The organism is Streptomyces sp. NPDC006516, assembly GCF_040611875.1.
Classification (GTDB): Bacteria; Actinomycetota; Actinomycetes; order Streptomycetales; family Streptomycetaceae; genus Streptomyces.
On the sequence record NZ_JBEXPD010000012.1, the window covers coordinates 169,164 to 225,844 of the forward strand.

The following is a 56,681-nucleotide window of genomic DNA, read 5'->3' on the forward strand; positions in this document are numbered from 1 at the left end:
TTCCTGTGCGCTCCACAAGCTGACGACCTGCGGTTCGCCCCAGCGCAGTGTGAGCAGCGTGATCAGGGCGTCGTGTTCGGCCAGGCACCGCGCCCGGTGCTCGACACGGTCCGCCTCGTCCCCTTCCTCTTGGCTGTCCTCGCCGTGGAGGATTGCGGTGTGGTAGCCGGGTCCGCTGACTCCCGAGCCCGACGGAAGGCGCTCAAGGGGAAAGTCCCTGGTGCGCATCCCGTCGATGAGGCGGAGGTGATGTGCGGTGGTCATACCGTCAGTAAACCGTCCCCCACTGACACATGGCCCCCCGCAGACCGCCCCCCGCGCTCCTGGAACGCTGCCGGCCGGTGCCTGGGTGTCCGGGCCCCTTGGGGTGCCCTGTCCACGAAGGCCAGTCAGGCGTCGCGTTTCCGAAGAGCCCACCAGCCGGCGAGCAGGGCTGCGAATGTCCACCCGGAGGTGACTGCGAGCCCGGTCCACGGCCCGAGGCTTCCCGGATGCTGCCCATGGAGCATCAACTGCCCCGCGCGGTCGGGTAGATACTCGGCTACGCCCCCTGCTATGTCTCCGATTACGAAAGAGACGATCAGGATGAAGGGGATGAGCAGGCTGAGCACCGCGGCCGCGCTGCGCATCACAGTCGTAAGCCCTGCTGCGAACAGCGCCATCAGCGCGAGATAGACACCGCCGCCGAACGCGGCGCGCAGCACCCCGGGATCACCCGGACCGATCGCGTACTCCCCCATGAACGTCTGCCCCACAACCAGCGTGGCGAAGCTGGTGGCCAACCCGACGACCAGAGCCAGTCCGCCGATCACCGCCATCTTGGCCGTGTACAAAAGCCCTCGGCTGGGAACAGCCGCCAGCGATGTCCGCAACGCGCCGTTCATGAATTCCGTCGACACCGCGGTGGCGCCGAATCCTATCGCCGCGATCTGACCGAAGTTGAGCCCGTAGAACGCGGAGAAGAGGGGATCACTGTCCGCTTCACGCGCCTCTGCCTGTCCTACGGTGGCGAACACGAGAACGGTGACGGCGAGCGTGACAGCGAACACCGCTGCGAGCGAACCCGAGACAGCCCTCAGCGATTTGATCTTTATCCATTCGGACCGCACCACTGCCGTTTTCGTCAGAGTCACAGCGCTCAGACCTCCTTGCGGGTGCTCGATGAGAGAGTCGCCGCGAACTGCACAGCATTCGTGGTCAGATCGAGGTATGCCTCCTCCAAGCTCGGCCGTATGTCACTGAGTTCCAGGAGAGGGATGCCCTCCGCCGCCGCGGTGGCCCCGATCTCTCCCGCCGTGGCCCCTTCGACGATCCAGCGTCCGTCCTCGCTCTGCTCGGGCTCGTAGCCCCTGCGGATCAGGACATCTCGCAACCGTGCGGCTTCGCTGGTGCGCAGACGAACGGCCGGCCGGCTGCGGGAGTCGAGGAAATCCTGCATAGGGAGGTCGGCGAGGAGCCGGCCTCTGCCGAGGACGATCAGGTGATCGGCGAAGGAAGCGGTCTCGTTCATCAGGTGACTGGAGACCAGGACGGTCCGGCCGTCGCGCGCCATGCTGCGCATGAGCTCGCGGATCCAGATGATTCCTTCCGGGTCCAGGCCGTTCGAGGGTTCGTCCAGCATCACCACGTCCGGCTCACCGAGCAAGGCTGCTGCGATGCCGAGCCGTTGCCGCATTCCGAGCGAGAACGTCTTGATCCGGTGTCGACCGACGTCCGCGAGGCCCGCTTCCTCGAGAACCGCCTCGACCCTGCGGCTCGCTACGCCGTTGCTCGTGGCGAGCGCCAGCAAGTGATCGCGAGCGGTGCGCGAGCCGTGTGCCGCACGGGCGTCGAGCAGAGCGCCGACGCGGCGCAGCGGGTCGGGCAGCGATGTGTAGGGCCGGCCTCCGATCGTGGCTGTGCCGGCTGTGGGTCTGTCCAACCCGAGCACGAGCCGCATGGTGCTCGACTTGCCCGCGCCGTTGGGACCCAGAAAGCCCGTGACCCGTCCAGGCCTCACGCTGAAGGTGAGCCCGTCCACGGCACGTGTGCGGCCGTAATCCTTGGTGAGTGCGTGTACGTCGATGCTGGTCATGAACCGAGCATGGCCCTCGCCCCTCATCCGTGACCTCCCTCCTCCGAGGGGATCGTCTCCCTCGGAGGAGGGAGCCGCTCACCGCCGGACGCTGACACGATGGCGGGCATGCGCCACTTTCTCGGACCGATCGCAGCGCCAGTCACCTACAGCCGCTGGCTGCATCTGCTCATCCCGGGTGCCGTTGTCAGCGTGTGGTTGTTCATTTCCATGGACACCCCGTGGGTGCCCTTCGTCCTCGCAGTGCCGGCCGGGCTGTTGCCCGTGTTCCGCCTGGCCGAGGGAGTACAGGCGCAACTCCTCCTCACCCCCGCTGAGCGTGGCCGTCCTGATGCCTCCATCTCCGCCGCGCCCGCCGCCACGTGGGCGGAGCGCTGGCGCACCGTGGCTTGGCTCCAAGTGCGGCTGCTGCTCGCCACAGCAGCCGGGTTCGCGACCGTATGGCTGCCTGCGACGACCTACGACCTGGTCTGCGCCGCGACGGGGGCAGCCACTGACATGGACTGGGTGACCGGCCTGTTTCCCTCCCGATGGCTGTACTGGCCGGTCGCGCCGCTTCCGCTCCTGGTACTGCTCGGGCTGATCGTCCTGTGCGGTGAAGTGGCCACGGCTGCGGCCCGAGGGCTGCTGGGGCCGTCGCCGGCCGAGCGGCTCACCGCGCTGGAGGAGCGCACGGAGCAGCTGCTGGAACGCAACCGGATAGCGCGCGAGCTGCACGATTCGATCGGGCATGCCCTGACGGTCGCGGTGGTGCAGGCAGGGGCCGCCCGGACCGCGGGCGATCCGGATTTCACCGCGCGCGCACTCGCCGCCATCGAGGAGACGGGGCGCAACGCCCTGGATGATCTCGAACGTGTCCTGGGAGTGCTGCGGGAATCGGGCCCCGCCGCCAGCAGACGTCCGACCCTGGTCGAGGCTGATCGGCTGCTGGAATCGGCCCGCGGTTCCGGGGCGAAGATCGACGTTGCGATGACCGGCCCGCTGAAGCTGGTGCCCGGCCCCGTCTCCCGGGAGGGGTACCGGATCCTGCAGGAATCGCTGACCAATGTGCTCCGTCATGCCGGTGCTGTTCCCGTACGGGTGAGGCTTGCCGTCGTGGGCGAACGGCTGGAGCTGGAGGTGACCAACCCTCTCGGCGGATCCCCGCACGGCAGGGGCGGCGGCAGCGGGCTGAGAGGCATACGGGAGCGGGCCGCGCTGCTGGGCGGCGAAGCCGTGACCGGACCGTACGAAGGCGAATGGAGGGTGCACGTGAGCCTGCCGATGGACCACATACGCTGACCGGATGCCGGTTACCGTTCTTCTGGTCGACGACGAGCCCCTCGTGCGTGCTGGACTGCGCGCGGTCCTGGAGGCGCAGCCCGACATCGAGGTGGTGGGTGAGGCCGCCGATGGTGCGGCGGTGATCCCCCTGGTGCGCCAACTGCGCCCCGACGTCGTGGCGATGGATGTGCGCATGCCCCTCATGGACGGCATCGAGGCGACCAGGGCGGTCCTGCGCACCATGACCGACCCACCGAAGATCCTGGTGGTGACGACGTTCGAGAACGACGAATACGTCTACGAGGCCCTGCGCGCCGGTGCGGACGGGTTTCTGCTGAAGCGGGCCCGGCCGACCGAGATCGTGCACGCGGTGCGGCTGGTGGCGGAGGGCGAGTCACTGTTGTTCCCCGCTGCGGTCCGGCAGCTCGCCGCGGACTACGGTACGACCGAGGCGCGGGCAGCGATGGACCGAGCTGCGCTCACGGAGCGTGAAGCGGGGGTGCTGCTACTGATGACGCAAGGGCTGTCCAACGCGGAGATCGCCGCGCAGCTCGTCGTCGGCGTGGAGACAGTGAAGTCCCATGTCAGAGCGGTGCTGGCGAAGTTGGGAGCCCGGGACCGCACGCAGGCGGTCATCGCCGCCTATGAGTCCGGCTTCGTGGCTCCACGCTGAACCGAGGCCCCACACGGCGTCGCGGCTCGCTCCGCTTGCCATTGTGCGGGGACCGGTCGCCGCAGTGGGGACCAGCGAGTACGATCCGGCAGACACGCGCACGACCTGGGAGGACACACCGTGAGTCGGCTGACCGGTGGGGACCCGTCTCTGCTGCGGCGGATCAATTCCGCTGTGGTGCTGCACGCCCTGCGAGGGGCGGACTCACCTACGCTCACGGATCTGACCCGGATCACGGGCCTGTCGCGCCCCACGGTCGAAGGCGTCGTGGAAGGGCTCTTCGCCGCCGGTCTGGTGGTCGAGGCTCTGCCCGACGAGAGCGGCACCCGGCGGCAGGGACGTCCCGCCCGGCGGTTCAGGTTCCGCGCGGAGGCCGGCTATCTCCTGGGCGTCGAGATCGGCCCGCACCGGGTCTCCGCTCTCCTGTCCGGGCTGGACGGCCGGATCATCGGCGCGGGGTCACGTGACGTCTCCGAGACGGCCTGCGCGGACGACCGGCTCGACTCGGTCCGAGCCATGATCGCCGATGTGCTGCGTCGCGCCGGGGTACAGCGGAGCAGCCTGCGGGCGGTCGGGGTGGGCAGTCCGGGCATCGTCGAGGCAGACGGCACCGTACGGCTCGGTACCGCGCTGCCGGACTGGACAGGCCTCGCGCTCGGCGACAGACTGCGGCGGTCCTTCCGATGTCCGGTCCTGGTGGAGAACGACGCCAACGCGGCAGCGGTGGCCGAGCACTGGAAGGGAGCCGCTACCGAGTCCGACGACATCGTCTTCGTCCTGGCAGGTCTGAGTCCGGGCGCCGGATCGCTGATCGGCGGGCGACTGCACCGCGGGTTCGGCGGTGCGGCCGGGGAGATCGGCGCGCTGCACCTGCTCGGCCGCGATGTCACCCCGGAACACCTGCTCTCGACGACGGACACCCCGCTGGACCCTCTGGACGAGCAAGCCGTCGCCGCGGTGTTTGCCAAGGCCAAGCACGGAGACGCCGGGGCACAGGCCGCAGTCGCCAGGTTCATCCAGCGGCTGGTGCACGATGTGGCCGCACTGGCGCTGGCGCTCGACCCGGAGCTCGTCGTGGTCGGAGGATGGGCCGCGGGCCTCGACGGTGTCCTCGATCCGCTCCGCGACGAACTCGCCCGCTACTGCCTGCGTCCCCCTCGGGTGGCTCTGTCACTCCTGGGAGAGGCTGCCGTCGCCACAGGAGCACTACGGCTGGCCTTGGATCACGTCGAGGAACAGCTCTTCGCCGTAGAAGGAACGGTGACCACCCGTCGCTGACGACGGGGGTCATGAGCTACGGGCGGGGGCGGAGCGGCGAGCGTCAGGAAGGCCACAGGCTGCGGGCTGCGGGCTGCGGACTGCTGAAGTGCGTCGGTGTATGCGTCTACGCGAACGCCCGCGGCACAGAGGCGCGTTGCTCCACAGCATGGTCACCTGCGCACGCACAGCTCGGAGGACGTTGCCGCGGCCTCGGCGAAGGCCTCGCCGTCCGACAGCGTGCCGTCCTCCCGTACGTCGAAGACCCGGACGAGACCTGCCCAGGTCGGAGACGAACAGCCGCTTCTCGTCCGCCGAGAAGACCAGTCCGTTGGGAGCGCCGAAACAGTCAGCGACCAAGCGCACATCGCCGGTGGACGGGTCGACGCGGCAGACGTTGTTGGAACCGCTCTCGCTCTCCGCGCGATAACCCTCGTAGTCGCTGGTGATGCCGAAGTCCGGGTCGGAGAACCAGATCGAGCCGTCGGACTTCACAGTGGCGTCGTTCGGGCGGTTCAGGCGTCGGCCCCGCCAGCGGTCGGCCAGAACCGTCACCGTGCCGTCGTGTTCGGTCCGCGTCACCCGCCGGTTGCCTGCTCGCAGGTGATGAGCCGCCCCTCGCGGTCGAGGGTGTTGCCGTTCGTGTGCCCGGCGGTACGGCGGAAGACGCTCACGGCGCCGGCCTCCTCCCAGCGCGGCAGCCGGTCGTCCGGGATGTCGCTCCAGATCAGGTGCCGCCCCGCGGGCACGTGGACGGGGCCCTCGGCCCAGCCGCATCCGGTGTACGGGACTTCGAGGCCGTCGTCGCCGTTCATGCACCGCCCCGCGCGGAAGCGGTCGGGAAGCTCTCGTACAGCCCGGGGTGCTCGCTGGTCATGGACATCCGTCCCTTCGGCAGACACGTTCTGCCGAAGGGATGGATGCGCGCACGGAAGATCAAGAGGAGACCTTCGACACACCGTCCGGGTTCCGGGATGCAGGGGTGGCCGGCACATGTTGGCGAGGGATGAACCTGCCCCCACCCTTCGAACAGGACACGCAGTGACAGACGAGAACGCCCGCCGCGCAGCAGCCGCCCTCTCCCGCCCCTTCACGGTCCGCGGACTGACCTCGCGCAACCGGATCGCCATGGCACCCATGACCCGGGACTTCTCCCCGAACGGTGTCCCCGGACAGGACGTGGCGGACTACTACGCCCGCCGGGCCGCCGGTGGTGTGGGGCTGATCATCACCGAGGGCACCTACGTGGACCACGCCTCCGCCGGCACCAGCGGCCGGGTCCCGCTGTTCCACGGCGAGGAGGCGTCCAAGGGCTGGGCGGGTGTCGTGGACTCCGTTCACCGCGAGGGTGGCGCGATCATCCCGCAGCTGTGGCACGTGGGTGTCACCCGCGCCGAAGGTGCCCCGCCGGTGGCGGAGGCGGAGCCGGTCGGCCCCTCGGGCGTGACCCTGGCGGGCGAGCCCAAGGGGCGCGCCATGACGCAGCGGGACCTCGACGACGTCGTCGCGGCGTTCGCCGACGCGGCGGCGAACGCCGAGCGCCTCGGCTTCGACGGGGCCGAACTGCACGGGGCCCACGGCTACCTGATCGACCAGTTCCTCTGGGAGGGCAGCAACCGCCGCACCGACGCGTACGGCGGCGACATCCTCGCGCGGACCCGCTTCGCGGCGGAGATCGTGACGGCGTGCCGCGCCGCCGTGTCCGACTCCTTCCCCCTCTTCTTCCGTATGTCCCAGTGGAAGATGGACGCGTACGAGGCGAAGCTCGCCCGGACCCCCGAGGAGCTGGAGACCCTCCTCACGCCGCTGGCCGAGGCCGGCGTCGACGTCTTCCACGCGTCCACCCGCCGCTACTGGCAGCCGGAGTTTGACGGCTCCGACCTGAACCTCGCCGGCTGGGTGAAGAAGATCAGCGGCAGGCCGACGGTCACCGTCGGCTCGGTCGGCCTGGATGGCGACTTCTTCAGTGCCTTCCGGGGCAACAGCTCCTCCGTCACCGGCATCGACCAGCTGCTGGACCGGCTGGAACGCGACGAGTTCGACATGGTCGCCGTCGGCCGTGCGCTGATCGCCGACCCCGAGTGGGCCGCGAAGACCCTGCGCGGGCTCACCGAGGACATCACGCCGTTCTCGGCGGAGATGCTGAAGACCCTGCGCTGAGGCCCGGTCCGGCGGCCGGGCCGGAGCGCCCCCTCAGCGCATGAGCCGCAGGAGACGCGGCGGGACGGCCTCCGCCATCGCCTTTGCCCCGGTGTCGTCGGGGTGGGGGCCGTCGCCGCTGTCGTAGCGCGCGAGGAGGGCTGCGGGCCGGAGGGGTCGCGCAGCGCCTTGTCGAAGTCGATCACCCCGCCGTACTCGCCGCTGGTGCGGATCCAGCGGTTGAGGGTCTGACGCGCGGCCTCGTTCTCCGGGCTGCAGAAGCCCAGGGTGTGGCCCTTGAAGGGCAGGGCCGTGCCGACGTAGGCCGCCTTCAGGCCCCGGTCGTGGGCGGGGGTGATGATCTGGCGGTGGGCCTCGATGAGGTCCGCCGCCGTGACCCGTTCGGACTCGGGGGCGACGGTGCCGGGATGGCCGAGGTCGTCACGCCCGGGAGCACGATCAGGTGTTCGGCGCCGGGCTGGGACGCGGCGTCGCGGGCGAAGCGGCGCAGTGCGCTCCGGCCGACGTGCGCCGCGAAGTCCTCGACGTCGGACCCGGCGGGCTGCCGATCGCCGGGTCGCGGGAGGCGAAGAGCGCGACCGTCTTGTCGACGGCGGCATCGGACGGTGCCAGCGGCAGCATCATCGTCCGATGGACCGCGAGCGGCTCCTGCCGGGCCCCGCCCCGTGCTCGCCGTGCCGCTCGGAACCGCAGGAGGCCACGGTGCGGGCCGAGAGGGCCACGGCGATGTCCGACTCCACCGCGCGGCAGCGCAGCCACACCGCGGACTCGGGCTGCGTGCCGTTCTTCCATCCCGTGAGGTTGCGGTCGGCCACCTCACGGTAGCGCGCGACCCCGATGTTGCGGACGTCACCGTCGATCGAGGACTCCACCGCCGGCTCCCCCGACCGCCCCTCGGCGGTGAACACCGTGTGCAGCGCGGCGAGATGGGGGTCGCCCATGTGCATCAGGCGCCCCTGCCCGACGGTCAGCCGCCGGCCTTCCCGTCCTCGTACACCGACTGGCGGCCCAGCGTCCCGCCGCGCGGGTCGAGCGACTGGCGCTGTTCCACGAGGGAGACGTAGTCGGGGGTCAGCCACGGGCCGGGGCAGGCGTCGGCGGGGTGGATGCGGCAGCGCAGCGGCAACAGTTGAGGCCGCTACCGGAAACGGACCTAACGCCCTCTGAGAGCGGCCCCGGGCCGGCCTGAAGCTGTCACGCAAACGGGTCTGCGCCGCTCAGCTGAGAGCGCAAGGACGGTACTGGAGTACCTCGCTGCGCAGGTCCACCTCGAGCGCGCAACCCCGCGCGTGTACCGGCTTCCGACGGCAGGTGCGCGGGCGCGCGTACCGGCTTCAGGAGGCCTTGCGCTCCTGCTCCTCGTCGCTGATCTCCAGTGCTCCGGAGTCACCGAACGTGAGACGGCAGGTGTCGGCCCGGTATGTGGCGACAGAGACAGCAGCCGTTCCGGCGGCGGCGAAGTACCGGGTCGTGACCACGAGTACCGGTGCTCCCGGAAGCCTGTCGAGCTCCTTGGCATCGTCAGCACGCGCAGATCCGAGCTCCACCGAGCGGTCCTGGCCTTCGAGGCCACGGCGGTGCAGCTCACGCATGACGCTACGGGCCCGGGCGGGTCCGGACGGCGCGTCGATCGCGGACAGTTCGGGCACGGACGCTGCGGGAACGTAGAGCAGCTCGGCCGCCACGGCCTGTCCATGGGAGACCCGGATACGGCGTACGACGTGCACAAGTTCGTCGGCGCCCACGTCGAGAACAGCGGCAACCGATGCCGGAGCGGTGGCACTGACGCACTCGACGGGCTGCCACGCCTCGTCCGATTCCCCGCCCGCCCAGCCGTGCTGAGCCGTGGCGACGGCCACTCCGACGCGCGGTGGGGCGACGGTCGTACCGACGCCCCGGCGTCGCTGGAGCCGGCCTTCGAGCTCCAGCTGCTCCAGAGCCTGGCGAAGCGTCGCACGGGCGACCCCGAAGCGCGCGGCGAGTTCGCGTTCGTTGGGCAGAACCTCTCCGACCGCGAAGTCCGAGTCGAGTGCCTCACTGAGCACGGTCTTGAGGTGCCAGTACTTCGGCTCCTGCACCGATTCCAGCTGCGTGGTCCCCACCCTGTCCTCGCAATCGCTCGGCGGCTTTTCCGCGACGTTATTTATTAAAGGTTCCTGCCTTAACGTTCAGACCATAGGACGGCGCAGGACCTTGGTCAAGACCAATCCTCACCTGTGACAGAGCGGCACGACTCACTTCCGCAGAGCGTTCACGGGACGTTCGTGCGCCCGTGAGGCCAGGCAACATGGAACCGTCGCGCCCCACGGTCGGCCGCCGCCTACGAGCACACCGCCCCGGTGTCAGACGCTCCCGGTAGCGTGCGGACAACGCCGATCCGACTCCTCTCCGGGAGCACCACCGTGGACATCCTGCTCATCGCCGGCCTGTGGCTCGACGGATCCGTCTGGGGCGACGTCGTACCCGAACTCACCGCGCTCGGCCACCGCCCCGTGGCGCTCACCCTCCCGGGCCAGGGCGACGGCAACAGCTCCGCGACTCTCGACGACCAGCTTGCGGCAGTACTCGCCGCGGTGGACGCCGCGCCTCAGAAGCCGCTGGTGGCAGGGCACTCCGCAGCGTCGACCCTGGCCTGGCTGGCTGCCGACGCACGACCGGAGAAGGTGGCCAAGGTCGCCTTGATCGGCGGCTTTCCCGCCGCCGACGGGCAGGCGTACGCGGATCACTTCGCGATCGAGGGCGGTGCCGTGCCCTTTCCGGGTTGGGCTCCCTTCGAGGGCGCGGATGCCGCCGACCTGGACCCGACGGCCCGGGACCGCTTCGCGTCCGCCGCCCTCCCCGTCCCCGAGGCCGTCGCACGGGGAGTCGTGCGACTGACGGACGAGCGCCGCTTCGGCGTCCCCGTGGTGGTGGTCTGCCCTGAGTTCGGCCCCGCCCAGGCCGAGGAGTGGGTGGCCGGCGGCGAGAGTCCTGAGCTCGCCCGCGCCACCCACGTCGAGTACGTGGACCTCGAGTCGGGCCACTGGCCGATGGTCACCCGCCCCTGGGAGCTCGCCCACGTCCTGGCGAAAGCCGCCACGCCATAGGGGGCCCGCACGGGCGACCGGATGCCGCTACGAGATGGCGGATGCCCGGGCCGGCATGCGGGCGCACCCCCGCAGGTGGCCGGGCGGGCGGGTGGCCGGGCGGGTCGTCGAAAGCCGGTGAGCGAGTGGTCGGAAGGCAGTCGGGCGCGCGGTCCGGCCCCGTAGTCGGACAGGGCCGAACCACGCGAATCGGTCCGGACGGCGCCACCTCCTCAGTCGACCGCCAGCGCGCCCAGCTTCTCCGGATTACGGAGGATGTAGACGCACTGGATGACCCCGCCGTCGACCTCCGCCTGCACGACCGTGTCCGCCTTGCCGTCCACGCTGAAGACCAGCGCCGGGGCGCCGTTGACCTCCAGCATCCGGACGTCGGGCGCCCCGCCCCAGTCCTGCCCGACGGCGACGAGGAAGCGGCCGACCTTGCGCGCGGTCTCGATGATCCGCCGGGGTGCCTTCGCGTTGCCCCCGCTGTCACCGACCAGCCGCACATCGGGAGCCAGAAGGCTCAGCATCTGCTCCAGGTCTCCCCCTGCCGCTGCGGACAGGAAGCGCTCGGTGAGATCGCGCCGTACGGCAGGATCCACGTCGTACCGCGGCTTGCGCTCCTCCACATGCCGCTTCGCCCGACCGGCCAGCTGGCGCACCGCCGCCTCCGACCGGTCCAGGGTGGCGGCGATCTCCGCATAGGGGAAGCCGAAGGCCTCGCGCAGGACGAAGACCGCACGCTCCAGCGGGGACAGTGACTCCAGCACGACGAGCACGGCGAGAGACACGGACTCGGCGAGCACCGCCCGCTCGGCCGAGTCGGGCACCGTCGTGCCGAACTCGGTGACCACGGGTTCCGGCAGCCAGGGCCCCACGTACGCCTCGCGCCGGGACCGCAGGTGGCGCAGCCGGTCGATGGCCAGGCGCGTGGTGGTCCGCACGAGGAAGGCCCGCGGCTCCCGCACGTCCCCCCGGTCCGCGGACGACCAGCGCAGCCACGCCTCCTGCACGACGTCCTCGGCGTCGGCGACACGGCCGAGCATGCGGTAGGCGACCCCGGTGAGGACGGAACGGTGTTCTTCGAAGACATCGGTCACGGTGTCGGCAGTCACCGCCCCATCCCAGCCGACGCGCCCGGTGGTGTCCAGCGGGAATCGCACTCCCCCCGCACGCCGGGAACGCGCCGAGGACTCACCCCCTTGAACTGCAAGCTACTCGGCGGTAATCATTGTCGACGGACAGTCTCGTTCTCTCCTTGTCCGGCCCGCAGATCGTCCCGAGGAGCAGCATGGCCACCACGGTCTCGTTCGCAGTCGACTCGCCCGCCGGCCGTCGCGTCGTCAGCGTCGCGTACGAACGACGCGGCTCCGGTGAGCCGTTGGTGCTGCTGCACGGCATCGGTCATCACCATCAGGCGTGGGAGCCCGTCCTGCGCATCCTGGCGTCCGAGCGGGACGTCATAGCCGTGGATCTCCCCGGATTCGGCGCCTCGCCGGCACTGCCGGACGGTCTCGGGTACGACCTGCACACCCTGGCCCCGCTGCTCGGCTCGTTCTTCGAGACGCTCGGTCTGGTTCGCCCGCATGTCGCAGGCAACTCACTGGGAGGGCTGATCGCTCTGGAGTTGGGCCGGCGAAACCTCGTTCGTTCGGTGACTGCCCTCTCCCCCGCCGGGTTCTGGACCCAGGGTGAGCGCCGCTACGCCTTCGGGGTGCTGCGTGCGATGCGCGGAGCGGCACTCACGATGCCGATGCCCCTGATCCAGCAGCTCTCGAAGAGCGCTCCCGGGCGTACGGCACTGACGAGCACCATCTACGCCCGGCCCGGCCGCCGTTCACCCGGCGCGGTCGTGTCGGAGACCGTCGCCCTCCGCGAAGCCACCGGTTTCCGCCAGACGCTGGAGGCCGGTCTGTCCGTCGCGTTCACCGACGACGTACCCGAGGTGCCGGTCACGGTCGCCTGGGGTACCAAGGACCGGCTGCTCCTTCGCCGCCAGGGTGTCCGGGCCAAGCACACCATTCCGGGGGCCCGCCTCGTGCGCCTGCCCGGCTGCGGCCACGTTCCGATGAACGACGACCCCGCCGCCGTGGCTCGGGTGATCCTCGACACCAGTCGTCGGCGAGGCGGGGCGCTTCCGCCCGAGGACGCCTGATCCGAGCGCGACCCCCAGGCCCACCAAGAGACTCCCCGCGCCCTGGCCGATGCCGTACGTCCCGGTGCCCACCAGAGGCGCGGTCAGCGCGGCCGACACGGGGATGAGCCCCGAGAAGAGCGCGGCGCGCTCGGCACCGATACGCCGCATCCCGCTGTACCAGCACACGAAACCGATCACCGTGACCACAGCCGCCTGCCAGAGCAGTGCGACCGTCTCCGTGGGCGTGGGGACCCGCAGAAAGCCTCCCCCGTCGAGCAGTACGCCGAGTAGCGCGGACTGCGCGGCCGCGACGGCGCACACGGCCGCGGACAGCGACTTCGGGCCGAGGCGGCGCAGCAGCGGCACGGCCAGGACCGCGAAGCCGACCTCTCCCGCCAGCGCGCCCAGCGAGTAGAGGATGCCTGCCGGGTCGGTCCGGCCCCACCCCTGGACCGTGAACGCTCCGGCGGCGACAAGGCCGGCGGCCCGGAGAACCCCGGCGGACGGCCTGCGCCCTTCCATCGCGGGCACGAGGACTCCCACGACGATGGGCGCACATCCGACGAAGACCCCCGGAACCGCCGGCTCCGCCGTACGTTCGGCAGCCAGGACGGCCAGATTGAAACCGACCATCCCGATGGCGGCGAGAGCTCCCAGCCGGCCCCACTCCCGGCCGGTGAGCGCCCGCGGAGCAACCGTCCCCCCTCTGCCTCCCCGGTCGAGGAACGGCAGGAGCAGCAAGGCCGCGAGGCCGTACCGCAGAGCCTGGCCACCGGCGTACGGGTAGTCGCCGAGCACGCTGTTGGCGGTGAAGGATGCTCCGACCAGGGTGCAGGCGAGTGCGGCGAGCAGGGACCCGCGCAAGGAAGTTGCGTTCATGCGGACGACGCTAGATTTCCCGGTGGACCCGCTTAAGGTCCACTTCCATGATGTCTACGGGGACCAATTCGCAGCCCACCACTCCGGCGACGGAAGACGGCCCACCCGCGTCGGCCGCATGGGAGTTGCTGCTCCCCGCCGTGTCCGCGCCCCCACGCCGACGCGGTCGGGCCTTGCAGTCGGCGTTGCGCGAGGCCGTGCGTTCTGGGCGGCTCCCGGCCGGAACGCGTCTGCCCGCGAGCCGGGAACTGGCCGCCGATCTCGGGGTGTCCCGCGGACTGGTGACCGAGGCGTATGAGCAGCTCACAGCGGAGAGCTATCTGCGTGCCGGCCGGGGCTCGGGCACCTGGGTGAGCGACACCGTGCGCCCCTCCGCGGGGAGGGCGCGGAACCTTTCACCGCGTGCGCCGGGCACACGGGTGGACTTCCGGCCGGGCACTCCGGATCTGTCGCTCTTCCCCCGGAGCGCCTGGGCCTCGGGGCACCGCGCGGCCCTGGACCGGCTGCCGCACGTCGCTCTCGGATACCCGGACCCGCGAGGCCTCCCGGAGCTGCGCACGGCGCTCGCCTCCCTGCTGACCAGGCGCCGGGGGGTGGTGGCCGATCCGGAACGGTTGGTGGTGTGTTCGGGAGTGGCCCAGGCGACGACACTGCTCGGCTTCGTCCTGCGCGGACGCGGTGAGACAGCGGTCGGCGTCGAGGACCCCGGAAGCCCTGAGCATGCCTCCCTGTTCGGCTCCACCGGGCTGACAACGGCCGCGCTTCCGCTCGACGGCGAAGGTCTCGCCATGGGGCCGCTGCTGAGTTCCGGGGTCCGCGCCGTGGTCACCACACCGGCTCATCAGTTCCCCACCGGCCTCGCCTACTCCGCCGAGCGACGCGGCGCGCTGCTCGACTGGGCCCGGGAGACGTCGGGGGTGATCATGGAGGACGACTACGACGGCGACTTCCGCTACGACCGGGCACCGGTGGGGGCGCTTCAGGGTCTGGACCCGGAACACGTGGTGTACACCGGCTCGGTCAGCAAGTCCCTCGCGCCCGGCCTGCGGCTCGGCTGGCTCGTCGCACCGGCGTCGATGACCGACGAGATCGTCGCGCGCAAGCGGACGATGGACCTCGGCAATCCCTCCCTCGACCAGGCGGTGCTCGCCGACTTCGTCGCCGGCGGGGGGTACGACCGTCAACTGCGGCGCTGCCAGCGCGCGTACAGGGAACGCCGGGACGCCTTGACGGGTGCACTCGCCGCGCACTTCCCGGGGACCGAGGTCAGCGGAATCTCCGCCGGCCTGCACATCATCGCCCGGTTGCCCCGGCGGTACGGCCCGCAGGACGTCTTCCTGCGCCTGGCGGCCGCGGCGGGTGTCGCGCTGCGATCGCTGGACTCCTATGCGGCAGCGGCCCCCGGCCGAACCGAAGGCACCGAGGGCACTGGCGGGACCGAAGGGCCCACGGACACCCCGGCCACCCGAGGCACCACAGGAACCACAGGCACCCCAGCCACCGGCAGCGGCGACAAGGACGCAGGGGCCGGCACGGTCCGGCTGGTACTCGGATACGCGCATCTGCCCCCTTCCGCCATCGAACACGGCGTGGGCCTTCTGGCGGACGCGGTCCTGGCGCGGGGACGGCGCGACCGTTGTTCACCTCCGGTTGGGGTGGCCGCTGCCACCGGGGACTAGGTATGGGTGCGCAAGAAGCCTGCACGGAAACGCCGTTCCGGCAGCCCCCGCTCGCCCTTGGAGGCGCATCGATGCCGAACCGTCCCCGCATCCCGGCCCCGGGCCGCCGCACCGTTCTGCGCGGCTCGCTCCTGGCCTCGGCCGCGGCCGTCGTGCCCGCGACGCTCACCACCGCGCCCGCGTTCGCGCTGTCCGGCCGCCCGAGCGCGTCGTGGGGCGTACAGGTCGGTGACGTCACGACCTCGTCCGCCCTGGTGTGGGTACGTTCCGACCGCCCCGCCCGGATGGTGGTCGAGACGTCCGCGACCGGTTCGTTCCGCCGCGCCCGCAGGTGGCACGGCCCTCTGATCGGCGCTCTCACTGACTTCACCGGCACGACCCCGCTGTACGGGCTGCCTGCGGGTGAGCAGGTGCACTACCGCGTCATCCTCGAGGACCCGCACGACCCCCGCCGTACCGGCAAGCCGGTCCACGGCACCTTCCGCACCGCTCCGGCCACCCGCCGGGACGGGGTGCGGTTCCTCTGGTCCGGCGACATCGCGGGCCAGGGATGGGGCATCAACCCGGACATCGGCGGCTACCGGGTCTACGACGAGATGCGCCGCCTGGATCCGGACTTCTTCCTGTGCAGCGGCGACAACATCTACGCGGACGGGGTGCTCGAGCCCAGCGTGACCCTGCCCGACGGGCGGATCTGGCGCAACATCACGACGCCGGAGAAGTCGAAGGTCGCCGAGACCCTGGACGAGTACCGCGGGAACTTCCGGTACAACCTGCTCGACGACAATCTGCGGGCGTTCAACGCGCAGGTCCCCTCCATCATCCAGTGGGACGACCACGAGGTGCGCAACAACTGGTATCCCGGGCAGATCCTGGACGACGCCCGTTACACGGAGAAGAACATCGACCTGCTGGCCGCGCGTTCGATGCGGGCGTTCCGCGAGTACTTCCCGGTCCCGACGCTTCAGGGCTCGCCGGAGGACAGGCGCATGCACCGCGTCGTGCGCCACGGGCCGCTGCTGGACGTGTTCGTCCTGGACATGCGGTCGTTCCGCGACGCCAACTCTCCCAACCGGCAGTCCGACGACACCACGGGCATCCTCGGCGCCGAGCAGCTGCGCTGGCTCAAGCGCGAGCTCTCGCGGTCGCGTGCGGTGTGGAAGGTGATCGCCGCCGACATGCCGCTCGGGCTGGTGGTCCCCGACGGTGCCACGGACTTCGAGGCGATCGCGCAGGGCGATCCCGGCGCGCCGCTCGGACGAGAGCTGCAGATCGCCGAACTGCTGCGCCACATCAAGGACCAGCGGATCACCGGCACCGTCTGGCTGACCGCCGATGTGCACTACACCTCGGCTCAGCACTACGCGCCCGAGCGCGCGGCGTTCAAGGACTTCGCGCCCTTCTGGGAGTTCGTGTCCGGGCCGCTTGCCGCCGGAGGCTTCCCGGCCAACGCGCTGGACGGGACGTTCGGGCCCGAGCGTGTCTTCGTCCGGGCACCGGACCGGACGAACGTGTCCCCGATGGAACAGCCGCAGTTCTTCGGGGAGGTGGACATCGACGGCGGGAGCGGCGAACTGACCGTGCGGCTGCGGGCCCAGGGCGGCACGGTCCTGTTCTCCAAGGTGCTGCAGCCGGGGCGTACCGGACAGTGACCGCCGGCGGCCCCCCCAGCGCCGCCCCGTCCCGCCCCATGCCACACCCCGTGACCGGATCACCGACCGGATCGGCGCACACCCCGTAACCGGGAGGGCGCGCACGTCGAGGCCGGGCGGCTCCGGACCGCGCCGGCGGCCTCGGGCACACGCGAAAAAAGTACAGAAGCCGACCAGATCCACACGTAACCCATCGGTCACAATCCGTTCGTGATCAGGCAACACCGTTCGGTCACAGTAGGGACATGACTGATGTGACATCCGCGAAGAGTGCCCGCCGTCCGCACCACTGGCGGCGGGACCTGATCGAGCTGGCGGCACTGTTCACGGCCGTTGCCGTGGCCGACGCGATCGCCAATCTGATCGGGCACCAGCCCGACGGCCCTTATCTCCTCGGTGCCTCGGCCGTGGCCCTGGTGGCCACGGCCGCGTTCCACACATGGTGGGCACGCAGGCACAGTCACGCCCCGCCGCCGGATACCGGCGCCGGTCCCGATGGCGGGTCCCCGTCCGCTGACGCCGGTACCGACGCCGACGAGGTGACCGAAACGGTGCTGTGGCGGATGCGGACGACCGTGCGGGACGCCCCCGGCACCCTGGCCGCCCTGTGCATCGCCCTTGCCCGCCACCGGATCGACATCCTGACCCTGCAGACCCACCCGCTGGCGGAAGGCACCGTCGACGAATTCCTGCTGCGTGCCCCGGCGGCGCTGCCGGCTCAGCAGCTGACCCGGGAGATCTCCGCCGCGGGCGGCTCCTCGACCTGGATCGAGCGCGCGGACGCCCACGACCTGGTGGACACGCCCACCCGGGTCCTCGGCCTCGCCACCCGCACCGCGCTGGACGCCGCCGAGCTCCCCCTCGCACTGCGTCAGCTCCTCGGCCGGTGCACCATCCACTCGTTGCCGGCCCTCTCCGTCACCGGACGCCCCACCGGGGAGAGCGCGCCCGTGGAAGGCGTCCTGGAGGACACCGTGATGCGGCTGCGCGATCCCTCGGGCGGCGTGATCACCGTGGAGCGGCCGTATCTTCCGTTCACCCCGACCGAGTTCGCCCGCGCCCGTGCCCTGGTCGAGCTCGACGCCCGGCTCGGCCCGCGCGTCCCGCGCAGCGAGGACGTGCTCACGCTCCCCGAGGGCAACGAGATCACTGTCCGCCGCGCGGACCGTGCCGATCTCGATGCCGCCCGCGCCATGCACGACCGCTGCTCCGACCGCACCCTCGGTCTCCGCTACCACGGCCCGGTCCGGGACGCCGACCGCTATCTGGACCACCTGCTGAGCCCGCGCTACGGCCGCACACTCGCCGTGCAGACGGCCTCCGGCCGGCTGGTGGCGCTCGGCCACCTGCTCTGGGACGGGGACGAGACCGAGGTCGCCCTCCTCGTGGAGGACGACTGGCAGCGCCGTGGTATCGGCTCCGAGCTCCTCGGCCGGCTGGTCACTCTGGCCGTCGAGGCCGGTTGCGACAGCGTGTACGCCGTGACGCAGGCCCACAACACCGGCATGGTCGCGGCCATGCGGGCGCTGTCGCTGCCTCTCGACTACCAGATCGAGGAGGGCACCCTCGTCATCACCGCCCGGCTGAACCCGTCGGCCTCGCAGCCGGCGGACGGGTCCGCGGCGCCGGTGTCCCAACCGCAGCCACAGGCCGGACAGGCGCAGCAGCTTCGTCGCTGAGCGCCTGACACAGGTCGGCCCAGAGGTCCTCGACGTCCTCGAGGCCGACCGACATACGCAGCAGACGGTCGCCGACCCCCGCGGCCCGCCGGTCTCCTTCAGCCACGATGCGGTGGCTGATGGAGGCCGGATGCTGGATGAGCGTGTCCACGCTGCCGAGGCTCACGGCGGGAGTGATCAGCCGGACGGCGGAGATGATCCTGTGGGGGTCCCCGAAGACCTCGAAGGACACCATCGCGCCACCCACGTCCGGGTAGTGGACCCGGGCGATGCGGGGATCGGCCGAAAGCCTGCGGGCCAGTTCCGCGGCGGAGGCCGAGGCGGCCCTGATCCGTACCGGCAGCGTGGACAGACCGCGCAGGAGCAGATAACCGGCCATCGGATGCAGGACTCCCCCGGTGGCGAAGCGCACCTGGCGCAGGGTGGCGGCGAACTCCTCGTCGCAGGCGACGACTCCGCCCATGACATCCCCGTGGCCACCGAGGTACTTGGTGGCGCTGTGCAGCACGATCCGGGCGCCGTGTTCGACGGGCCGCTGGAGCACGGGCGTCGCGAAGGTGCTGTCCACCAGCAACGGCACGGATCCGCAGGAGTGCGCGACAGCTCGGATGTCGATCTCGGCCAGCGTCGGATTGGCGGGCGTCTCGACCATCACCAGACCGGTGTCGGGCCGGATCGCCTCGGCTATGCCCGCCGGGTCCGTCCAGGTCACCTCGGTGCCCAGCAGCCCTGCGCCCAGAAGGTGGTCGCTGCACCCGTAGAGCGGGCGCACCGCGACGACATGCCGCAGGCCCAGGCTCGCGCGGGCCAGCAGCACCGCGGTGAGCGCCGCCATTCCGCTGGCGAAGGCGACGGCGCTCGCGGTGCCCTCCAGACGGGCGAGGGCCGTCTCGAAGCGAGCCGTCGTCGGGTTGTCCAGCCGTGCGTAGACCGGCGGACCGTCCGGCTTGGCTCCGGTGGTGGCGAAGGCGTCGATACGCGCGGCCTCGCCCCGCGAGTCGTACGAGGGATAGGTGGTGGACAGATCGATCGGCGCTGCGTGCAGCCCGAGAGAGGCGAGATCGTCGCGTCCCGCGTGCACGGCTTCGGTGGCGAGCGCCCTGGACCGGAAGGGTGCCGGGGGTGTCGGTGAGGTGGCTTCGGTGTCCATGGCAGCCAGCTTGAACATCGACCGGGCTTCCATGCCCCCAAGCCGTGCTACGTTCGCCGAATGCCTGAATCCGTCGCTCTCGATCCGGTCGATCTGCACATTCTGCGATTGCTCCAGAACGATGCCCGGACGACGTACCGGGAGCTGGCCGCCGAGGTCGGGGTGGCCCCCTCGACCTGCCTGGACCGGGTGGCGCGGCTGCGTCGCTCGGGGGTGATCCTCGGGCACCGGCTGCGCCTCGACCCGGCGAAGATCGGGCGCGGTCTGGAGGCGCTGCTGCTGGTGCAGGTCCGCCCGCACCGCAGGGAGCTGATCGGACCGTTCGTCGAGCGGATCCGGGCACTGCCGGAGTCCCGGGCGTTCTTCCACCTCACAGGACCCGACGACTATCTGGTGCATGTGGCCGTGGCCGGACCGTCGGATCTGCAGCGTCTGGTGCTGGACGAGTTCACCTCCCGCCGTGAGGTGGCGCGCGTGGAGACGCGGCTGATCTTCCAGCAGTGGGAATGCGGTCCGCTCCTGCCACCCTCGGCAGAGGCGCGGACACAGGGCGGGGCCCCGGAGCCGCCACCCGGTACCCCGGCTCCGTAACGTCTCGGGCCCTGACGGGAAGTCGATTTCCCCGTGACGAACAGGCCGTCGCCGTACGAGGATGTCCATATGTCAGACACTTCGAGCAGCGCACTGCCGCGCCAGGTCGCCGACGCGTACGTCGACGCATACATCGAACTCGACCCCATCACCGGTACCTACCTCGGTGTCGCGGAAAGCTCCCGCCGGCTGCCCGATTTCTCGCCCTCCGGTCAGGCGGCCTCGGCCGAACTCATCCGCCGCACCCTCGTGGAGCTCGACGCCGCGGAGAAGGTGCCGGGGGCGGAGGCCGAGGAGGAGAAGCGGTGCGCACGGCTGCTGCGGGAACGCCTGACGGCCGAACTCGCCATCCTCGACGCCGATGAGGGCCTGCGGGCCGTTTCCAACATCCACTCCCCGGCCCACAGCGTCCGGGAGGTGTTCACCGCGACACCGACCGCGACGGACGAGGACTGGGCGGCGGTCGTGGACCGCTTGCGGGCCGTGCCCGCCGCGCTGGAGGGATATCGCGCCTCGCTCGCTCTCGGGCTGGAGCGCAAGCTCTACGCGGGCCCGCGCCCGACGGCGACGTTCGTCGGACAGCTGGGCACATGGGCAGAGGGCGAGGGCGGCGGTCCGGGGTTCTTCCAGGACTTCGTGGCCGGGGGCCCGGACTCCCTCCGCACGGAGCTGGACGCAGCCGCCGGAGAGGCGGCCGCGAGCCTCCTCGCGCTGCGGGACTGGATGAGGGACGTCTACGCCCCCGCCGTCGAGGGCGCCCCCGACACCGTGGGCCGCGAGCGCTACGCCCGCTGGTCGCGCCAGTTCAACGGTACGGATCTGGATCTGGACGAGGCGTACGCGTACGGCTGGTCCGAATACCACCGGCTGCTGGCCGAGATGAGGACCGAGGCGGAGAAGATCCTTCCGGGCGCCGGGCCGTGGGAGGCGCTCGCCCACCTCGATGTGCACGGCAAGCACATCGAGGGCGTGGACGAGGTGAGGGTCTGGCTGCAGAGCCTGATGGACGAGGCGATCGAGGCGCTCGACGGCACCCACTTCGAACTCGCCGAGCGTGTGCGGAAGGTGGAGTCCCGCATCGCCCCGGCGGGCGGCGCCGCCGCTCCGTACTACACCGGGCCGTCGGAGGACTTCTCGCGCCCCGGCCGCACCTGGCTGCCCACGATGGGCGAAACCCGCTTCCCGGTGTACGACCTGGTGTCGACGTGGTACCACGAGGGCGTGCCGGGCCACCATCTGCAGATCGCGCAGTGGACACATGTCGCCGAGAGCCTCTCGCGCTACCAGGCATCGATCGGACACGTCAGTGCCAACGCCGAGGGCTGGGCACTGTACGCCGAGCGGCTGATGGACGAGCTGGGCTTCCTGCCCGACGCGGAGCGCCGCCTCGGCTATCTGGACGCGCAGATGATGCGTGCCTGCCGGGTCATCGTCGACATCGGCATGCACCTGGAGCTGGAGATCCCCGCGGACTCGCCCTTCCATCCCGGAGAGCGGTGGACGACGGATCTGGCCGAGGAGTTCTTCGGCAACCACAGCGGCCGGCCCGCCGACTTCGTGGAGAGCGAGCTGACCCGCTACATGTCGATGCCGGGGCAGGCCATCGGCTACAAGCTGGGTGAGCGGGCCTGGCTGCTGGGCCGGGAGAACGCCCGTAAGGCGCACGGTGACGCGTTCGACCTGAAGGCCTGGCACATGGCTGCCCTGTCCCAGGGTTCGCTCGGCCTGGACGACCTGGTGGACGAGCTGTCCCGGCTCTGATCCCGGGGTGCCGGGGACCGGTGGGCGGCCACCGGCCCCCGGCTCGCCCCTCACCCGCCCGCCCGTCTCCGGCACGAAGGACGAGTCCCGCATGACCACGCCCGGTTTCCTGTTCTGCCGCGACCCCCTGCGGCCCGGCGGTGTGGATCCCCAGTTCGCGCCTGAGGCGGCCGTGCTGCGGCGGACCGGTGCGCGTGTGGTGCTGGTCGACCACGACGCGTTGCTCGCCGGGGACGCGGGGGCCGCCGTGGAGCGGGTACCGCGGGGCTCGGGGGCCTACCGGTACCGGGGCTGGATGGTGCCCGCCGCCCGTTACGAGGAACTGGAGCGGGCTCTCGTCGCCCGTGACTGCGTCCTGCTCACCGACGCCGCCGCTTACCGCTCGGCCCATGAACTGCCGGGCTGGTACGAGACGTTCGCCGGCCTCACACCTCGTAGCGTCTGGCGCGCCCTTTCCCCGGGAGATCCGCTGCCGGACCCGTCGGTCTGGGCCGGCCTGGCCTCAGCTCTCGGCTCGGGCCCCGGCATCGTCAAGGACTTCGTGAAGTCCCGTAAGCACGAATGGCACGAGGCGTGCTTCGTCCCTGAGCTGACGGACGCGGAGCGGCTCGCCGCCGTCGTCGGCAGGTTCGTCGAGCTGCAGGGTGAATTCCTGGCGGGCGGGGTGGTGTTGCGTGCCTACGAGCCCTTCGTCGCGGGTGGTGAGGCGCGGGTGTGGTGGGTGGACGGCGACCCGGTGCTGGTGACGGCCCACCCGGACAGCCCCGGCCAGGTGCCGGCGCCCGGTCTCGACGACGTCGGCGAGGCCGTGCGCCGCCTCGGCTGCCGCTGGGTGACCACCGACATGGCGCTGCGCGAGGACGGGGTGTGGCGCGTGGTGGAGGTGGGCGACGGTCAGGTCAGCGGCCTGCCCGCGGGGGACGACGGCCGGGACCTCTTCGGCGCGCTCGTCGGCGGCGGGAGCGTCTGAGCCGCCGCCGCTCCGGCCCCTGCCGGGGCTCGAAGCCCGGTCAGCCGCTGAGCGTGCCGGAGACCCGATGGCGGACCGCGGAGCCGTGACGCTCCTTCACCACTTCGAGCTGGGCGGGAATGCGCCGGCGCAGATCGCCCACGTGGCTGACGATGCCGACGCTGCGGTCGCGTTCGCGCAATGAGTCCAGGACGTCGAGGACCTCGTCCAGCGTCTGGTCGTCGAGGCTCCCGAATCCCTCGTCGATGAACAGGGTGTCCAGGCGTACGCCGCCCGCCTCGTCCGTCACCACGTCGGCGAGACCGAGTGCCAGCGCCAGGGAGGCGAAGAAGGTCTCGCCGCCGGAGAGGGTGGCCGTGTCGCGTTCTCGCCCCGTCCAGGAGTCGACCACGTGCAGGCCGAGGCCCGCCCTGCGCCCTCCGCTGCGCTCGTCGGAGTGGACCAGGGTGTAGCGGCCCGAGGACATCCGCTGGAGGCGGGCCGTCGCGGCGGCGGCGACCTGTTCGAGCCTGGCCGCCAGCACGTATGCCTCCAGCCTCATCTTGCGCTCGTTGTCGGCCGAGGTCCCCGCGGTCAGACCGGCGAGGCGGGCCACCCTCTCGTATTCCTGGCGCAGTGGCCCGAGTGCGCGTACGTCGTCCTCGACGCGGCGGGACAGCCGGTCGAGCTCCGCGCCACGTTCACGCGCTGCCGAGTGCGCGGCGGCGCTGTCCCGCAGCACCTGCACGGACTGTTCGTACGCCGCCTGTGCGGCGTCCGGCGTGGCGGGCGGGCGGGCTGCCGCGTCCCTGGCGTCGGCCTCGGCCAGCCGGTCGGCGATGGTGGCGGCCTCCGTCTGCCAGGCGTCGATCCGGTGCTGGAGCTCCCGCTGTGCCGTTTCGCCGAGGAGCTTCGCCGCTGCGGCCTGCGGAGTGTCGAATCCCGCCCGGAAGGCGGCGTCCGCCAGCCTGCCGTCGGCCTCCTTGAGCCGCCGGGCGGCGCTCTGCTCGTCGCGCAGCGCCTCTGCCGCACCCGCCAGCAGCCCGGCACGCTGTTCCAGCAGACGCGCGTGCGCGGCGACGGACCCGCCGGCGCCGCGTGCCTTCGCGAGTTCGGCTTCCAGTGCCGCCTGCTCGCGGTCGAGCGCTTCGCGCTGCGAGGTGCGGGCAGCCGCCCGCCGCTCCGCCTGCTGCCGGTCCTCGATCCGGCCGAGGTGCTCACGTTCGGCGACGGCGAGTGCTTCCCTGGCCGCGTGTGTGCCGGCGGCGAGGCGGTGCGCGTCGGCGTGCTCCCGGGCCAGCCGGTCGGCGATCTCCTGGAGCGCGGCCACCGAAGCGAGTCCGTGCCCCTCCGGGGCGAGCGCACCGGCGCCGTCCTCCGCCCCGCCGGATCCGGGAACGCCGGCGAGCTCCTGTGGGTCCTCGGCCTCGGCACGGGCCGCCGCCAGGCGCTCCCGCAGCACGCCGAGTTCCGCCTCGGCCTCCGCGCGCGCCTGGCCTGCTCGCTGATGGGCGGCGAGGGCCGCCTCCTCGGTGGCCCGGTCCACATGGCCGTCCTCGGCCCGGGCGGGTTCCGGGTGCTCGGCGGAGCCGCACACCGCGCAGGCGACGCCGTCGACCAGAGCACCGGCCAGTTCCGCCGCGATGCCGCGCAGCCGCTGCTCCCGCAGTCCCAGCCACTTCTCGTGTGCGGCTGCCGCGCGCTCACGCGCCGCGGTCAACCCCGCAGCGGCGGCCTCCTCCTGCGCGGAGAGGGCGTCGCGCCGCCGCGCCGCGTCCAGCCTCCTGCGCGCCGGGCCGAGCCGGCCGGCCAGCTGCTCCGCCAGGGTCGCCGCGTCCTGCGCCGCCTCGATGCGCGCCCTGAGTCCGCGGTGTGTCGCGTCCCAGCCCGCCAGCCAGGTCTCCGCCTCCTGGATCAGCTCGTCATCGGCACGCGACTGCCTGTCCAGACCGGCCCGTTCGGCGTCGATGTCCTTGCTGCGCTGTTCCGCACGGCGCGCGGCGTCGAGGGCGCCCAGTTCCGCCCTGATCGCTCGTTCCCTCTCGGCAAGCTGCTCGAATCCCGCGTCCGCCAGCTCGGGCGGCAGCCCGGCGAGGGAGCGCTCGCGGGCGACGACGGCCGTGCGGTGGGCGCGCTCCGCCTCGTCCCGCAGCTCGAGTGCGGGCGCGACCAGATCCGCCTTGCGCGCGCGGGCCAGTTGCTCGTGGCACCGGTCGCGTTCCGCACGGCGCTCCTCCAGGCCCGCGGCACGGCGCCGGGTCTCCTCGTACCGCTGCTGGAGCCGGGCGAGTTCGCGCTCGGCTTCGACGGCGTGGCGAGCGACGGCGTTCCGGCCCTCGGCCTCGGCCAGGACGCACTGCGCGATGTCGAGGCGCTCGCGGGCCCCGCTGCGGGCGACGGCCGCCCACCGCAGGACACCGTCGGCCAGCCCGGGCTCGCCGGGGCGCTCCCCGGGCTGCGGCATCTCGTCCGCCGCCGGGCCGGCTGCCTGCGCGATGCGCTGGGCGAGGGCGAGGATCTGCTCGTCCGCCGCCTTGACGCGGGCCTCCGCGGTCCGGCGCAGCTCGGCCAGGCGTTCCTCGACGGCGGCGAACCTGCGGGTGTCGAAGAGCCTGCCGAGCAGCTTGCCACGCGCCTCGGCGTCGGCGCGCAGAAATCGTGCGAAGTCGCCCTGCGGCAGCAGCACCACCTGGCAGAACTGGTCCCGGCTCATGCCGATGAGGCCGCCGATCTCCTCACCGATCTCCTGGTGGGAGCGGCTCAGCGCCTTCCAGCCGTGTTCCGGGTCGTACTCGCGCAGCCAGCTCTGCGCCTTCTCCGTGGTGAAGCCGCCGCCCCGCTTCTTGGGCCGGGGCTGGGCGGGCCGCCTGGTGATCTCCAGCCTGCGTCCCCCCACGGTCAGCTCCAGGCACACCTCGGTCGGCCGGTCCACGGCGGCGTGGTCGCTGCGCAGAGAGGTGCCGGGGCTCTGCCGTGCGCCGGGCACCGCTCCGTACAGGCCGTAGCAGACGGCGTCGAGCACCGAGGTCTTGCCCGCGCCCGTAGGTCCGTGCAGCAGGAAGATCCCGGCGGAGGAGAGCGCGTCGAAGTCGACCTCCTGGGTGCCACCGAAGGGCCCGAAGGCGGTCAGGGTGAGCTTGTGCAGCCTCAACGGGACACCTCGTCCACCGCGTCGTCGACGCGTACGTCGTCGAAGGCGGCACGCAGCACCGCCCGCTCCTGTGTGCTGGGGCCGCTTCCACCGCGTACATGGGCCACGAAGTCCTCCGCGATCTGGTGGTCGTCCCTGCCCTTGAGCCGCTGGGCGTACGAGGCGGAGGGGTCCTCGGGGGCGCGCTCGGGCTCGAAGACCAGGCTCAGGGTATGGGGGAAGCGTTCGAGCAGCCGGGCCATCGGGTCGTCCGGCCGGACGGGATCGGTGAGGGTCGCCTCGACCCAGGAGTCCCGGTGACGTTCGGCGGCGGGGTCCTCCAGGAGCGTACCGAGGCGTCCCCTGAGGCGTGCGAGCGGACGCGGTACCGGGCAGTCGACGCGTTCTGCCACGAGGTCCCCTCCCGCGCCGAGGTCGATCAGCCACATGGTCTTGCGGTGGGTGTGCTCGGAGAAGGAGTAGGCGAGAGGGGAGCCCGAGTAACGGACGCGTTCCGTGACCGTCTGGCAGCCGTGCAGATGGCCGAGCGCCGCGTAGTCGACGCCGCCGAAGACTCCGGCGGGGACGGCCGCGACGCCGCCGACGGTGATGTCGCGTTCGCTGTCGCTGGGTTCACCGCCGGCCACGAACGCATGGGCGAGGACCACCGAGCGGGTGCCTCCGGGGCGGGAGGCGAGATCGGCACGCACCCGGTCCATGGCCGCCGTGAGGACCGCCTCGTGCCCCGCCTTCGACGCGCCCAGGGTGTCCTTGACGAGGGCGGGTTCGAGGTAGGGCAGCCCGTAGAAAGCCACGTCACCGTGGGTGTCGTGCAGCACGACCGGGGTGGCGCAGTCATGGGGGTCGGTACGCAGATGGATACCGGCCCGCGCGATCAGCCCGGCACCGACGCCCAGCCTGCGGGCCGAGTCGTGGTTCCCGGAGATCATGACGGTCGGAACACCGGCCGCTGCGAGCCGGTGCAGTGCGTCGTCGAACAACTGGACGGCCGACAGCGGCGGCACCGCCCGGTCGTAGACGTCGCCGGCCACGACGACCACGTCGACCGCCTGCTCCCGCACCGTCTCCACGAGGTGGTCGAGACAGGCGGCCTGGGCGTCGAGCATGGGGACGCGGTGGAAGGACCGCCCCAGGTGCCAGTCCGAGGTGTGCAGAATCCTCACGACATCACTCCGACGGCTACGACCGGCATGTTCCACTTCCTCCGCCCCCAGGACCACACAGGTCCGGCACTCCGCCCGCCCTGGATTCCGCTGCGGACCGGACCACGCTAATGCCGCGGGGCCCCGGATCCCTCATCGGCCCCGGACGTCCCCGTACGCCTCGCCACCCAGTTCGAGTGTCGCGGCACCCGCCGTGGCGTCCGCCAGCCAGCTCCTGAACCCGTCCACGTCGGAGTCCGGCAACCCGATCCCGATGGTCACGGCCTCGGCGTACGACACCTCACGCACATCCACACCGGTGGCGCGCAGATCGTTCTCCAGCTTGCCCGCCCGCTGGTGGTCGACGGTGACGGTGGCGAGCCTGAAGCGCCTGCGGGTGGTCGTACCCAGCGCGTCCAGCGCCTCCCCGACCGCTCCGCCGTACGCCCTGATCAGGCCGCCGGCTCCGAGCTTGACGCCGCCGAAATAGCGGGTGACGACGGCGACGACGTACCGCGTCTCGCGGCGCAGGAGCATCTGGAGCATGGGGACACCCGCCGTCCCGCCGGGCTCCCCGTCGTCCCCGGCCTTCTGTACGGAGGCGTCGGCGCCGATCACATAGGCGAAACAGTTGTGGTTGGCGGTGGGGTGCTCCCTGCGGACACGGGCGACGAAGTCCTGCGCCTCCTGCTCGGTGGCGGCGGGGGCCAGCGCGCAGAGGAAGCGTGATCGGTTGACCTCGGTCTCGTGCACGCCCGCGCGGGCGACTGTCCGGTACTGCTCCTGCATCGCCCCAGCCTATGCGCCGGCGCGACGGCACATTCACCCTCCCGTGGGGAATGTGCCGGGCGGGCCGTCCGTTGTCCGGGCATGTACGCAGACGACGAGACGGTCCGCAGGATTCTTCTGGACTCGGGCGACACCTGGGCGGTGGTCGGCCTGTCGGGCAATCGCTCCCGCGCGGCCTACGGGGTGGCCGGGGTGCTCAAAGCCTTCGGCAAGAAGGTGGTGCCGGTCCACCCCAAGGCGGAGACGGTCCACGGCGAGAAGGGTTACGCCTCTCTGGCGGACATACCCTTCCCCGTCGACGTGGTGGACGTCTTCGTCAACAGCGCCCTGGCGGGGGCCGTCGCGGACGAGGCGGTGGCGGCCGGGGCCAAGGCGGTCTGGTTCCAGCTCGGAGTGATCGACGAGGAGGCGTACGCGCGCACCCGCGGGGCAGGGCTCGACATGGTCATGGACCGTTGCCCGGCGATCGAGATTCCCCGGCTGGGCAGCCGCGCCTGACCGGAGGAGGGCCGGTCCCGGCGGACCACCCTCCGCGCGCGTCACCGCCGCACCCTGTCCTGAAGGTGTGGTGTCACGGTGCCTCCCCGGCAGGGACAATGTGCGCTGTGACACAGCATCTCCTGAGGCCCGGTGCGCGCACCGTCACCCAGCTGGACGGCCTGGGCGTCCGGCGGGGCGGCGTCCTGCTGGTGCATGCCTCGATGCGTTCCGCGGGTGGTGACGCCGGCGACCTGGCCGCCGCCCTTCGACGGGCACTGGGGCCGGAAGGGACCTTGGTCGTCCCGGCCTTCACCCCGGAGAATTCGGACACCTCCCGCTCCTACCTCGACCGTGTCCGGGGCCTGAGTGAGCAGGCGCGCGCCGCCGTGCGGGCGGCGATGCCCCCGTTCGACGCGGCGACATCGCCCGCCCACGCGATGGGCGTGCTCGCCGAGACGGTGCGGCGGACGCCGGGCGCGCTCCGCAGCGGCCACCCCCAGACCTCCTTCGCCGCGATCGGCCCGGCGGCCCGGGCGCTGCTCCGCGACCACCGGCACGACTGCCATCTGGGCGAGGACTCCCCCCTGGCCCGGCTGTACGAAGCCGACGCGCAGGTCCTGCTGCTGGGCACCGGTTTCGAGAGCTGCACGGCCTTCCACCTGGCGGAGTACCGCGTTCCCGCCCCGGCCCGGCGTCGTTACCGCTGTGTGGTGGCCTCGGAGGGCACGCGCCGCTGGTGGGAGTACGAGGACATCGAGCTGGACGACGGCGACTTCGCCGCCCTGGGAACCGACTTCGTCCGCCGCATGCCCGCAGGATCGGTACGCACGGGTCCGGTGGCTTCGGCGCCGAGCCGGCTGTTCGGCTTCCGCGCTGCGGTGGACTTCGCCACAGGATGGTTCAAGGACCATCGGCCCGGCGGTAGTTGAGCAGCCCCCTCAGGGCGCCGGGTCCGCAGCCCTGCCCGTGCGCCACTCCGAGTGGCGGACCCGGCCCGCCCCGGACGGCGGGCCGGGCCTGTTCCTGAGGGCCGGCCCACGACAGACCTGACCCAGCGCGCCCTCACCGTGCGACCGCCTGGCTCAGACCCCGAGGCCCTCCACCAGGACCGCTCCCGGCAGGGCCGCCAGAGCCTTGCCCGGGACGATGAGCTTGCCGCGGCGGCGGCCACTGCCGATGAGGACCCATTCCTCGTCGGCCACCACGGGGTCGAGCAGCAGCGGCCAGGCTGCGGGGAGGCCCACAGGGGTGATCCCGCCGTACTCCATACCGGTTTCGCCGATCGCCACGTCCATCGAGGCGAAGGATGCCTTGCGGGCGCCGAGATGCCTGCGCACCGCCCCGTTCACGTCCACGCGGGCGCGCGAGAGCACCACGCACGCGGCGAGCGTGACGTCGGACCCCCGCTTGCCCGCGACCACCACGCAGTTGGCCGACCGGTTGAGCAGTTCGGGTCCGTAGTGCTCGGCGAAGACGGCCGTGTCGGCCCACTCGGGGTCGGTGTCGACGTGGACGAGCGACTCGGCGGGAACGCCGCCCCAGCCCTCCGCCACGGCCTTCGCGACAGGCGCGGGGAGCAGGTCCAGCCGCTCGGCGGCGGGAGAGGCGTCGGTGAAGGTGCCCAGGGGTGCGTGCATGCCGTCACGCTAACAGCCTCCGGCGACACCTCACTTGCCCTCTCCGCGCACGGGCGGTACCGATACGGCCATGGTCATCTCGGCCGGTTCGGTGCCGTCGTTGCGGTAGATGTGCGGCACATGCGCCTCGAACGTCGCGGAGGTCCCGGCCGGGACCTCGTGGGCCTCGCCGTCGACGACCAGGGTCAGTTCACCGGCGGTGACATGGAGGAGTTCCACCGTCCCCACGGGGTGGGGGTCGGAGGCGCTGCTGTCGCCGGGCATCAGGTGCCAGGACCAGAGTTCGATCGGTCCCCGGGCCTCCGTGCCGACGAGGAGCGTGGTCGAACTGCCGGCCTCCGTCGACCACAGCCGAACCGCCTGGCTCTCGGGCACCAACCGCACCTGGGGGCCCTGCTCGAAGTCGAGCAGGGTGGTGATGCTGATGCCCAGCGCGTCGGCGAGCTTGACGGTGGTGCCGACACTCGGGTTCGTACGCGCCTGTTCGATCTGGATGATCATGCCCCGGCTCACGCCCGCCCGGGCTGCGAGCGCGTCCAGGGTGAAGCCGCGCTCACCCCGCCAGCGCTTGAGGTTGCGCGCGAGCGACTGGGTGAGCTGATCGAGGTCAGACACGTTCCGTCCAATATCATGGATGACAGGGTTCAAAATATTGCACTACGGTGTGGTGTACCCACCCGAGCTCCCGACTGTACTGCGAGGCCCCGATGACGGCACTGTTCGCCCTGGCCACGAGCCTCCTGTGGGGCCTGGCCGATTTCGGGGGCGGAGTGCTCACCCGGCGGGTTCCCGCGCTCACCGTCGTGGTCGTGTCGCAGTGCATCGCCGCGGCGGTGCTGGGTGCCGTCGTGATCGCGACCGGCGGATGGAGCGAGGCCGGCGGACGGCTCTGGTTCGCGGTGGCGGCCGGCGCCGTCGGACCGGTGGCGATGCTCAGCTTCTACAAGGCCCTGGCCCTCGGCCCCATGGGCGTCATCTCGCCCCTCGGGTCGCTCGGGGTCGCCGTCCCGGTCGGCGTGGGCCTGATCGTGGGCGAGCGGCCCGGCCTGCTCCAGGCCGCGGGGGTGGCGGTCGCCGTCCTGGGCGTCGTACTGGCCGGCGGCCCGCAGTCGCGCGGAGCGCGGGTGCGGCGCCAGGCGGTCTTGCTGACCCTGCTGGCCGCCTTCGGGTTCGGGGCCGTCATGGCCCTGATCGCCGAGGCGTCCACGACGGTGACGGCGCTCTTCCTCGCCCTGTTCGTCCAGCGCGTCACGAACATCGCGGTGGGCGGAACGGCGCTGTACCTCTCGGTGCGCCGGGGCGGCCACGCGCTCCCCGAGGAGGGAGGAGCCCTCGCGGTCCGGGCCGCGCTGCCCGCGCTTGCCTTCGTGGGCCTCGCCGACGTGGCGGCCAACGGCATGTACGCGGTGGCCGCGCAGCACGGCCCTGTCACCGTGGCCGCCGTCCTGGCGTCCTTGTATCCGGTGGTGACGGCGCTGGCCGCGCGGGGCGTACTGGGCGAGCGGATGCGCGGAATCCAGGCGGCGGGCGCCGGTCTGGCCCTGATCGGAACGGTTCTGCTGGCGACGGGCTGAGGGCTGCCTCCCACCGGTCGCGGAGGGCGGGCTGTCAGGCCCTGTCGGCCGGTTCCTCCGGGAGCAGCGCGACGGCGGCCAGTTGTTCCGGCGTGACCCCTTCGGGGATCGGTACGGGCGCGGGCGTGCGCAGCGGCGGCTGCCAGCCCTCCTCCGGGTCCCAGCTGCGCACGACGCGGGCCGGCGCCCCCGCCACCACCGCGTGGTCGGGTACCTCGCCGCGCACGACAGCCCCTGCCGCGACCACGACGTTGCGCCCGAGCGTGGCCCCCGGGAGGATCACGGCGCCGGTGCCGATCCAGCACCCGGGTCCGATCACCACGGGCTCCATGCGGGGCCACTGTTTGCCGACCGGCTCGTGGGGATCGTCGTAACTGTGATTGGTCGACGTGATGTAGACGTACGGACCGCAGTACGTGTGCGAACCGATCGTCACCGTCGTGTCGGCGATGACATGGCTGCCCCTTCCCAGCACCACCCCGTCACCCAGGGTCAGGATGGGCTCGGATCCGAGGTCCAGATCGGGCATCAGGCCCGCCGTGAGGGTGACCTGTTCCCCGATGACGCAGTGATCGCCCAACTCGATCCACGGCTCCCCGAACACCGTGCCCTGCGGGAAGGCGAGCCGGGTCCCGGTGCCGATGCGGCCGAATCGCAGACCCCCCGGATGCTGCGCGGTGACGGCCCCGGTCTCCTGCACCCAGGCCCAGACGCGGTGGACGGCGCGGGACATGACACCACGCCGCCGGAGGGTCAGGGAGGAGAACATGTTTCGGTTCTTCGGCACCCGCTCACGGTAGTCGGCCCCGTCACGGCGGGCCCGCGCGGCCGGCTGTGATGTTCACCCCACCTGACCGGGCCCGGGAGACGGTCGATTAGGTTCGTCCGGAGCGCGGGACGCCGCGCACCACATCACACCGGAGGAGCAGGCGATGGCAGAGCAGGCATTGGTCACCGGCATCGGCGGCAAGGAGCCGGACGTCGATCCGGACGCCTTTCTCGCGCCGACGTCCGTCGTCATCGGTGAGGTCTCACTGGCCGCGGGCGCGAGCGTCTGGTACCAGGCCGTGCTGCGCGCCGACTGCGGCCCGATCTCCCTCGGTCCCGACAGCAACATCCAGGACAACTGCAGCGTGCACACCGACCCCGGCTTCCCGCTGACCGTGGGCGCACGGGTCTCGGTCGGGCACAACGCCGTCCTGCACGGCTGCGTCATCGAGGACGACGTCCTCGTGGGCATGGGCGCCACCGTGCTCAACGGCGCACACATCGGAGCGGGTTCACTGATCGCGGCGCAGGCACTGGTGCCGCAGGGGATGCGGGTGCCGCCGGGTTCGCTGGTGGCCGGCGTGCCCGCCAAGGTCAAGCGGGAACTGACTGCGGAAGAGCGCGAGGGCATCGCCTTCAACGCGGCAGGTTACGTCGAGCTGGCGAAGGCGCACCGCGCGGCGCACGAGGGCTGACAGACCACTGCCGAGGGGCGCCGCCCCCGCCGGGCCGGGCGCCACGGGAGGACCGACGCGGTGGGCACGGACCGGTTCCGCACCAGGATCAGTCGGTCGCGGGAACCGCGTCCGGCTCGGCCAGCGGCGCCGGGTGGCCTGCCTGCTCCGCGGCCTTCTTGGCCCGGTTCTTCAGTACGAGCATCGAGACGAGCCCGATGAGTACGGCCGCCAGCAGCCCCAGCCACGAGAAGCGCTTGAGCCACGCCTCGGCGACGACTCCCACCGAGTAGACGACGGCGGTGGTACCGCCGGCCCAGACGATTCCGCCGAGCACGTTGGCGATGAGGAACTTCCAGTAGGGCATGCGCAGGACACCGGCCAGCGGTCCGGCGAAGATGCGGAGCAGCGCGACGAAGCGGCCGAAGAAGACCGCCCACACGCCCCACTTCTCGAAGGACCGCTCCGCCATCGCGATCTGGGGCGCCCCGAAGTGTTTCGGGAATTTGCCGCCGAGCCAGGCGAGCATCGGTCGCCCGCCCTTGCGGCCGATCGCGTACCCGATCGAGTCACCGATGATCGCCCCGGCCGACGCGCAGGCGCCGAGCACCACGGGGTCGACTTCGCCGTGCTGGGAGGCGAGGAGCGCCGAACTCACGAGGATGATCTCCCCGGGCAGCGGGATCCCCAGACTCTCGAGTCCGATGACGACCCCCACCAGGAGGTAAATACTGACCGCCGGTACGGTCTCGAGCCACTCCTGGACGTGCAACGCCGGTCCCTCCGGTTGGAAATCTGCCGCCGGGCACGACGACGGTGCCCGGCGGCAGCCTACCCCTCCGCACGGTCCGGTTGGCCGCGGCGGGTTCCGGGCCGGGGGCGCCACCGCTTCGCCCGGTTGCGCGCGGACGCGGCGGGCCGCTACCGGTAGCGCGGGACCGGACCGGAATCAGCTGTTGGGGCGCAGGGTCCAGACCACGCTCATCTCGCTCGTGACGTCGCCGTCCGCGCGGCGGATCTCGACCTTCACGGGGAACTCCGGACGCTTGCCCTCGTCGAGCTCGGCGACGACCTCGGCGGCCGGGCGGGCCAGCACCGCAGTGGCGGTGAGCTCGCCCTTGGCCACCTTCTTGAAGGCCATCTCGGTGGTGACGGGCAGCGGAACGGCCCGATGCAGCTGGTCACCGAAGGCCGCGACGACGATCGCGCCGCTCGCCGACTCGGCGAGCGTGAACATCGCGCCGAAGGAGGACAGCACGCTCCGCGGTCGTCTCCAGGTAGGTGATGCCGAGGGTCCTGACCATCGGGACGCTCGCGGACAGCATGTCGCCGACCGTCATCTCTTCAGTGCTCATGGGTACGATGTTACTAGCGAGTAGCAGGCTTTGACCATCCCCTCACAGGGGCGGCCGTAGCAGGGGGCGCCCACCCCCCTCTATGGTTACTGGCCATGTGGCCAGGACAGCAGCCGCCCGGGGGCGAGCAGAACCCGCAGGACCAGAATCAGAACCCGTACCAGCAGCCGGGGTACCAACAGCCGAATCCCTATCAGCAGCCGGGATATCAGCAGCAGGGCCAGCCTGGGCAGCCGGGCTGGCAGCACAACCCGTACCAGCAGCCGACCGTGCCGCAGTACGCCGTGCCCGGCGGGCCCGGTGGCCCGCAGCCCGACGACAAGAAGAAGACGACGGTCGTCGCGGTCGTCGCGGCGACCGCCGTCGTCGTCGCCGCTGTCGTCACCGGTGTCGTGGTCATGAACAAGGACGACAAGGGCGGGTCGACCGTGGCCGAGGAGAAGTCGTCCTCGTCACCGTCCGCCAAGCCGTCCGAGACCTCCTCGTCCCCGGCCGCGAACCCGCGGGGCGGCGAGGAGGCCGCGCCGTCGATTCCCGGCTGGAAGGTCGTGACCAACCCCAAGTGGGGCACGCAGTTCGACGTGCCCGGCGACTGGGAGGTCGCGGGCACCGGCGTGTTCGCCGGCTTCGAGGACGCGAAGAACCCGACCGGTCCGCCGGCCGCCGGCTTCTCCGCTCCGGCGTACTACAAGAGCAAGTGGTGCGTGGACGATGCCGACAAGGACGGTTCCAAGGAGGACACCGGCCTCGCGGGCGTCGGCACCAAGGGGGCGCAGGGCGCCAAGAGCACGGACGAGGCCGCCACCAACGAGGCCGCCAACTGGGTCTGGGCCGCCTACGCCCAGGAGGACCCCAAGGAGAAGGTCAAGATCGGCAAGGCCGCTCCGTACACGACCAAGTCGGGTCTCTCCGGCAGCGTCGTGACAGCCACCGCCACCGGTCTGGCCAACAAGAACAAGTGCGACACCGACGGCAAGTCGACGGCGTTCAGCTTCAAGAACGGCAAGGGCGAGTACTCGACCTGGGTCCTCTACGCCAACGCCGGTGTGGACGACGAGCTGCCGGACGCGACGATTCAGAAGATCCTCAGCACGGTACGGCTCGCGGAGGGCGCGGAAAGCACCTCCTGAGCCCTTGCGGCCGGAGCGGAGGCCGTCCATTTGGCGACAGGGGGCCGGGACGGGGATAGTCCCCTGGTGACTTCCGCCGTGTCTTCCTCCTCCCCCGCCTCCGGCCCCGCACGGGCCGGCCGCAATTTCGGTCTGCTGACCGCCGCCGCGATCATCACGAGCCTGGGTACCCATGGCGCACTGATCGCGGCGGCGTTCGCCGTTCTGGAATCGGGTGGCGACGGAGGAGACGTCGGTCTGGTGGCCGCGGCGCGCACCTTGCCGCTGGTGCTCTTCCTCCTGATCGGCGGGGCGGTCGCCGACCGGCTGCCGCGCCACAGGGTCATGGTGGCGGCGAACACGCTCAACTGCGTCTCTCAGGCGGTGTTCGCCTGGCTGGTCCTGACCGGCGGCGCCGAGCTCTGGCAGATGATGCTGCTGACGGCGCTGTGCGGCACGGGCCAGGCCTTCTTCAGTCCGGCTGCCGAGGGCATGCTGATGTCGAGCGTGACCGGGGAGCAGGCGGCCAGGGCCTTCGCGTTCTTCCGGATGTCGATGCACGGCGCGGCCATCGGCGGCGCGGCGCTCGGCGGCGCCATGATCGCGGCGATGGACCCGGGATGGGTACTGGCCGTCGACGCCGCGGCGTTCGCCGTGGCCGGTACGCTCCGTGCCTTCCTCGACGTGAGCCACATCCCCGCGCGTGCACCCGGCAGCGGTCTTCTCGCCGATCTCCGCGACGGCTGGAAGGAGGTCGCCGGGCGCCCCTGGCTCTGGGCGATCGTGCTGCAGTTCTCGGTGGTGGTGGCGGTGGTAGGAGCCGCCGAGGCGGTGTACGGCCCCCTCGTGGCCCGGGACGAGCTCGGAGGGGCCCGGCCCTGGGGGTTCGCGCTGGCCGCGTTCGGGGTGGGCACGCTGGGCGGCGCGCTGCTGATGATGCGCTGGAAGCCACGGCGGTTGCTGCTGGCAGGGACGCTCTGCGTCTTCCCGCTGGCGCTGCCGTCCGCCGGGCTCGCCGTGCCACTGCCGGTGGCCGGCCTGTGCGCGGTCATGTTCGTCACCGGGGTGGCGATCGAGGTGTTCGGCGTCTCCTGGATGACGGCGCTTCACCAGGAGATCCCGGAGGAGAAGCTGTCCCGGGTCTCCGCGTACGACTGGTTCGGCTCCGTCGCGATGGTGCCGCTGGCCACGGCGGCGGCCGGCCCGGTGGAGTCGCTCGTCGGCCGCAGCGAGGCCTTGTGGGGCTGCGCCGCGCTGATCGTCCTGGTGACCGCCGGCGTACTGCTCGTCCCGGACGTACGGAATCTGACGCGCCGCAGCACGGTGAAGGGGGCCGGCGTCCCCCCGGCCCGGGAGTCATCCGATGCTGAAGGCGCCGTCGGGAGGCTGGGGTGAGGCGACGGCCTCGCTGTCCCGCACGGGCCTCGCACTGCCGACGAGCCGGGTGAGCGACGCACCGTACTCGACCCGCGCGGGGAAGGCGTCGGCGGCGCACAGCCTGGTCAGCGAGGCGATGTCGAGGGGTGCGCGGGAGGCGACGAGCACGGCGTTTCCGAAGCGGCGGCCCCTCAGCACCGCGGGCTCGGCGATGAGCGCGAGCTCCCCGAAGACCTCGGCGAAGTTGGCGATCTGCGAGCGCAGGAAGGTGAAGGGCGCGCCGTCGGCGAGGTTGGCCGCGTAGATCCCGTCCGCCCGCAGCACCCGGCCCGCGGTCCGCGCGTACTCGACGGACGTGAGGTGCGCCGGGACCCGGGCGCCGCCGAACACGTCGGCGACCAGGAGGTCGGCGGAACCCTCCGGTGCCTGTCCGAGCCACTCCCGGGCATCGGCGCCGTGGACCGCGATCCCGGCGCCCTCGGGCAGCGGCAGGTGCTCACCGACCAATTGGACGAGTCCCCGGTCCGCCTCCACGACGTGCTGCCTGGAGCCGGGCCGGGTCGTGGCCACATAGCGCGGCAGGGTGAGCGCCCCGCCGCCGAGATGTACGGCGTCCAGCGGGGCACCCGGCGCGCCCGCCCGGTCCACGACGTGGCCGAGCCGTCGCGCGTACTCGAACTCGAGGTGCTCCGGCTCGTCGAGGTCGACGTACGACTGCGGGGCCCCGTCGACCGTGAGCAGCCAGGCCCGGTCCCGGTCGACGTCGGGCAGCAGTCTGGCGGTGCCGCAGTCGGTGTCGCGGATGACGGGTATCTGCTCGTTCACTCCCCCATTGTGACGGGCTCCGCCCCCTGTTCCGACCCCACCCGCCCCGACGGAGTCAGCCGTTCCACACCGCGGCGACCGCCTCCGTGTGCGCCACGGACTGGGCGAGGCCGGCCCTCGCCGCGGGAGCCCGCCGGGCTGGGTCCAGCGAGTTGCGGCCGATGGCCTTCCGCGCCCCCGCGTCCGGGGTGATGACCTCGACGCGGGCTCCCGCCGCCTCCAGTTCGGCGGCCTGCGCCCGGGGCGAGACGATCACCTTGCTGCCGCCTGCGGTGGGGGCGATCACGACCACGCGTTCGTACCCCGCGGCGAGATGGGCGTTGGCCGGGGAGTGCACGCCGCCGTCGATCCAGCTCCCGCCCCCGGCGACGACCACCGGCCAGACCGCGGGGACCGCGCAACTGGCGGTGACCGCGTCGGCGAGGGGGACCGTTCCCGTCCTGTCGAAGGTGTGCAGAACCCCGGTGGAGGCGTCCACGGCCGTGATCAGCAGGTGCCGGTCCGGCCACACCGCGGACGGCAGGCGGCCGGCGATCATCTTCCGGCGCTCGGACGCTGTCGCGCCGGCCCGGCTGTCCCGGGCCAGGGCCCCCAGTCTGCGGCCGTACTCCTCGGGCGTGCGGGAGGACAGCACGGCGCGCGCGTACCGCAGGACGGTGACGGGGCCGAGCCGTGCCACTGGCTCGTTCTCGGTCTGCGGATCGGCGAGCTGGCGCTCGTAGAGCTCGCCGACGGGGACGGCGCCCGACGCGAGCTGTGCCCCGACGATCGCACCGGCCGAACTTCCTACGATCAGATCGGCGGTGGAGAGGTCTACGCCCGCCTTGGCGAGTCCGTGCAGGATTCCGGTTTCCCATGCGGTGCCGGTGACGCCTCCGGCACCCAGTACGAGAGCTGTGTCTGCCATGGACCCAGTCTGCTGCACAGCGCACGGCGCGCCTCCCCGAGGGCCGGGCAGGCGCGCCGCACAACAGCCGTCAGAGCAGGCCGGTCACCGTACCGGCGCCGACCGTACGCCCGCCCTCGCGGATCGCGAAGCCGAGGCCGGACTCCAGCGGCACGTCACGGCCGAGCTCGACGGTCATCGTGACCGTGTCCCCGGGCCGGGCCACCGCCGCCTCCCCGAGGTCGACGTCGCCGACCACGTCGGCCGTCCGGATGTAGAACTGCGGGCGGTACCCCGTGGTGACCGGGGTGGTGCGCCCGCCCTCACGGGCCGACAGGACGTACACCTGCGCCGTGAAGCGCCTGCTCGGCGTGACGCTGCCGGGGGCCGCCACCACGTGACCCCGGCGGACCCTGTCGCGCTCGACACCGCGCAGCAGCAGCGCGACGTTGTCGCCCGCCTCCGCGGACTCCATCGGCTTGCCGAAGGTCTCCAGACCGGTGACGACGGTCTCCACGTCCGCGCCGAGCACCGACACGCGGTCGCCGACACGCACCGTGCCGCGCTCCACGGCCCCGGTGACGACGGTGCCGCGACCGGTGATCGTGAGCACGTTCTCCACGGACAGCAGGAACGGCGCGTCGGTGTAGCGGACCGGCATCGGTACGTACGTGTCGACGGCGTCGAGCAACCCCTCGATGGACGCCGTCCAGCGTGGGTCGCCTTGCAGCGCGCCGAGCCCCGACACCCGTACGACGGGCACGGTGTCCCCGCCGTATCCGTGCGCGGAGAGCAGCTCGCGGACCTCCAGCTCGACCAGGTCGGTGAGCTCGGGGTCACCGGCGTCGGCCTTGTTGAGGGCGACGACGATGTGGTCGACGCCGACCTGACGGGCCAGCAGCACGTGCTCCGCGGTCTGCGGCATGATGCCGTCGAGCGCGGAGACGACGAGGATCGCCCCGTCGAGCTGCGCCGCTCCGGTGACCATGTTCTTGATGTAGTCGGCGTGTCCGGGCATGTCGACGTGCGCGTAGTGCCGGGTGTCGGTCTCGTACTCGACGTGCGCGATGTTGATGGTGATCCCCCGCTGCGCCTCCTCCGGCGCCCGGTCGATCCGGTCGAACGGCACGAACGTCCCGCTGCCGCGGTCGCTGAGCACCTTGGTGATGGCGGCGGTGAGGGTGGTCTTGCCGTGGTCGACGTGGCCCATGGTGCCGATGTTGAGGTGCGGCTTGGTGCGCACGTATGCCGTCTTGGGCATGGCTGCTTTCCTTGGTGTTCGAAGCTGAGAGAGAAGACCCCAGGGCCCCGCCGACCCTCCCCTTGCGGGGTCCGCCGGACGGTCGGGGGAGGGTCAGCTTCGGGCGCCGCCGAAGGGCGCCGCCGCAGCGGTGAACGCTGCGTCAACTGCTGCTGCTGCGGCTGCGACCGCAGGGCTCGCGGCAGCCTTCGGCGTGTCCGCGACTGCGGACTGCGCTGCGAGGAAGGCGTACCGGAACATGCCCCTGATGATGTCCGAGCTGTGCGGCGCCGTCGAACGGTTTTCGTGGAGCTCGTCCCCTTACCGGACCCGAGCACGTGGCCCGGCCCGGTCGAACCGGCCGAGCACGTGGTCCGGCCCGGGGCGAACCGTTCAGGATCGGGTGCCGTTCCCCTCACCGAAGGCCCACGCCTCGATGTCGCGGTAGTGGATCGGCCCTCGGCTGCGACCGGCGTTGCTGCCGACCAGGTGCAGCCGCTCGGCGGGCCATCCGCTGCCGGAGAATCCGGCGAGCCCTTCGGCGATCTCCGCCGCCGAGGACCGGTCCCCCCGGCGGGCCCGAGCCAGCGTCAGATGCGGGCGCAGGGGCCGGTCCTCGAAGGCGATGCCGCAGTCCTTGACCACTGTGCGTACCTCCGCCGCCAGCATGTTCAGCTCGTCGAGCTCTCCGTCGATGCCGCTCCACAACACCCGGTCGTCGAAGACCCCGCTGCCGCGCAACGCGAGGCGGACAGGCCGGTGGTCCGCGGCGAGGCCGGCGAGAGGCGCGCGCAGGAGCGGCACGGTGTCGGCCGGCAGCTCACCGAGAAAGGCCAGGGTGATGTGCCAGTCCTCGATGCGGTTCCACCGCATGCGAGGGTGTGTGCCGTAGGCGTGGCGTAGCTCCCGGGCCAGTTCGTCCTTCGCGTGGTCGGGCGGGGCGAGGGCGATGAACACGCGGACGGTGGCGGCGGGCTGGGTCTGATTCTCCACATCGGACTTCGTACCGCATCGGCGTGGACGAGCGGACGGCCGGGTCACGCGGGAGAACGGCAGGCAGCAGGCGGCGGGGCCACCGGCGACGCGCACAGCCGCCGCGTCCGCCCCCGGCCGTCACGCGCCTGTCGTACGGCTGTTGCATGCTTGCCGCACGCACATTACGGCGATCACACACCCATTTCGGTTACGCTCCCCAGATGTTCGACCCCGTCCCCGCAACACGGCCTTCCGGCGGCCTCGCAGTGCGCTGTACGAGGGCACTGCTGTCCCCCTGGTCCCGTCTGTCCCTGCTCGTGGCAGTCCTGCTGGCCGCGGCGTTCACCATGCTGCTGTTCGAACCACAGCGGTTGCTCGCCTCCGGCTGGCCGTCCGGGCTGACGGGTTCGGGCGCCGCGATGCTGTTCGGCCTGGTGTACGGCGTGTGCACCGTGGCTTTCGTGCCGCGTCCGCTGCTCAATCTCGCCGCCGGCGCGCTCTTCGGCTCGCAGACGGGCCTGGTGGCGGCTCTGGCGGGCACGGTGCTCGGCGCGGGTGTCTCCTTCATGCTGGGCCGGGTGCTGGGCCAGGACGCGCTGCGCACGCTGCTCCGGGGGAAGTGGCTGAAGGCCGCGGACGGCCTGCTGAGCCGGCACGGCTTCCGCTCCATGCTGGCGATACGGCTGTTCCCCGGCGTCCCGTTCGCCGCGGCCAACTACTGCGCGGCGACCTCACGGATGGGGTACCCGCCGTTCCTGCTGGCGACCGGGCTCGGCTCCATTCCCAACACGGCGGCGTACGTCGTCGCCGGCAGCCAGGCCACCTCACCGACATCGCCCGCGTTCCTGGCGGCCATGGGCTTCATCGTGCTGTCCGGCGCGGGCGGCGCACTGGTCGCTTGGCGCAGGCGGCATCGGCTGGGCGGCGGCTCCTGAGGGAGCGGCCCCCTGAGCCGGGGGCAGCGCAGGCCCGTTCACCTACAGGCGATACGCTGCGCGCGACCGACAGAGGATGTTGGGGCCGTGACGTCCCGTCCCCCTTTTCTGACCACATCCGCACACAGCCGACGGTTTCCTCGACCGTCGGCCGTTGCATGAGCACCTCCGGGATGGCCAAAGCCCCATGAGCTGGTTCGAATCATTCGTCCTGGGCCTCGTTCAGGGACTGACCGAGTTCCTTCCGATCTCCTCCAGCGCGCATCTGCGGCTGACCGCGGCGTTCGCGGGCTGGCACGACCCGGGAGCCGCGTTCACCGCGATCACCCAGATCGGTACGGAGGCAGCGGTCCTCATCTACTTCCGCAAGGACATCGCCCGGATCATCTCGGCCTGGTCCCGTTCGCTGACCAACTCCTCGATGCGGTCCGACCACGACGCCCAGATGGGTTGGCTGGTCATCATCGGCTCGATCCCCATCGGTGTGCTCGGCGTGACGTTCAAGGACCAGATCGAGGGTCCCTTCCGCGACCTGCGCCTGATCGCGACGACTCTGATCGTGCTCGGCATCGTCCTCGGCATCGCGGACCGTCTCGCCGCACGCGACGAGACCGGCGGGAAGCACCGTGTGGTGCGGGAGCGGAAGTCGCTGAAGGAACTGGGTGTCAGGGACGGGCTGATCTTCGGCTTCTGCCAGGCGATGGCCCTGATCCCGGGCGTCTCGCGCTCGGGTGCCACCATCAGCGGTGGCCTGCTCATGGGTTACACCCGCGAGGCCGCGGCCCGCTACTCCTTCCTGCTGGCCATCCCCGCGGTGCTCGCGTCGGGCGCCTTCGAGCTGAAGGACGCGGGCGAAGGCCACGTCTCCTGGGGACCGACGATCTTCGCGACCGTGATCGCCTTCGCTGTCGGATACGCCGTCATCGCCTGGTTCATGAAGTTCATCACGACGAAGAGCTTCATGCCGTTCGTCATCTACCGTGTGCTGCTCGGCATCCTGCTGTTCGTGCTGATCGGAGCCGGTGTGCTGAGCCCGCACGCGGGCGAGTCCGCCGGCTGACGGTTCCACGGGAGGCGCCTCTGACGCGAGGCGGGAGCCGGTCATTTCGCCGATGACGTGGGTCCCCGGCGGCGGGAGGTTGGACACGGTCGCCGCGGTCGCGCGGCGGCCGTGCACCCGCCCCTTCCGCCCCAGCCCCGGGAGAACCCATGCACCTGACCCGACCCGTCGGCGCCTCGCTCCTCGCCCTCGCTCTCGCCTCGGTCCCCGTGACCGCCGCGCAGGCCACGACGGCGGCCGACGAGGTGCACTACGTGGCCCTCGGCGACTCGTACGCCTCCGGGACCGGAGCCGGGAACTACTCCGACGCCCTGTGCACACGCAGCCGTAACGCCTACCCGGCGCTGTGGGCCGGGGCCAACGACCCGGCCTCGTTCTCCTTCGTCGCCTGCGGCGGTGCGAAGATCCCCGATGTCCTCGACGACCAGGTGAGCGCTCTGGACGAGGACACCACCCTGGTCAGCCTGAGCATCGGCGGGAACGACTCCGGGTTCGCGTCGACGATGCTGAGCTGTCAGTACTCCACCCAGTCGGCCTGCGAACGGGCGCTGGCGACGGCCGGGCAGTACGTAGTGAACGAGCTGCCCGGTGAACTGGACAGCCTCTACGCGACGGTCCGCGCCCAGGCACCCCGCGCCGACGTCGTCGTCATCGGATACCCGCACCTCTACAAGGAGGGCGGCCTCTGCCTGGGCGGGCTCAGCTCGGCCAAGCGCACGGCGATAAACAAGGGTTCGGACCTGCTCAACGAGACCATCGCGGGGCGCGCCGCGGCGGCGGGCTTCGCGTTCGCCGACGGCCGTCCGGCCTTCGACGGGCACGAGATCTGCACCGGCGACGCGTGGATCAGCAGCACGAACGTCCACCCGACGGCCGAGGGCCACGCCTCCGCGTACCTGCCGGCCTTCACGGCGGCCGTGCCGAGGAGCTGAGACCTCGCGCGGCGTCGAGGGGCGGGCCGCCGGGCCGCCGGGCTCAGTACACGTCGCGCACGTACCGCTTGTCGGCGGCGAGCTGCTTGACGTAGACGGCGGCGGCGTCCTCCCGGAGTCCCCCGTGGGCCACGGCGATGTCCCGCAGCGCCCGGTCCACGTCCTTCGCCATCCGGGAGGCGTCGCCGCAGACGTAGAAGTGGGCACCGTCCTGGAGCCAGGACCAGAGCTGGGCGCCGTGCTCGCGCATCCGGTCCTGGACGTAGATCTTCGCTCGCTGGTCCCGGGAGAACGCGGTGTCGAGGCGGGTCAGGGTGCCCTCCCGGCGAAGGGAGTCGAGTTCGTCCCGGTAGTAGAAGTCGGTGTCCTTTCGCTGCTCGCCGAAGAACAGCCAGTTGGCGGCCCGGTGGCCGAGGGCACGCCGCTCGTCGAGGAATCCGACGAACGGGGCGACTCCCGTGCCGGGGCCGACCATCACCATGGGGGTGGCAGGGTCGGCGGGAGGACGGAAGTGAGGGGCGCGCTGGACGAAGAGCGGGACGGAGCTGCCTTCCGGTGCGTCGGCGAGGAAGGTGGACGCCACACCCTTGCGCAGGTGCCCGTGCCGGTTCTCGAACCGGACCACCGAGACGGTCAGCCGGACGAGGCCGGCGTCGGTGAGGGGACTGGAGGATATGGAGTAGAGCCTCGGCTTGAGACGCTTGAGGACGCCGGCCCACTCGGCCGCCGTGGCACGGGCGGAGTGCTCGGCGATGACGTCGACGGCCTGTCGTCCCCAGGTCCACTGGGCGAGTTCGCCCTTGTTGTCGGGGCGCAGGAGCTTCTTGAGGGTGCGGTCCTGCGTGCGGTCGCAGACCAGACGCAGCAGGCCCGGCGTGATCCGGGCGATGTCCAGGTGGCGGTGGAGTGCCTCGCCCAGGGGGACGGACCCGATGCCCGCCACCTCGACCGGGTCCGCCGGGTCCAGGCCCGTGACGGCGAGCCATTCCGCCACGAGCTCGGGACAGTTCAGCGGTTCGACCCCGAGAGCGTCCCCCGCCTCGTACGTGAGGGGCACAGGGCTCTCTCGTGTGTCGAAGGTGAACTGGCGTACCTCCTTGGTGGCCCCCGGGAGGCTGAGCAGGGTGTTGCCGACCAACCGCCCGACGGCGGTCCTCGTGGAGCGGGCGGTCAGCGGTGCGACGGCGGGAGCCGCCCGCACCGCGGGGGCTCCCAGGGCGGCTGGGGCGGTCGAGGGGACTGCGGGGGTTCCCAGGGCGGCGAACACGTCGTCGAGCCACCGGTCCGCCGGCTCCTCGTAGTCGGGCTCGCAGTCCGTGCGCGGTACGAGGCGTACGGCGCCCAGTTCGCCGAAGCGCTCGTCGAGCCGTCGGCCGTGCCCGCAGAAGTCGCCGTACGAGGAGTCCCCCAGGGCGAGCACGGCGTAGCGCACGCCGTCCAGGCGCGGGGTGTCGGGCGCGTTGAGGGCTTCCCAGAAGCCGGAGCCGTTGTCGGGTGCGTCCCCGTCGCCGAAGGTGCTGGTCACGACGAGCAGATCGGCGGTCCGCGGGAGCTCGTCCAGGGGGCTGTCGTCCATCCCCGCGAGGGTCGCCGCCCGGCCTTCGGCGGTCAGCCGACGTGCTGTCGCCGCGGCTACCTCCTCGGCGTTGCCGGTCTGCGACGCCCACAGAACCACGATCTGCCGGCCAGGTGCGGCATCGGGGGCGGCGGCGCCGGCGTGCTCGTCGGCCGCGTCGGCCGGGATCCGGGAGAACATGCCGGCCAGCACCCCGTTGACCCACAGGGCGTGCTCAGGGGCGAACGGCGCGTGCGCTGGCAGCACGGGGGTTCCTCCGGACCGCGTGGAGAGCCCGGCGAGGAATCCCGACAGATAGCGGCGTTCGTGCTCGGCCAGTACGGGCGGGGCGGTCTCGGCGATACCGAGGACCCCGGCGAGGGCGCTCGCCGAAGGGGAGGTTGCCCCGGACACCCCCGCGAGAACGGCGGGCGCCTCCACGGGCGCGCGGACCACGGCGGCGACCTTCGCCAGGGTCACGGCGCAGACCTTGAACTCGGGCTGGAGGGAGATCGGGTCGACGGCGTCGTTGGTGACCGCGTTGACACTGAGGTACTCCCCGAAGAGGTCGTTCCAGTGGAAGGGCGCGAAGCAGTCACCGGGCCGCACACGGTCGGTCACGACGGCGGGCAGGACGGCACGGCCACGCCGCGAGGCGACCTCGACCGAGTCGCCCTCCCCGATCCCGAGGGCCTCGGCGTCCTGGGGGCTGATCTCCACGAAGGGGCCGGGGTTCAGCCGGTTGAGCTTGGCGACCTTGCCGGTCTTGGTGAGGGTGTGCCACTGGTGCTGCAGGCGGCCGGTGTTGAGTACGTACGGGAAGTCGTCGTCGGGCATCTCGGCGGCCGGCATGTGCGGCCGGGCGTGGAACACCGCGCGCCCGCTCGGCGTGGGGAAGGCCAGCCGGGGCACGCTCCCGTCCGGGCGAACCGTGAGGGTCTGGCTGACCCCGTCGTTGAGGTAGCGGACCGGATTGCGGGCGGGGCCGTCCGGGTCGGCACTCGGCCACTGGACGGGTGTCCGTCGCAGCCTCTCGTAACTGATCCCGCGCAGGTCGTAGCCCGTGCGTGGGTTGTGGGCGCGCTTGATCTCCTCGAAGATCTCCTCCGCGTCGCTGTAGCCGAAGGCCTCCTCGTACCCCATCTCGCAGGCGATCCGGGCGATGATCCGCCAGTCCGGCCAGGCTTCTCCCGGCGCGTCGACGGCCTGCCGGGCGAGGGTGAGACTGCGTTCCGAGTTGACCATGACGCCCTCGGCCTCACCCCAGAGCGCGGCGGGCAGGGCGACGTCGGCGTAGGCATTGGTCTCGGTGTCGGCGAAGACGTCCTGGGTGACGACGAACTCCGCCGCTTCGAGGCCCTCGATGACGGTTCGCCGGTTGGCCACGGATGCCACCGGGTTGGTGCAGATGATCCAGCAGGCCCTGATCTGCCCGTCCGCCATCCGCCGGAACATCTCGACGGTCCCGGCACCCGCGGTGTCGGTCCGCAGGGTTCCGGGTGCGAGGTCCCACAGCGCCTCGACGTGGGACCGTTCGTCGTCGGACTGCAGGGCGCGCTGTCCGGGCAGTCCCGGGCCCATGTAGCCCATCTCGCGACCACCCATGGCGTTGGGCTGGCCGGTGAGCGAGAAGGGGCCGCTGCCGGGCCGGCAGATGGCGCCGGTGGCCAGGTGGAGGTTGATCAGGGCGTTGGTGTTCCACGTGCCGTGGGTGCTCTGGTTGAGGCCCATGGTCCAGCAGCTCATCCACTCGCCCGCCTCGCCGATCCAGCGGGCGGCGAGACGGATGTCGTCCTCGGGGATGCCGGTGATCTCCGCGACGGCGGCGGGCGTGTAGTCCCGCAGGAAGCCGGGCATCGCCTCCCAGCCCTCGGTGTGTTCGGCGATGAACTCCGGGTCGGTGTGGCCGTTCTCGACGAGGAGGTGCATGACTCCGTTGAGCAGTGCGAGATCGGTACCCGGGCGTATCCGCAGGAACAGATCGGCCTTGTCGGCGGTGGCGTTGCGCCGGGGGTCGACGACGATGAGCTTCGCGCCGGCCTTCACCCGTTCCATGAGGCGGAGGAAGAGGATGGGGTGGCAGTCCGCCATGTTCGAGCCGATGACGAGGAAGGTGTCGGCGTGCTCGAAGTCGTCGTACGATCCGGGCGGGCCGTCGGCGCCCAGGGAGAGTTTGTAGCCGGTGCCGGCGCCGGCCATGCAGAGCCGGGAGTTCGATTCGATCCAGCTGGTGCGGACGAAGCCCTTGGCCAGCTTGTTCGCGAGGTACTGCGCCTCCAGCGTCATCTGTCCCGAGACGTAGAGGGCCAGGGCGTCCGGCCCGTGCTCGTCGACGATCGCTCGCAGCCGCCGCGCGGTCCGCGATATCGCGGCCTCCATGGCCAACGGCACCGGTTCCTCGCTGCGGTCCGCACGCACCAGCGCCGTCGTCAGCCGGCCGGGAGCGGCCAGCATCTCGGCGCTCGTAGCCCCCTTGGTGCACAGCCGCCCGCGGTTGGCGGGGTGGGCCTTGTCGCCCGCGGCCTTCAGGACGGTGCGCCGTCCGTCCGGTCCCTTGCCGATGTCCAGGACGATCCCGCAGCCGACACCGCAGTATGAGCAGACCGTCCGCACCTGGGCGGGAGTGTCCGGCTGCGGGTTCGGCACGCTCATGGACGGCCTTTCATGGGGGACGCTGACACCGCGACGGTACGAAACGTCCGTTTCCCGGGTGTCACGCCGGACGATCAAGCGTGGTTACGTCCGCTGCACAGCGGCCAGGACCGGGCGGTGAGGCCCGCCGAGCCGGGCCCACGCGGCCGGGCCATAATCGCGACGGCGGGCCGACCGCCTCGGCCCGGGAGCTCTCCGACCTCCCTGGAGGATTCATGACCGCCGACGCCCTTCCCGTGATCGCAGCCGTGGACGGTTCCGCGCACAGCTGGGAGGCGCTCGACTGGGCCGCCTCGGAAGCCGTGCTCCGCGAGCTGCCGCTCCTGATCGTGCACGTGCGGCCACCCACTCGGCGCAAGGACGAGGAGGGCGTGCTGCGGGAGGCCGAGGAGCTGCTCGCGCAGGGTGTGCTGCGGGCCTCGCGGCTGGCGCCCGGACTGCGCACCTCGACGCTGACCCCGCTGGACTTCCCTTCGGCCGCGCTGATCTCGCTGAGCCGGGACGCGTCGATGGTGGTCGTCGGGTCGCGGGGGCTGGGCGGGTTCCGGTCACTCATGATCGGCTCCAACAGCCTGGCCACCGCCTCGATGGCGCAGTGTCCGGTCGTGGTGGTGCACACCGGCCGGACCGACGAGAGCGAGGGGGAAGCGACGGAGAGCTTCCCCGACATCGTCGCCGGAGTGGCCGCCGACGAGAGCAGTGGGGCGGTCCTGGACTTCGCCTTCGAGACCGCCGCGTCGAGACCGGGCGCGCGGCTGCGCCTGGTCCACGGGTGGACGATGTTCTCGTCGATGCTGTCCGGTGGCCCGGTGTTCGACACCGACGCGGCAGCGGCCTCGGCGGAGCGGGCCCTGGCAGAGCTCACGGCTGGCCGGCGCGAGAGGTACCCACAGCTCGAGGTCGTGCGCGAACCGGTACGGGGCTCGGCCTCGCGCACGCTGGTCACGGCGTCGGCCACAGCGGCGCTGACCGTGGTCGGGCGGCGCAAGGGCGGTGAGTCCCTGGGCCTCGGGCTCTCCCCCGTAGCGCAGACGACGGTGACGCACGCCCTGGGCCCGGTGGCCGTCATCCCCACCTGAGCGTGCCGCGGGGGCCGGTCCCGAGTCCCCTTGCCGGCGCAGGGCGTGCCGACGCAGGGAGTGTCGGAGCAGGGTGTGGCTGTGCGCGCGAGGAGTGCGCCGGTGCGCGGCTCTTGGCCTGCCGCTCCCAGGGGACGAGACTTGGGCGATGACACAGCGCGTGGCTCTCGCGACGGTGATGGACCGGCTCTCCATCGATGCGGTGATCACCGATTACGCCGCCGCGGTGGACGACGGTGCCTGGGACGACCTGGGCGCCCTGTTCACATCGGACGGGCGCTCCGACTACCGGGGGGCGGGCGGGCCCGAAGGGCCGGCCGCCGAGGCCGTGCGGTGGCTGTCGGAGAGCCTGCGGCCCTTTCCCGTCCGTCAGCACCTGATCGTCAACCGCCGCCTGGAGCTCCAGGATCTGGGCGGCTATCCCGGCGACCTGGCCCAGGTGCGGGCCGACTACCTGAGCCCGATGGGCCCGGAGGCAGGTGCCGGCGGGAGCGTCCCCGCCGTGGTCACCGGCGGTCGCTACGTCTTCGATCTGCGGCGTACGGAACCGGGCTGGCGGCTCCTGTCCGTCACCGCGCTCCGCACGTGGCGGTACTCCCCCGGGGCGCCCATCGCGGGCTGATCCACCGCCCGCCGCGCGACCCCGGGCAGCCGATGCCTGCCCCGGTGGCCCGGCACGCCCTCTGGGCGCTGCTGATCTTCTGCACCACACTGGGGATCAGGCGCAGAACCGGCGAGAAGGAGATGCGTGCCGATGCGGGTCGGGCGGCTGGCGGACGGACGGCGGGGCGAGGGAGGCGTACGGCCGGGCGAGCGGCTGCTGAACTCGCGTGCCGCCCGGGGCGCCGCTGCGCTGTGCGCGGGCGCCCTGCCCGCCCTGGCGTTTCCCGCGCCCTCGCTCTGGTGGTTCGCCTACGTCGCGCTGGTGCCCTGGATGCTGCTGATCCGGTCGGCGGGCACCTGGCGCCGTGCGGCGGCCGACGGCTGGCTCGGGGGCATGGGATTCATGCTGGCCGTGCACCAGTGGCTGATGCCGAGCCTCCATGTGTTCATCGTGGTCCTCGCGGCCCTGTTGGGACTGCTGTGGGCGCCCTGGGGTGTCCTGGTGTCCCGGCTCGTCGGCGGGTCGCCGTCCGTCCTGCGGTCCGTGGCCGCTGTGGGCGTAGTGCCCTCCGGATGGCTGATGATCGAACTCGTCCGTTCCTGGGAAGGGCTCGGCGGCCCTTGGGGGCTGCTGGGCGCCAGCCAGTGGGAGGTTCCGCCGGCGCTGCGGGTCGCTTCGGTGGGAGGCGTGTGGCTGGTCAGTCTGGGAGTGGTGGCCACGAACACCGCGCTGGTCCTGCTGTTCGCCGTCCCTGCGGCCCGCAGGGCGGCCGGAGCGTGCCTGGTGGCGGGGGCGGTGGCCGTGGGGGCGATGGTGGTGTGGGCGCCGCGGCCCGAGGAGAGCGGGTCGGTCCGGGTCGCCGTGGTTCAGGTGGGTGTCGTCGAAGGGCCCGGCAGCATCGAACGCCGGCTGACGCACGGCGAGGAGCTCACCCGTGGCCTGGCCGGCCGTGACGTGGACCTGGTGGTCTGGGGCGAGAGCAGTGTGGGGGTGGACCTCTCCCGGCACCCGGAGGCGGCGGACCGCGTCGCGGCGCTTTCGCGCCTGGTCGGGGCTGATGTGCTGGTCAACATGGACGCCCGGCGCACGGACGGCCCGGCGCGGGCCGGAATCTACAAGTCCGCGGTGCTGGTCGGACCGGACGGCCCCACCGGGGACCGCTACGACAAGATGCGCCTGGTGCCGTTCGGTGAGTACGTTCCGGCGCGTGCGCTGCTGGGCTGGGCCACTTCGGTGGGCAAGGCGGCGGGCGAGGACCGGCTGCGCGGCAGCGAACCCGTCGTGATGGACCTGCCGGACGGGCTGCGGCTGGGTCCGCTGGTCTGCTTCGAGTCGGCCTTTCCCGACATGAGCCGGCAGCTGACGAAGGACGGGGCCCAGCTGCTGGTGGCCCAGTCGTCCACCTCGACGTTCCAGCGCAGCTGGGCTCCCGCGCAACACGCCTCGCTGGGCGCGCTGCGCGCGGCCGAGACGGGCCGCCCGATGGTGCACGCGACGCTCACCGGCGAGAGCGCGGTGTACGGCGCCGATGGCGCGCGCCTGGGCGCCCCGCTCGGCACGGACGCGAGCGAGGCCGCCGTCTACGACGTCCCGCTCGCCCGGGGCACCACCCTCTTCGTGCGGCTGGGTGCCTGGCCCGTGTACGGCGCGCTCGCGGTGCTGGCCGTCTTCTTCGGCGCGGCGGGAGTGCGGTCCCTCAGGACGCCTGCTCCAGAGAGTCCAGAACCACGCGCTCGCACAGCCGGTGGGTCTCCAGAGCGTCCCGGGCACTGAGCAGCACGCCGGAACTGACGGCGTCCAGGAAGGACAGCACGCTCTGCTCGATGCCCCGCTGCCGGGCCACCGGCACCCAGTCGCCGCGTCGTCGCAGGGTCGGCTGGCCCTTGTGGTCGATGACGTCGGCGAGGTTGAGCACCTGCCGTTTGGTGTCCTGGCCCGAGACCTCGAGGATCTCCTCGGTCGATCCGTTGAGCCGGTTCATCATGCCGATGGCGGTGAAACCGTCTCCGGACAGCTGGAGCACCACGTGGTGCATGAGCCCCTCGGCGATCCGTGCCCGCACGGTGACGTGCGAGACGGGGCCGGGCACCAGGAAGCGCAGGGTGTCGACGACATGGATGAAGTCGTCCAGCACCATGGTGCGCGGGTCCTCGGGCAGCCCCACCCGGTTCTTCTGCAGGAGGATCAGTTCGCGCGGGTGCTCGGCGCACTGTGCGTACGACGGGGCGAGCCGGCGGTTGAACCCGACGGTGAGCGTGACGCCGAGCTCCTCGGCGAGGGCCACCAGCCGCTCGGATTCGGCGATTTCGTAGGCGAGGGGCTTGTCCACGTAGGTGGGGACGCCCGCTTCGAGCAGCCGGCGGGTGATCTCGGCGTGCACGGCGGTGGGCGCGTGCACGAATGCGGCGTCCAGCCCTTGGTCCAGCAGCGAGTCCAGGTCCTCGTGGCACCGGTCCGTGGGGATGCGGTAGGCGCCGGCGACGGCCGCCAGCGTGGCGGGGGTCCGGGTCTGCAGATGCAGTTCGACGCCGGGCAGGGTCGTCAGTACCGGCAGATACGCCTTCTGCGCGATGTCGCCGAGCCCGATGCAGCCGACCTTCACGAGGTTCTCCCTGTCGCTTCGACCAGGGCACCGTCACGGTCGCGTCGTCTGTTCCTCCCTGGTCCCGGCAGCATACGGGCGCCGGGGCGGCTGCCAGTCGGCGATACCGTCGAAGGTGCGGAGCACGAGCCCTGGACCGAGGCGGGAGACGGTGGACATCAGCCCGTCGCGGAGGGCGACCGCCGGGGCGCCGGACAGCTGCATCATGCGGGAGAGCCGTGCCGCCTTGCGGACGATGGCGGTGGTGCGCGGCTGCCGTGCGGCACTGTACGCGGCGAGTCCGGCGCCGAGGTCGGCCGACGGTGTCACGTGGTGGGCGAGCACGATCGCGTCCTCGATGGCCTGGTTGCCGCCCTGGCCCAGGGTGGGAGCCATGGCGTGGGCTGCGTCGCCGAGGAGCGCGGTGCGGCCCCGGTGGTAGGCGGGCAGGGGCTCGGTCATCTGGTGCACGTCGTGGCGCAGGACCTGGGCGGGCTCGACCGCCCCGATGATGCCGGGCACCGGGTCGTGCCAGTCCCCGAACCTGCGCAGCAGCTCGGCCTTCTCGTCGTCCGCGGCACGTGCTCCGGCCGGGGCGGTGGCCGCGGCATAGGCGTAGGTCCAGCCGTCCTTCAGCGGGTGGCTGCCCCACAGCGAGCCCCGGCCCCAGGTCTCGTGGGAGGTGAAGGTCCGTCCGAGCGGAGGTGCGAGGACGCGCCAGGTGGTGAATCCGCTGTACGACGGTCCGGGGTGCCGAGGGAAGAGCGCGGTACGGACCGACGAGCCGATTCCGTCGGCGCCGACGACCAGATCGGCCTCGATGTCCCCGGACGGCGTCCTGACCACGGCCGGGCTCCCGCCCACGCGGCCCGGATCGAGGAGCTGCGACGCGGCGCCGGTACGCACGGTGGGCTCCGGGAGCCGGGCGCGGAGCAGATCGATGAGCGCGGAGCGGCGCAGGAGGACGAGCGGCCCTCCGAAGCGTTCCGCCGCGGCGGCGCTGTCGGTGCGGGCGAGCCAGCGCCCGGAGGGCGTGCGCATGCCTCCGTCGCCCTGCCAGGCCGCGAGGGATCTGACCGCGTCGCCCACCCCGATGACGTCGAGGGCGCGCTGGGAGTTGGGCGCGAGGCTGATGCCGGCCCCGATGGGTTCCAGTGAGGATGCGCGTTCGAGCACGGTGACGTGCCACCCGCTCCGGTGCAGCGCCGCGGCGACGGTGAGCCCGCCGATTCCGCTGCCGATGACCACTGCTCGGGACGTCGTCATGACTGAACCCTCCTCAGGACTACATCTGTAGTAACACTCTCACGTTACTACAGATGTAGTGATGCGGGGTAGATTGTTTCCATGTCCACACGCCCCACTCCGAAGCACCCCGCCTCGTTGGCCACGCCCAGGCCCTCCGCGACCTCTCGGCCCGAGCTGATCGCCGACGCCGCGCTCGCGCTCCTCGCCGAGCGCGGCATGCGCGGCCTCACACACCGGGCGGTGGACGAGAGGGCCGGACTCCCCCAGGGGTCGACGTCCAACCACGCCCGCACCCGCGAGGCCCTGCTGGAGGCCGCCGTGCGCCGGCTCGCGGAGCTGGAGGCGCGGGTGCTCGCCCCCGGGGCGCTCCTGGCGAGCGGTGATGCGGACGGAGCCGCCGCAGGGCTGGCGGCAGCTCTGCACCGCTATCTGACCGGCAGCCCCGAACTCCTCGTCTGCCGCTACGAGCTCGCCCTGGAGGCCACCCGCCGCCCCGCTCTGCGGGCGTTCTACGACGACGCGGGCAGGCGCTTCCGTGAACCCCTGACGGCTCTGATGGCCGCGGCGGGTTCGGCCGACCCGGAGCGGCACGCGCTGTCGGTCGTGGCCTGGGCGGAGGGAATGATGTTCGCGTGCGCCGTGGGTTCCTACCACCGGGCCGTACCGTCCGAGGAGGAGTTGCGCACGGGCTGCGCCGAACTGCTGCGCGGGATGCTCGGAAGAGCGCCCCGCTGACCGCTGGTGGCGCTGCTCGTCACTGCGCGAGGATGATCCGCATGACGACAGAAGAACGCTCCGCTCCCGCACTCGACGCGGCCGAACGGCAGATGCTCGAAGGCTGGCTGGACTACCACCGCGCGACTCTGGCCATGAAGTGCGAGGGACTCACCGACGCCCAGCTGCGGGAGGCCTCCGTACCTCCCTCGGAATTCACCCTGCTCGGTCTCGTACGGCACCTGGCAGAGAACGAACGCGGCTGGTTCCGGGAGGTGCTGGCCGGCGAGGAGCTGCCGCCGATCTACGGGACGGACGAGGATCCCGACGGGGAGTTCCACCTCACCGAGGCGGACACCTGGGACGAGGCCAGGACAACCTGGCTCGCGGAGATCGAGGCGGCCAGGGCCAATGCCGCGCAGGTCGAACTCGACGGCCTGTCCGTCGGCGTGGGCAAGCAGGGCAAGCCGTTCAGCCTGCGGTGGATCTACACGCACATGATCGAGGAGTACGCCCGGCACAACGGTCACGCCGACCTCGTACGGGAACGGATCGACGGCGCGACCGGAGAGTAGAGGCCCGGACGGGTGGGCCCGGGCGGCGCCGGGACGCGAGACCGCCCGAGCCCGCTCCCCCGGCCACGCGGGGCCCCGGCCCGATCCCCCGGCTCACAGGGCCGCCCGGTCTGGTCGGACCGCCGGTCCCGCAGTGCCTGCGGGCCCCGCACCGCCCTTCAGGGCCCTTCGGCGCCGCCCCGCAGCCGCTGCTCCATGCGCCCGATGGCAGCGCGGACCGATCCGCCGTAGTCGTCCCGCTCCAGCACCCCGGCCGCGTCCCACGCCCGGTCCAGATGGAGCCGTGCCGCCTCGAAGCGCTGGAGCTTGAGGTAGTCCGCCGCGAGGTTCAGGTGCAGCGAGGGGAAGAAGGCCCGCACGGCGGACGCGTCAGGATGCTCTCCGGCCGGCTCCGGGGCCGCTCCCTCGCTCAGCCCCTGCGCGGCTGTCAGCGCCCGGAGGTCCCAGGCGAGCTCGTCCCCGGGATCGTCCTGGGTGTCGGCCATGTAGTGCGCGAGGGTGCAGCGGTGCAGGGCGTCACCGTCTTCCCCGATCTCCGACCAGATGACCCCGAAACGATTGCGGGCCTCTTCCCTGTCACCTGCGTGAAGCAGCATGATCGCCTGGCCGATCCTGGTCATGACGACGTCCCCCGACGCTTCCCGCTGCTCCACTACAGAGGTCTCCCTGATCACCGCCGGCCTGTTCCGGTCGCTCAGACGCTAGCCGCAGCCACCGGCAAACCCGCTCAGGCGCGGGCCTGAGCCGTCGGCCGGTTCGCCTGGAGGCCCAGGTCCGGGATACGCCAGTCGATGGGCTCGTGGCCCTGCGCCGCGACGGCTTCGTTGATCTGGGTGAAGGGGCGGGAGCCGAACCACTTCTTGGCGGAGAGCGGCGAGGGGTGCGCGCCCTTGACCACCACGTGACGGTCCTGGTCGATCAGCGGGATCTTCTTCTGGGCGTAGTTGCCCCAGAGGACGAAGACGGCCGGATCGGGCCGATCCGCGACGGCGCGGATCACGGCATCGGTGAACTTCTCCCAGCCCTTGGCCTTGTGCGAGTTCGCCTCGCCCCCGCGGACCGTCAGCACCGCGTTGAGCAGCAGGACGCCCTGCTCGGCCCACGGCATCAGATATCCGTTGTCCGGGACCGGCAGGCCGAGCTCGTCGTTCATCTCCTTGTAGATGTTGCGCAGCGAGGGGGGCGTCCTGACGCCGGGCCTGACCGAGAAGCACAGACCGTGCCCCTGGCCCTCGCCGTGGTACGGGTCCTGGCCGAGGACGAGCACCTTCACCAGGTCGTACGGCGTGGCCTCCAGGGCGGCGAAGACCTGCTCCCGCGGCGGATACACCGGCCCTCTGGCCCGCTCCTCCTCGACGAAGTCCATGAGCTCCTTGAAGTAGGGCTTCTGCAGCTCTTCGCCGAGGACGCCGCGCCAGGACTCGGGCAGCAGGTCGGTGTCGGTCACGTCCACAACCTCCGGTAAGCAATCGGTTCTTGACCACAGAACCTACCGGCAGCCACTGACAACGCCCCCGCCGAGCCTGCCGCCGCCCGCCTACCAGCTGGTCTTGCGGTACAGCTCCCACATCTGCATGACGGTCTGCGGGTCGAGCGCGCGCTCGCCGCCGCCGATGTCCTCACCCGCCGCCACGTACAGCTTGCCCTGCCACAGCGGCAGCAGCCGGACGTCCTTGACGAGGATCTCCTGGGCCCGCCGGAACTGCTGGGAGACGGCACCGCGGTCGCTCTCCTTGCGGGAGGAGGGCAGCAGGTCCTTGGTGATCTCGTCGGTCAGGTAGGGGGTGCCGGT

General features: G+C 71.8%; 51 protein-coding genes and 3 pseudogenes (2 of these 54 cut by a window edge). 26 read left to right on the forward strand and 28 right to left on the reverse strand.

Translation table 11 applies throughout. From position 1 onward, the window contains the following. The 3 genes from ABZY45_RS27640 to ABZY45_RS27650 form a co-directional block, all read right to left on the reverse strand. Positions 1-264 carry the 5' portion of a hypothetical protein gene (locus tag ABZY45_RS27640; RefSeq protein WP_356744051.1) on the reverse strand. 174 nt of this gene lie to the left of the window's left edge, so only the first 264 of its 438 coding nucleotides appear in the window; it begins with the start codon at positions 262-264; the stop codon falls past the left edge of the window. Between the two features lie 125 nt (positions 265-389). Beyond that, on the reverse strand, positions 390-1,133 hold the full coding sequence (locus tag ABZY45_RS27645; RefSeq protein WP_356744053.1) for an ABC transporter permease: 744 nt from the start codon (positions 1,131-1,133) through the stop codon (positions 390-392). Between the two features lie 5 nt (positions 1,134-1,138). Beyond that, positions 1,139-2,074: an ATP-binding cassette domain-containing protein gene (locus tag ABZY45_RS27650; RefSeq protein ID WP_356744055.1), complete on the reverse strand. Its 936-nt coding sequence runs from the start codon at positions 2,072-2,074 to the stop codon at positions 1,139-1,141. A 108-nt stretch (positions 2,075-2,182) separates the two neighbouring features. On the opposite strand from ABZY45_RS27650, the gene ABZY45_RS27655 reads away from it, so the two are divergent. The 3 genes from ABZY45_RS27655 to ABZY45_RS27665 all read left to right on the forward strand — a co-directional run bounded on the left by ABZY45_RS27655 (position 2,183) and on the right by ABZY45_RS27665 (position 5,288). Next, a complete protein-coding gene (locus tag ABZY45_RS27655) occupies positions 2,183-3,355 on the forward strand; it encodes a histidine kinase (RefSeq protein ID WP_356744057.1) in 1,173 nt (390 codons plus the stop codon). A gap of 4 nt (positions 3,356-3,359) precedes the next feature. Further along, on the forward strand, positions 3,360-4,010 hold the full coding sequence (locus ABZY45_RS27660; protein ID WP_356744059.1) for a response regulator transcription factor: 651 nt from the start codon (positions 3,360-3,362) through the stop codon (positions 4,008-4,010). Positions 4,011-4,130: 120 nt separating this feature from the next. Continuing rightward, on the forward strand, positions 4,131-5,288 hold the full coding sequence (locus ABZY45_RS27665; protein ID WP_356744061.1) for an ROK family protein: 1,158 nt from the start codon (positions 4,131-4,133) through the stop codon (positions 5,286-5,288). A 191-nt stretch (positions 5,289-5,479) separates the two neighbouring features. Here the strand turns inward: ABZY45_RS27665 and ABZY45_RS27670 are convergent. Further along, positions 5,480-6,082, reverse strand: a pseudogene (locus tag ABZY45_RS27670) (SMP-30/gluconolactonase/LRE family protein); the annotation flags it as partial. A gap of 226 nt (positions 6,083-6,308) precedes the next feature. Between ABZY45_RS27670 and ABZY45_RS27675 the strand changes: the two are divergent. Continuing rightward, complete coding sequence (locus ABZY45_RS27675; RefSeq protein WP_356744063.1) at positions 6,309-7,427, forward strand: NADH:flavin oxidoreductase; 1,119 nt, start codon at positions 6,309-6,311, stop codon at positions 7,425-7,427. A 620-nt stretch (positions 7,428-8,047) separates the two neighbouring features. Here ABZY45_RS27675 and ABZY45_RS27680 read toward each other — a convergent pair. From ABZY45_RS27680 to ABZY45_RS27690, 3 genes are all read right to left on the reverse strand, one after another. Beyond that, positions 8,048-8,374, reverse strand: coding sequence for a hypothetical protein (locus ABZY45_RS27680; RefSeq protein WP_356744065.1), 327 nt, complete (start codon positions 8,372-8,374; stop codon positions 8,048-8,050). Between the two features lie 20 nt (positions 8,375-8,394). Continuing rightward, positions 8,395-8,553 carry a hypothetical protein gene (locus tag ABZY45_RS27685; RefSeq protein ID WP_356744067.1) on the reverse strand — a complete coding sequence of 53 codons (159 nt, stop codon included), beginning with the start codon at positions 8,551-8,553 and terminating at the stop codon, positions 8,395-8,397. A 208-nt stretch (positions 8,554-8,761) separates the two neighbouring features. Continuing rightward, complete coding sequence (locus ABZY45_RS27690) at positions 8,762-9,529, reverse strand: GntR family transcriptional regulator (protein WP_356744069.1); 768 nt, start codon at positions 9,527-9,529, stop codon at positions 8,762-8,764. Between the two features lie 300 nt (positions 9,530-9,829). Between ABZY45_RS27690 and ABZY45_RS27695 the strand changes: the two genes are divergently transcribed. Continuing rightward, entirely contained in the window at positions 9,830-10,513 is a 684-nt protein-coding gene (locus ABZY45_RS27695; protein WP_356744071.1) for an alpha/beta hydrolase, read from the forward strand. Positions 10,514-10,725: 212 nt separating this feature from the next. On the opposite strand, the gene ABZY45_RS27700 is transcribed toward ABZY45_RS27695, so the two are convergent. Then, a complete protein-coding gene (locus tag ABZY45_RS27700) occupies positions 10,726-11,610 on the reverse strand; it encodes an RNA polymerase sigma-70 factor (RefSeq protein ID WP_356744073.1) in 885 nt (294 codons plus the stop codon). A 176-nt stretch (positions 11,611-11,786) separates the two neighbouring features. Between ABZY45_RS27700 and ABZY45_RS27705 the strand changes: the two genes are divergently transcribed. Beyond that, a complete protein-coding gene (locus ABZY45_RS27705; protein ID WP_356744075.1) occupies positions 11,787-12,650 on the forward strand; it encodes an alpha/beta fold hydrolase in 864 nt (287 codons plus the stop codon). A 15-nt stretch (positions 12,651-12,665) separates the two neighbouring features. Here the strand turns inward: ABZY45_RS27705 and ABZY45_RS27710 are convergent. Beyond that, positions 12,666-13,511: pseudogene (locus tag ABZY45_RS27710) on the reverse strand (DMT family transporter); the annotation flags it as partial. 47 nt (positions 13,512-13,558) lie between these two features. On the opposite strand from ABZY45_RS27710, the gene ABZY45_RS27715 reads away from it, so the two are divergent. From ABZY45_RS27715 to ABZY45_RS27725, 3 genes are all read left to right on the forward strand, one after another. Beyond that, entirely contained in the window at positions 13,559-15,190 is a 1,632-nt protein-coding gene (locus ABZY45_RS27715; protein WP_356744077.1) for a PLP-dependent aminotransferase family protein, read from the forward strand. Between the two features lie 71 nt (positions 15,191-15,261). Continuing rightward, positions 15,262-16,842 (forward strand): alkaline phosphatase D family protein, encoded by a 1,581-nt coding sequence (locus tag ABZY45_RS27720; RefSeq protein WP_356744079.1) that lies wholly within the window; start codon positions 15,262-15,264, stop codon positions 16,840-16,842. A gap of 254 nt (positions 16,843-17,096) precedes the next feature. Then, positions 17,097-18,521 carry a GNAT family N-acetyltransferase gene (locus ABZY45_RS27725; RefSeq protein WP_356744189.1) on the forward strand — a complete coding sequence of 475 codons (1,425 nt, stop codon included), beginning with the start codon at positions 17,097-17,099 and terminating at the stop codon, positions 18,519-18,521. Here ABZY45_RS27725 and ABZY45_RS27730 read toward each other — a convergent pair. Further along, complete coding sequence (locus tag ABZY45_RS27730; protein ID WP_356744191.1) at positions 18,415-19,671, reverse strand: PLP-dependent transferase; 1,257 nt, start codon at positions 19,669-19,671, stop codon at positions 18,415-18,417. The genes ABZY45_RS27725 and ABZY45_RS27730 overlap by 107 nt on opposite strands. Before the next feature lie 60 nt (positions 19,672-19,731). Between ABZY45_RS27730 and ABZY45_RS27735 the strand changes: the two genes are divergently transcribed. From ABZY45_RS27735 to ABZY45_RS27745, 3 genes are all read left to right on the forward strand, one after another. Beyond that, positions 19,732-20,262 carry an Lrp/AsnC family transcriptional regulator gene (locus ABZY45_RS27735; protein ID WP_356744081.1) on the forward strand — a complete coding sequence of 177 codons (531 nt, stop codon included), beginning with the start codon at positions 19,732-19,734 and terminating at the stop codon, positions 20,260-20,262. Between the two features lie 69 nt (positions 20,263-20,331). Beyond that, positions 20,332-22,023: a DUF885 domain-containing protein gene (locus ABZY45_RS27740; protein ID WP_356744083.1), complete on the forward strand. Its 1,692-nt coding sequence runs from the start codon at positions 20,332-20,334 to the stop codon at positions 22,021-22,023. 91 nt (positions 22,024-22,114) lie between these two features. Then, positions 22,115-22,993 carry an ATP-grasp domain-containing protein gene (locus ABZY45_RS27745; RefSeq protein ID WP_356744085.1) on the forward strand — a complete coding sequence of 293 codons (879 nt, stop codon included), beginning with the start codon at positions 22,115-22,117 and terminating at the stop codon, positions 22,991-22,993. Between the two features lie 40 nt (positions 22,994-23,033). Here ABZY45_RS27745 and ABZY45_RS27750 read toward each other — a convergent pair whose 3' ends face one another. The 3 genes from ABZY45_RS27750 to ABZY45_RS27760 form a co-directional block, all read right to left on the reverse strand. Then, complete coding sequence (locus ABZY45_RS27750; protein ID WP_356744087.1) at positions 23,034-26,123, reverse strand: SMC family ATPase; 3,090 nt, start codon at positions 26,121-26,123, stop codon at positions 23,034-23,036. Further along, positions 26,120-27,286 carry an exonuclease SbcCD subunit D gene (locus tag ABZY45_RS27755; RefSeq protein WP_356744089.1) on the reverse strand — a complete coding sequence of 389 codons (1,167 nt, stop codon included), beginning with the start codon at positions 27,284-27,286 and terminating at the stop codon, positions 26,120-26,122. The genes ABZY45_RS27750 and ABZY45_RS27755 overlap by 4 nt, the downstream gene beginning before the upstream one ends. Before the next feature lie 132 nt (positions 27,287-27,418). Beyond that, on the reverse strand, positions 27,419-28,054 hold the full coding sequence (locus ABZY45_RS27760) for a YigZ family protein (RefSeq protein ID WP_356744091.1): 636 nt from the start codon (positions 28,052-28,054) through the stop codon (positions 27,419-27,421). A gap of 81 nt (positions 28,055-28,135) precedes the next feature. Here ABZY45_RS27760 and ABZY45_RS27765 point away from each other — a divergent pair, with 81 nt between their 5' ends. Both ABZY45_RS27765 and ABZY45_RS27770 read left to right on the forward strand, forming a co-directional pair. Further along, the gene (locus ABZY45_RS27765) at positions 28,136-28,552 is read left to right on the forward strand and encodes a CoA-binding protein (RefSeq protein ID WP_356744093.1); all 417 of its coding nucleotides are present in this window, start codon (positions 28,136-28,138) and stop codon (positions 28,550-28,552) included. A gap of 98 nt (positions 28,553-28,650) precedes the next feature. After that, the gene (locus ABZY45_RS27770) at positions 28,651-29,463 is read left to right on the forward strand and encodes an AAC(3) family N-acetyltransferase (RefSeq protein ID WP_356744095.1); all 813 of its coding nucleotides are present in this window, start codon (positions 28,651-28,653) and stop codon (positions 29,461-29,463) included. 153 nt (positions 29,464-29,616) lie between these two features. Here ABZY45_RS27770 and ABZY45_RS27775 read toward each other — a convergent pair whose 3' ends face one another. Further along, complete coding sequence (locus ABZY45_RS27775) at positions 29,617-30,171, reverse strand: YbaK/EbsC family protein (RefSeq protein WP_356744097.1); 555 nt, start codon at positions 30,169-30,171, stop codon at positions 29,617-29,619. A gap of 30 nt (positions 30,172-30,201) precedes the next feature. Further along, on the reverse strand, positions 30,202-30,786 hold the full coding sequence (locus tag ABZY45_RS27780; RefSeq protein ID WP_356744099.1) for an XRE family transcriptional regulator: 585 nt from the start codon (positions 30,784-30,786) through the stop codon (positions 30,202-30,204). Between the two features lie 92 nt (positions 30,787-30,878). On the opposite strand from ABZY45_RS27780, the gene ABZY45_RS27785 reads away from it, so the two are divergent. Beyond that, entirely contained in the window at positions 30,879-31,745 is an 867-nt protein-coding gene (locus ABZY45_RS27785) for a DMT family transporter (protein ID WP_356744101.1), read from the forward strand. Between the two features lie 34 nt (positions 31,746-31,779). Here ABZY45_RS27785 and ABZY45_RS27790 read toward each other — a convergent pair whose 3' ends face one another. Continuing rightward, positions 31,780-32,532: an acyltransferase gene (locus ABZY45_RS27790; RefSeq protein ID WP_356744103.1), complete on the reverse strand. Its 753-nt coding sequence runs from the start codon at positions 32,530-32,532 to the stop codon at positions 31,780-31,782. Positions 32,533-32,677: 145 nt separating this feature from the next. On the opposite strand from ABZY45_RS27790, the gene ABZY45_RS27795 reads away from it, so the two are divergent. Then, complete coding sequence (locus tag ABZY45_RS27795; RefSeq protein WP_356744105.1) at positions 32,678-33,208, forward strand: gamma carbonic anhydrase family protein; 531 nt, start codon at positions 32,678-32,680, stop codon at positions 33,206-33,208. A gap of 88 nt (positions 33,209-33,296) precedes the next feature. On the opposite strand, the gene ABZY45_RS27800 is transcribed toward ABZY45_RS27795, so the two are convergent. Together ABZY45_RS27800 and ABZY45_RS27805 are read right to left on the reverse strand one after the other, a co-directional pair. Then, positions 33,297-33,959 carry a DedA family protein gene (locus ABZY45_RS27800; RefSeq protein WP_356744107.1) on the reverse strand — a complete coding sequence of 221 codons (663 nt, stop codon included), beginning with the start codon at positions 33,957-33,959 and terminating at the stop codon, positions 33,297-33,299. A 177-nt stretch (positions 33,960-34,136) separates the two neighbouring features. Next, positions 34,137-34,527 (reverse strand): annotated as a pseudogene (locus tag ABZY45_RS27805) (DUF4442 domain-containing protein). Between the two features lie 110 nt (positions 34,528-34,637). On the opposite strand from ABZY45_RS27805, the gene ABZY45_RS27810 reads away from it, so the two are divergent. After that, positions 34,638-35,672, forward strand: coding sequence for a hypothetical protein (locus tag ABZY45_RS27810; protein WP_356744109.1), 1,035 nt, complete (start codon positions 34,638-34,640; stop codon positions 35,670-35,672). 66 nt (positions 35,673-35,738) lie between these two features. Further along, positions 35,739-37,046 (forward strand): MFS transporter, encoded by a 1,308-nt coding sequence (locus tag ABZY45_RS27815; RefSeq protein WP_356744111.1) that lies wholly within the window; start codon positions 35,739-35,741, stop codon positions 37,044-37,046. Here ABZY45_RS27815 and ABZY45_RS27820 read toward each other — a convergent pair. The 4 genes from ABZY45_RS27820 to thpR form a co-directional block, all read right to left on the reverse strand. Further along, complete coding sequence (locus ABZY45_RS27820) at positions 37,008-37,853, reverse strand: fused MFS/spermidine synthase (protein WP_356744113.1); 846 nt, start codon at positions 37,851-37,853, stop codon at positions 37,008-37,010. The genes ABZY45_RS27815 and ABZY45_RS27820 overlap by 39 nt on opposite strands. Positions 37,854-37,908: 55 nt before the next feature. After that, complete coding sequence (locus tag ABZY45_RS27825; protein ID WP_356744115.1) at positions 37,909-38,760, reverse strand: patatin-like phospholipase family protein; 852 nt, start codon at positions 38,758-38,760, stop codon at positions 37,909-37,911. Between the two features lie 70 nt (positions 38,761-38,830). Further along, a complete protein-coding gene (gene tuf, locus ABZY45_RS27830; RefSeq protein ID WP_356744117.1) occupies positions 38,831-40,000 on the reverse strand; it encodes an elongation factor Tu in 1,170 nt (389 codons plus the stop codon). Between the two features lie 372 nt (positions 40,001-40,372). Continuing rightward, positions 40,373-40,972 carry an RNA 2',3'-cyclic phosphodiesterase gene (thpR, locus tag ABZY45_RS27835; protein ID WP_356744119.1) on the reverse strand — a complete coding sequence of 200 codons (600 nt, stop codon included), beginning with the start codon at positions 40,970-40,972 and terminating at the stop codon, positions 40,373-40,375. Positions 40,973-41,175: 203 nt separating this feature from the next. On the opposite strand from thpR, the gene ABZY45_RS27840 reads away from it, so the two are divergent. The 3 genes from ABZY45_RS27840 to ABZY45_RS27850 all read left to right on the forward strand — a co-directional run bounded on the left by ABZY45_RS27840 (position 41,176) and on the right by ABZY45_RS27850 (position 43,881). Beyond that, positions 41,176-41,889: a TVP38/TMEM64 family protein gene (locus ABZY45_RS27840; protein WP_356744121.1), complete on the forward strand. Its 714-nt coding sequence runs from the start codon at positions 41,176-41,178 to the stop codon at positions 41,887-41,889. A gap of 187 nt (positions 41,890-42,076) precedes the next feature. Next, on the forward strand, positions 42,077-42,949 hold the full coding sequence (locus tag ABZY45_RS27845) for an undecaprenyl-diphosphate phosphatase (RefSeq protein WP_356744123.1): 873 nt from the start codon (positions 42,077-42,079) through the stop codon (positions 42,947-42,949). Positions 42,950-43,098: 149 nt separating this feature from the next. After that, positions 43,099-43,881, forward strand: coding sequence for an SGNH/GDSL hydrolase family protein (locus tag ABZY45_RS27850; RefSeq protein WP_356744125.1), 783 nt, complete (start codon positions 43,099-43,101; stop codon positions 43,879-43,881). A 43-nt stretch (positions 43,882-43,924) separates the two neighbouring features. Here the strand turns inward: ABZY45_RS27850 and ABZY45_RS27855 are convergent, their stop codons facing one another. Next, positions 43,925-48,088 carry a bifunctional nitrate reductase/sulfite reductase flavoprotein subunit alpha gene (locus ABZY45_RS27855; protein WP_356744127.1) on the reverse strand — a complete coding sequence of 1,388 codons (4,164 nt, stop codon included), beginning with the start codon at positions 48,086-48,088 and terminating at the stop codon, positions 43,925-43,927. A gap of 215 nt (positions 48,089-48,303) precedes the next feature. Between ABZY45_RS27855 and ABZY45_RS27860 the strand changes: the two genes are divergently transcribed. The 3 genes from ABZY45_RS27860 (at position 48,304) to lnt (ending at position 51,544) form a co-directional block, all read left to right on the forward strand. Continuing rightward, the gene (locus ABZY45_RS27860; protein WP_356744129.1) at positions 48,304-49,167 is read left to right on the forward strand and encodes a universal stress protein; all 864 of its coding nucleotides are present in this window, start codon (positions 48,304-48,306) and stop codon (positions 49,165-49,167) included. A 148-nt stretch (positions 49,168-49,315) separates the two neighbouring features. After that, on the forward strand, positions 49,316-49,789 hold the full coding sequence (locus tag ABZY45_RS27865) for a nuclear transport factor 2 family protein (RefSeq protein WP_356744131.1): 474 nt from the start codon (positions 49,316-49,318) through the stop codon (positions 49,787-49,789). Positions 49,790-49,921: 132 nt separating this feature from the next. After that, entirely contained in the window at positions 49,922-51,544 is a 1,623-nt protein-coding gene (gene lnt, locus ABZY45_RS27870; RefSeq protein WP_356744193.1) for an apolipoprotein N-acyltransferase, read from the forward strand. On the opposite strand, the gene ABZY45_RS27875 is transcribed toward lnt, so the two are convergent. Next, positions 51,468-52,373, reverse strand: coding sequence for a Gfo/Idh/MocA family oxidoreductase (locus tag ABZY45_RS27875; protein ID WP_356744133.1), 906 nt, complete (start codon positions 52,371-52,373; stop codon positions 51,468-51,470). The two genes, lnt and ABZY45_RS27875, sit on opposite strands and share 77 nt — an antisense overlap. Before the next feature lie 33 nt (positions 52,374-52,406). Continuing rightward, positions 52,407-53,618 (reverse strand): FAD-dependent monooxygenase, encoded by a 1,212-nt coding sequence (locus ABZY45_RS27880; protein WP_356744135.1) that lies wholly within the window; start codon positions 53,616-53,618, stop codon positions 52,407-52,409. Between the two features lie 81 nt (positions 53,619-53,699). Here ABZY45_RS27880 and ABZY45_RS27885 point away from each other — a divergent pair, with 81 nt between their 5' ends. Together ABZY45_RS27885 and ABZY45_RS27890 are read left to right on the forward strand one after the other, a co-directional pair. Beyond that, the gene (locus tag ABZY45_RS27885; RefSeq protein WP_356744137.1) at positions 53,700-54,335 is read left to right on the forward strand and encodes a TetR family transcriptional regulator; all 636 of its coding nucleotides are present in this window, start codon (positions 53,700-53,702) and stop codon (positions 54,333-54,335) included. A 41-nt stretch (positions 54,336-54,376) separates the two neighbouring features. After that, positions 54,377-54,889, forward strand: a complete 513-nt coding sequence (locus tag ABZY45_RS27890; protein WP_356744139.1) for a DinB family protein — start codon at positions 54,377-54,379, stop codon at positions 54,887-54,889. 158 nt (positions 54,890-55,047) lie between these two features. Here ABZY45_RS27890 and ABZY45_RS27895 read toward each other — a convergent pair whose 3' ends face one another. The 3 genes from ABZY45_RS27895 to ABZY45_RS27905 form a co-directional block, all read right to left on the reverse strand. Further along, a complete protein-coding gene (locus ABZY45_RS27895) occupies positions 55,048-55,542 on the reverse strand; it encodes a hypothetical protein (RefSeq protein WP_356744141.1) in 495 nt (164 codons plus the stop codon). A 74-nt stretch (positions 55,543-55,616) separates the two neighbouring features. Further along, positions 55,617-56,336, reverse strand: a complete 720-nt coding sequence (locus ABZY45_RS27900) for a uracil-DNA glycosylase (RefSeq protein ID WP_356744143.1) — start codon at positions 56,334-56,336, stop codon at positions 55,617-55,619. Between the two features lie 90 nt (positions 56,337-56,426). Continuing rightward, on the reverse strand, positions 56,427-56,681 hold the 3' end of the coding sequence (locus tag ABZY45_RS27905; protein ID WP_356744145.1) for an ABC transporter substrate-binding protein. The gene runs 1,326 nt beyond the window's last position; 255 of the gene's 1,581 nt are visible here — the last part of the coding sequence; its start codon lies off the right edge, out of view; it ends in the stop codon at positions 56,427-56,429.

Coding starts and splice junctions, on each gene's coding strand:
- ABZY45_RS27650 (WP_356744055.1), bottom strand. CDS start 2,074: ATGACCAGCATCGACGTACACGCACTCACCAAGGATTACGGCCGCACA.
- ABZY45_RS27655 (WP_356744057.1), top strand. CDS start 2,183: ATGCGCCACTTTCTCGGACCGATCGCAGCGCCAGTCACCTACAGCCGC.
- ABZY45_RS27660 (WP_356744059.1), top strand. CDS start 3,360: ATGCCGGTTACCGTTCTTCTGGTCGACGACGAGCCCCTCGTGCGTGCT.
- ABZY45_RS27680 (WP_356744065.1), bottom strand. CDS start 8,374: ATGCACATGGGCGACCCCCATCTCGCCGCGCTGCACACGGTGTTCACC.
- ABZY45_RS27705 (WP_356744075.1), top strand. CDS start 11,787: ATGGCCACCACGGTCTCGTTCGCAGTCGACTCGCCCGCCGGCCGTCGC.
- ABZY45_RS27715 (WP_356744077.1), top strand. CDS start 13,559: ATGATGTCTACGGGGACCAATTCGCAGCCCACCACTCCGGCGACGGAA.
- ABZY45_RS27720 (WP_356744079.1), top strand. CDS start 15,262: ATGCCGAACCGTCCCCGCATCCCGGCCCCGGGCCGCCGCACCGTTCTG.
- ABZY45_RS27730 (WP_356744191.1), bottom strand. CDS start 19,671: ATGGACACCGAAGCCACCTCACCGACACCCCCGGCACCCTTCCGGTCC.
- ABZY45_RS27735 (WP_356744081.1), top strand. CDS start 19,732: ATGCCTGAATCCGTCGCTCTCGATCCGGTCGATCTGCACATTCTGCGA.
- ABZY45_RS27740 (WP_356744083.1), top strand. CDS start 20,332: ATGTCAGACACTTCGAGCAGCGCACTGCCGCGCCAGGTCGCCGACGCG.
- ABZY45_RS27745 (WP_356744085.1), top strand. CDS start 22,115: ATGACCACGCCCGGTTTCCTGTTCTGCCGCGACCCCCTGCGGCCCGGC.
- ABZY45_RS27760 (WP_356744091.1), bottom strand. CDS start 28,054: ATGCAGGAGCAGTACCGGACAGTCGCCCGCGCGGGCGTGCACGAGACC.
- ABZY45_RS27765 (WP_356744093.1), top strand. CDS start 28,136: ATGTACGCAGACGACGAGACGGTCCGCAGGATTCTTCTGGACTCGGGC.
- ABZY45_RS27770 (WP_356744095.1), top strand. CDS start 28,651: ATGTGCGCTGTGACACAGCATCTCCTGAGGCCCGGTGCGCGCACCGTC.
- ABZY45_RS27775 (WP_356744097.1), bottom strand. CDS start 30,171: ATGCACGCACCCCTGGGCACCTTCACCGACGCCTCTCCCGCCGCCGAG.
- ABZY45_RS27785 (WP_356744101.1), top strand. CDS start 30,879: ATGACGGCACTGTTCGCCCTGGCCACGAGCCTCCTGTGGGGCCTGGCC.
- ABZY45_RS27795 (WP_356744105.1), top strand. CDS start 32,678: ATGGCAGAGCAGGCATTGGTCACCGGCATCGGCGGCAAGGAGCCGGAC.
- ABZY45_RS27810 (WP_356744109.1), top strand. CDS start 34,638: ATGTGGCCAGGACAGCAGCCGCCCGGGGGCGAGCAGAACCCGCAGGAC.
- ABZY45_RS27825 (WP_356744115.1), bottom strand. CDS start 38,760: ATGGCAGACACAGCTCTCGTACTGGGTGCCGGAGGCGTCACCGGCACC.
- tuf (WP_356744117.1), bottom strand. CDS start 40,000: ATGCCCAAGACGGCATACGTGCGCACCAAGCCGCACCTCAACATCGGC.
- ABZY45_RS27840 (WP_356744121.1), top strand. CDS start 41,176: ATGTTCGACCCCGTCCCCGCAACACGGCCTTCCGGCGGCCTCGCAGTG.
- ABZY45_RS27845 (WP_356744123.1), top strand. CDS start 42,077: ATGAGCTGGTTCGAATCATTCGTCCTGGGCCTCGTTCAGGGACTGACC.
- ABZY45_RS27850 (WP_356744125.1), top strand. CDS start 43,099: ATGCACCTGACCCGACCCGTCGGCGCCTCGCTCCTCGCCCTCGCTCTC.
- ABZY45_RS27855 (WP_356744127.1), bottom strand. CDS start 48,088: ATGAGCGTGCCGAACCCGCAGCCGGACACTCCCGCCCAGGTGCGGACG.
- ABZY45_RS27860 (WP_356744129.1), top strand. CDS start 48,304: ATGACCGCCGACGCCCTTCCCGTGATCGCAGCCGTGGACGGTTCCGCG.
- ABZY45_RS27865 (WP_356744131.1), top strand. CDS start 49,316: ATGACACAGCGCGTGGCTCTCGCGACGGTGATGGACCGGCTCTCCATC.
- lnt (WP_356744193.1), top strand. CDS start 49,922: ATGCGGGTCGGGCGGCTGGCGGACGGACGGCGGGGCGAGGGAGGCGTA.
- ABZY45_RS27880 (WP_356744135.1), bottom strand. CDS start 53,618: ATGACGACGTCCCGAGCAGTGGTCATCGGCAGCGGAATCGGCGGGCTC.
- ABZY45_RS27885 (WP_356744137.1), top strand. CDS start 53,700: ATGTCCACACGCCCCACTCCGAAGCACCCCGCCTCGTTGGCCACGCCC.
- ABZY45_RS27890 (WP_356744139.1), top strand. CDS start 54,377: ATGACGACAGAAGAACGCTCCGCTCCCGCACTCGACGCGGCCGAACGG.